Raw genomic sequence first — 57,671 nt, forward strand, 5'->3', positions numbered from 1 at the left:
TTATAGATGATTTTTATTCTTTTTGGAGAAATTTAGAGAGATACACAGTTATTCAAAATAATAAGCTAAAGGATGGAATATCAGCAGTAGGTTTTGTAGATGCTAATAAAAATTTTAATGATTTAGTACTTAGATTTTACAGAAGACTTCAAAAAAATCTTTTAGGAAATATGCCAAGTGTTTTAAGACAAGTTTCAGCAGGTGGAAATGCTAGTATTATGGTAAGTGATTTAATTTGGCCAAATTCTAGAGAGTATTCAATATTAGAGCATATTCCTTTTATAGATGCTATTTCTTTAGAAGCTCCATTTATAACTTATCCTGCAAAAAATACAAGAGATGGGATTTTCTTAGAGGTTAAAGAAAATCCTTTAAATAATGCAAGTATTAATAGTGAAGAATGGTTTTGTTATCCTGCTAAAGTTGGGGAACTTCTAGCTTATGTATATTTTCATAGAGACTTTATGTCACATGGAATAAGTTTATGTAATTTATTTGAATTAGCAAAAGTTGAAGAATGCAGAGGGGTAAAGCCAGAGCTTATATATATTTTTGGTGCTAAAGATGAAGAAGAGGAGGTAAAAACCTGTTTTTATGATGATGAAAAAAACAATATAATGTTAGGATATGCAAATTATAGTGAAGAAATAGATTATTTTGGATACATGAAAAAAATGATATTAACTCTTCACAATATTGTTATGATAAAAAGAGGATATATGCCAATACATGGTGCTATGGTAAATGTAGTTCTTAAAAATGGAAAAGAGGCTAATATAGTAATAATGGGAGATAGTGGAGCTGGAAAGTCTGAAAGTTTAGAGGCTTTTAGGAATTTAAGTGAAGAGTATATAAGTGATATGACTATAATCTTTGATGATATGGGAGTGTTTAAAAAGGAAGAAGATAAAATTAAAGGATATGGAACTGAAATTGGAGCCTTTGTTAGGTTAGATGATTTAGATCAAGGCTATGCCTTTAAAGAAATTGACAGAAGTATATTTATGAATCCAGATAAAATAAATGCAAGACTTCTTATTCCAGTTTGTAAATATGATGATATTATAAAAGGTTATAAAGTAGATATTTTTCTTTATGCTAATAATTATGCTAAAACAAGTGAAAAAGAAAATTCTATTGAGTATTTTAAAAGTGCAGAGGAGGCTAAGGAAGTTTTTAAAGCAGGATGTAGAATGGCTAAAGGAACAACCACAGAAAATGGATTGGTTAAATCTTATTTTGCTAATCCTTTTGGGCCTACACAAAAGCAGAAAGAGATGGATTTAATAATAGATGAATATTTTGATTATATGTTTAAGAGTAAGGTTAAAGTAGGACAAATAAAGACTTGTCTAGCACTTAAAGGCTATGAAAAAGAAGGGCCAAAAAAGGCAGCTTTAGAACTTTTTAATATAATTGAAAGTATATAGATGTTTTAATATATCCTTTTATAAAACTTACAAACATTTAAGAAAATAATTTCTTTAAGAGGTTTGTAAGTTTTATTTCTATTTAAGATAATCTTTACTCTCTTATACGGTTTAAATAAGCATAGAAGGTTAAACAGTAAAGTCCAGATAAACCTACTAAAAGATAGATTACTCTGCTCCAAATAGAAGCTATGCCGAAAATTGAGTCTACTAAATTAAAATTCATAAGACCTATTAATCCCCAATTTAGAGCACCTATTATTACTAAAGTAAGGGCTATTATGTTTAAGGTTTTCAAATTTAACACCTCCTTTTTTAGAGATGTTAATATTATTAGTAGATTTTTTAATTTTATTCATATTTAAAAGAGGGCAAAAAAAGAAATAGCTTAAGCTATTTCTTCTCCTAAAGAGTTATATTCCTATCTATTGGTTGAGATAGAGATATAAAGGTATCAGTTCCACTTATTCCTTCAATGTGATTGATTTTGTTCATTAAAATATCTTGAAGGTCTGCTATACTTTTACAGATAACCTTAGCAAAAATAGCATATCCTCCAGTTATTAAATGAATTTCAACTACTTCTTTAATTTTTGATAGCTCGTCAAAAACATGAGTGTATGATGTTGTTGAGTTAACATGAATACCAACAAAACATGTAACGTCATAACCTAATTTAGGTAAATTTAAAAGTATTCTAGTACCTTTTATAATTCCTAAGTCTTCCATCTTTTTCATTCTGACATGGATTGTCCCACCAGAAACATGGCATATTCTTGCTATCTCTAAATAAGGAGTTCTGCAATCTTTAATTAGGATATCTAAAATTTGTAGATCTAATTCATCTAAATGGGTTGATGTGTTCATTAAAGACATAGTATCACCTCTTTAAAATTTGAATAATTTGAATAAATTGATAATTATATTCTATCAAAGTTTTTACAAAAATACCACCTATACTTTGGAAAATAACAAATATATTTTTGTTAATTTAACACATTAATAAAAATGATATTACAAATGTAAAGTTTTTGAAAACAATTGTAAAGAGTAAAAACTTGAAAATGTTTTTCTTTTAGACTAATATATTATATAAGGAGTATTATGCAAGGAGGCAAAATTATGGGTATATTTGTATTAGTTATACAGGTTGTACTTTTAGGAGTATTGATTTTTGGTGGATACACAGTTTTAGGTAGATATGTATTTAACAAAGTCAGAGTAAATAAGTGGATAATTTTAGCGGCAGCAATAATAATTTTTGTTATACCTATGTTTATACCTATGAATCAATGGATTGTTTTAATAATCTCAAGTATAGCAGCTGTACTATTCTTATGGTTCTTAGATATTGTTAAAAACGGATATCCAAGAATTAAAAAAGAGAAAAAGATTGTTATTAAGCCAAAGGCAAAACCAAATAGAGTTAAACATAATAAAGATTCAAAAAAGTAAACTCCATTTAAAATGGAGTTTTTTTATTTGTATTTTATAAAGATTGGAGAGCTTAAAGCTTCTTTGCCATTATTTAGATAAATTTTAGTAATAAACCAAGTTTCACAATTATTGGATTGCTTTTCGAAAAAATATTTAACATTATATAAATTTATATTATTAATTTCTTTTACTACCTTTCCTAAATTGCTTAAAATTTGAATTTTTGAAATTTTATTTTTGGGGTCATTAGCTTGTATATAAAATTTAATTTTTTCCCTAGAACTTAGGTATACTGTATCTCCCATAAAGAATGAGTTTACTAAAAATATAAGTTTTAAGGTCCTAGATTCTGTGGAAAAAATGTGTCTTTTTTTTAAAGATTCTAAAAATGAGTTCTTATTTAGCTTATTTGCAATAACACAAGTTAGATTTTCACTATCCCCTTGATTTAGCTTATGATTATTTTGAGAGTTTAAAGGAGAGAGTTTAAAACCTTTATCTAAAAGTGAAAAAAATTCTTTTTCATAATTTTTATAATTTTCTAAAGGGTTCCCACTATAAACTTCTATAGAAGATAAAAGTTTATCAAAAAGAGGATTAAATTTAATATTTTTTTCTAAAGTTTTTTTAGGATGGTTTATGGAAAAAATAGCTGTATGGTCATTAATTAGCCAAAGAAGAAAAAAATTAATATCAGAAATAATTCCAGTAAAAAATCTATTAGGACAAATTATGTTTAAGTGTCCTAAAGTTGTTGATTTTGCTTCAAAGCCAGGAAGTGCTAGAAAATTTGAATGTTTTTTGTTATATCTATTTATACATTTATTTAAATACTCCCATCTTGAAATTTCTTTATTTTTATCTATCATTAATTTATTTAAATATTTATTATGGTCTGTTATTATTAAAAAATCAAGTCCGTTACATCTTGCCTTTTCTAAAACTTCATAGGGACTTCCTTCTCCGTTAGATAAGGAGGTATGGCTATGAGGTATTCCATAAAAGAATTTTAAATTATCATAAAAAAGAAAGTTTTTATCCATAAGACCTCTTTATAAAGATTAATATATTATATAATATTTATAATGTATTAATTAAATGTATTCTTTATAAATTTAAAATAGTAAATTATAAAAGAATACATTTAATTAAGTTACATATAAATATAGCTTCTAAAAAGCATAAGTAGACACAATCTACTTTCATATGATAAAATTACAAGAATGACTAAGAGGTGATTAGATGTTAATTGAAGTTAAAGGAAATAAGCCTAAAATTGGAGAAGGAACTTTTATTGCAGAAAGTAGTGATATTATTGGAAATGTTACTATAGGAAAAGATTGTAGTATTTGGTTTGGGGCTGTTTTAAGAGCAGAAGAGAGTTTGATAAAAATAGGAAATGAAACTAATGTGCAAGATAATGCAGTTTTGCATATTGATAAAGGATATAATGTTTGTATTGGTGATGGGGTAACCATAGGTCATGGTGCTATAATACATGGCTGTAATATAGAAGATGAATGTTTAATAGGCATGGGGGCAATAATATTAAATGGAGCTAAAATAGGCAAAAATACTATGGTTGCTGCTGGAACTTTAATAAGTCAAAACAAGGAAATTCCAGAGGGAGTTTTAGTTATGGGAGTTCCAGGTAGAGTTGTTAGAGAACTTACTGAGGAAGAAATAGAAAAAATAAAAAAATCAAGAAAAGAATATGTAAGGATGAAAAATCTTTATATTAAATAAAGGAGGAACTTATGGCTATAAACATAGGTCAATTTAATAAAATGAAAGTAGTTAGAGAAGCGGATTTTGGATACTACTTAGATAGAGGAACTAAAAATACTTCAGATGATATATTAATTCCAAATGGAAATTTAGATGGAAAAGAAATAAAGGTTGGAGATGAAGTAGAGGCATTTATATATAGAGATTCTAGAGATAGACTTATAGCAACATTAAAAAAGCCTTTAGCAGTTGTTGGTGATGTTGCTTTATTAGAAGTTAAGTCTGTTACTAAAATTGGAGCCTTTGTAGATTTTGGATTAGAAAGAGATATATTTGTTCCTTTAAAGGAGCAAAAGTATAAAATGGAGGAAGGTAAAAAATATTTAGTTTATATTTATGTTGATAAGACAGGAAGATTAGCAGCAACAACAGAGGTGGATAAATATTTAGAGGAACTAGAAGAACCTAAACTTGGATCAGAAGTTTTTGGTGTTGTTTATGGATATCAAACAAATGGTTCTTTAAGAGTTGCAATAGATTGTAAATATAGAGCTGTAGTTCTTAAAAATGAATATTTTACAAATATCAAACCAGGAGATAGTTTAAAGGGTAAAATAATAAAGATTTATGAAGATGGAATAGTTGGATTATCTTTAAGAAATCATAAACTTAAAGAAAGAAACGAACTTGGAGATACTATATTAAACTATCTAAAGGAAAATGGAGGAGTTATGAGATTAAATGATAAAAGTACTCCTGATGAAATAAGAAATACTTTTAAAACATCTAAAAATTATTTCAAAATGGCCTTAGGTGGTTTAATGAAAAAAGGTTTAATAGAACAGGATGAATTTGGAACTAGATTAAAATAATTTTAAAAGCTTAGAGTTTAAACTCTAAGCTTTTTATTTGCATAAAAAATCATCTTTAGGGAATTTTATCTTATAGGTGGTGAATTTTATGAAAAGGTCAAGAAATATAGCAATTATATCTTTTTTAAGCTTAATGTTTTTTATAAATCTTGGAGGAAAAACTGTTTTAGCTAAGGAGAATTTAAGTTATATGGAATTTTTATATGAGGAGAATTTAATTTTTATAAAAAATAATGAAGAATCTATTCTTATAAGTGAAGGAGAAAAGGAAGAAGAATTTTTAAAAGGAATAAATAAACTTAAGGTAGAAAATATAGATTTATTTCTTTTAAAAAATATAAATAATAATACAAATAAATTTTTAGGTAAAGTTTTAGATAATTTAAAAGTAAAAAAGATAGTTCTCCCTTCTTTAGAAGGAATTGATAAAAGTTTAATTTCTACTTTAAAAGAAAAAAATATAGATATACTAAAAGGCGAAGAGGGAATTAATTATAATAGAGGAAAGCTTAAATTATGGGCTAAAAGTTTAAATAAGAAAGAAATTATGCTTTTTTTTACCTTAGATAATATAAAGGTAGCTGTTTTATCAAACAATTCAATTAAGGAATTTCTTAATTTAAGCAAAATTGAAGATTTAAGAATGGATATTTTAAATATAAATTCTATAAATAAAGATAATAAGTATTTAAATTCTTTGATTTATAGATTAAGACCTATAGTTATAGTTGGAGATTTAGAAAGTCAATTAGTAAATAAAAAGATTTCTTTCTATGATTTAAAGAAAAACAAGGTTAAAATAAAAAGAATTTTAGGCAAGAGTAAAGAATTTCAAATATATTTAAGTAATTAATAAAAATAAGGAGTTTTTAAAACTCCTTATTTTTATCAATTAAATAGCTCTTTTTAATTTCTTTTTAAATTTATCCTTTGCTATTAATCCTATAAAAATTAAAGAGGCTATAGTTGTAATTGTTAGAACCTGTAGCCTAAAGTCTATAAGAGAAAGCTTTAAGGATAATGGACTTAAAATAGTATAGGTTAAAACTCCTATTAAAATATATATTAAGAAATCTCCTAAGGACATACCTAAATTTATATGTTTATAAATTTCATAAAGATTTAAACAAAGAGATAATGAGGAAATTATAAGCATAGTAATTGCATAACCATAAATATTTATAGAAGGAATTGAAGTTAAAAAGAATAATAGTGTAACTTCTAAAATTTCTGTTATTATGGTGTTTCTTAAAATTATATTTTGTCTTCCTAAACCATTTAAAATTCCATACATTGTATTAGAAGTAAAAACAATAGGCATTATTAAAGAAGTTATCCTTATATAATTTCCTAAATCATCTCTTCCAAAAAAGAACTTTCCTAAAGAATCTGGAACTGAAAGACCAATTATTGTTGTGCATACACCTATTAAAAAGGCTATTTTAATAACATCTCTAATTCTTTTAGCTGCTGATATATAATTTCCACGACTTAAAGTTTGAGATAAATCTGGAATTAGTAATGTATTTATTGAAGAAACTATTATTATAGGAAAAGTTACTATAGACATTGCCATAGCTGAATACTTTCCTATAAGAGAAAGTGCTTGAGAATAGGTAAATCCTGCAACTATAAGCCTTTTTGGGACTAAGAGAGTTGAGATTACACTAAAAATGCTCATTAAAAATCCATTTAAGCATAAAGGAACAGAAGTTACTAAAACATCAAATAATAATTGAGGTAAGCTTTCACTTTTTCCTTTTATTCTAGGAATTTTATTTATTGAATATTTAAAATATCCAAATAAAAGTATTAAGCTTTGTAACTCTCCAAGGCAAAGGGCTAAATAAGCTAAGGTAACTAAGGACTCTAGGGTTTCAGCTTTAAATATAAATATTAATATGGCTAAAACAAAGATTCTAAGAGATTTTTCTAAAATATCTATAAAAGAAGGAACAGTTATTTTTGATGTTCCATAGAAAAATCCTTTTAAAATATTTGAAAGAGCAATAAAAATCATTGCAGGACAAGTTACCATTATAGCTTTTATAATTCTAGGGTCCTTAGCCCAAAAATGTCCTATTAAAGGAGATAAGAAAAATACAAAAATTCCTATAATAAGGCACCAAACAAAATTAAATAAAGCTACAACTTTCATTGTGCGTATTATGTTTTTATAGTCATCCTTAGCAGAGTAAACTGCTGTTATTTTTGATATAGAGGCTATTATACCAGCTGTCATAATTGATATAAATAAATTATATATAGGCATTATAATTCCATAAAGCCCCATACCCTCAGGACCTAATACTTTTGATAAATACATAGAGAATATAAAACCTAATAATCCAGTAGTTAAGTTTGAAGCTGTTAACATAAAGGAATTTTTATAAAAATCATTTTTACTCAATGAATCACCACCATATTAAAAGTTCAATAATAATGAATATTCACAACTTATGTTAAATATTCATTATATAGAAGGTTGTTATAAATTAACCTAGATTTTAAAAAGCTTTAGGTTAAAAGGAGGAGAGATGAAGGGGTTATTAAAGGGTGGAATTTTTGTTTTAATGAGTATAATTTTAAGTACAATAGTATGCTTTTTTTATGAAAAAGATGAAAAGTATTTATTAGATGAGGGTTTTAGTGAGGAATTAATAGTAAAGGGGTTAAAGGAGGCTAGAGGATTTTGTAGTAATGGGGAAGATATTTTTATAGCAGCACAAAATAAAATTTTAAAGTTAGATAAAAACAATAAGCTTTCTTTAGAACATGAGGAAGAAAGTGATATATATGATATAGAATATAAGGATAAAAGTTTATATTATACAATACAGGAAAAACTAGTTTCTTATGATATAGAAAATTCTAAAAGAAAGGTTTTGCTTAATGAAATTGAAAATGAAGGATTAAATAAAGAAGACAGTAGAATACTTATAAAAGATAATAAAATATATTTAAGCATAGGTACAAAGACTAATTCGGGAATTGTTGATAAAGCAGGAGAAAAGGAAGATGTACCTCCTGTAGATATAATACTAAGTGGAAGGAATTATGATGAAAATAAAAAAGGTGCTTTTGTACCTTATAATACTAAAACTAAAAAAGGAGAAGAGATAAAAGGAAAACTTTTAGGGAATGGAGCTTTAATTGAATATTCTATAGAAAGTGAAAAAGCTACGCTTTATTCTTATGGTATTAGAAATATTAAAGGAATTGACTTTAATAGTTTAGGAGAGATTTTTGCTATAGTTGGAGGAATTGAGGAAGAAGGATATAGGCCATTAAGTGGTGATTCAGATTATATTTATAAAATGCAAGGAGAAGGTACTTGGTATGGATGGCCTGAATATAGTGGAGGAGATGCTTTAAATTCTCAAAGGTTTATAAAGGAGGGAAAACCTATAATAAACTTTATAACGGAAGAACATAAAAGTTATGTGATGCCAAAGCCTATATATATTAGTAATAAGGTTAAGGAGATTAATTCCTTAGTTATAGATAAAGAGGGGTTTTTTTCAAAAAGTAAAGATGCTATTTTATTTTTTAATGAAGATAAAAAAAATATATATATAATTCTTAGAAGTGGAGAAGTTAAAGAGTTTATATCCTTAAATAAAGATATAAAAATAAAGGATATGAAAATAATAAATAAAAAGCTTTATATCTTAGATGGAGAAAAAGGAAGAATTTTTAATTTAGAATTAGATAGTAACAAAGATAAGATTAAAATTTATAACTATTATGTAATTATATTTATAAATCTTTTATTTATTTTAATTTTATTTTCAAAATTAATAAAGGATAAAAATAAAGCTAAAAAATAAATTTAAGAGTAATTTTTTCTAATAACAATAGAAAGAATTACTCTTTATATGTATAATAGAAGATAATATGGAATAAAATGGGAGTGAGTTTTATGATAAGAGAAGTTAATCTTGATATGAGAAACATAAGTTTTAAAGGTAATACTTTAGATGTGGGTATAGATAACTATGGAATTATTTATAATATTTTAAAACAAACAGAGGATGAAATAAGTGTTGATTATTATATTGAAAATTTAGAAGAGGAATATAGAAATCAGTATGATAATGGGATATTGTTTTTTTCTTTAAGTAAATTAAGTAAAAATGAAGCTGAGGAAGTTTTAAAGAAAATATGGACAAGTGTTAGGTTTGGAGGAAAACTATATATTTGGGATAGAGAAAAACAAAAAAAAGAGACAGTTAAAGATAAAGTTAAAGTTTTAATGGCAGGAAATAAGGAGAAGGAATTTGAATTTATTGATAATAGCATTTCAAAAGAATTTACAATAGACACTTCTAAAAAAGTACTTGAAAAATATTTCGAAATAGAGGAAACTAAAGTTTGTGATAAAATAATATTTATCAAAGGAATAAAGAGAGGAAGTATAAATTATGAAAATACTGCTAACAGCGATAAACTCAAAATACATTCACAGCAATCTAGCGGTGAGATATCTAAAGGCCTTTACAAAGGATTTAGATTTCCAAGGTGAAATAAAAGAGTTTTCAATAAATGATAGAATTGAAAATATTTTAGAAGGTATAATTGAGGAGAAACCAGATATAGTGGCTTTCTCCTGCTACATATGGAACATGGAGTTTGTAAACAGATTATCTGAACTTATAAAACTTGTAAACCCTAATATAGAAATACTTTACGGGGGACCTGAGGTTTCCTATGAAGGAAAAGAGTTTTTAGAAAGTCATGAGGGAGAGTATGTAATAGTAGGTGAAGGAGAAAAAACTTTTAGAGAGTTTGTTCTTTACAAGCTTGGTCATGGAAAAATAGAGGATATAAAGGGATTAAATTATAAAATAGATGGAAAAGTTTTTGAAAATCCTAAAAGACCAGAAATGGATATGAATGAGTTAGTTTTCCCATATACTTATGAGGAAGATATAAATAATAAAATTGTTTATTATGAAGCTTCAAGAGGATGTCCTTTTAAATGTAAGTATTGTCTTTCGTCTGTAATGCATGGTGTTAGATTTTTAGATATTGAAAGAGTAAAAAAAGAATTGAAATATTTTATGGAGAGAGGACTAAAATTAGTTAAGTTTGTAGATAGAACATTTAACTGTAATAGAGAGTACACAGCAGAACTTCTTAGGTATTTAAGTGAGCAAGATACTAATACAAGATTTCACTTTGAAATTGCAGCAGACCTTTTAACAAAAGAGCAAATAGAGATTTTAAATAATGCTCCAAAAGGAAGATTTCAATTAGAAGTTGGTGTTCAAACAACTAACAATGAGGTTTTACATAATATAAATAGATATATTACATATGAAAATATAAAAGATAAGGTGTTAAAAGTTGCAGCAGGAAAAAATGTAATGCAACATTTAGATTTAATTGCAGGACTACCAGGAGAAGATTTAGAATCCTTTAAAAAATCTTTTAATGATGTTCATGCTATAAGACCAGATGAAATTCAATTAGGATTTTTAAAATTATTAAAAGGTTCTTCAATGAGAGAAGAAGCTAAAAAGTGGGGAATAGTTTATTCTCCTTATGCGCCTTATGAAATAATAAGAAGTAAGGATATAAGTTATGAAGAACTTTTATTATTAAAAAAGGTAGAAGCTGTAGTTGATAAATACTATAATTCTTGTAAATTTAATAATGTGATTAAATTTTTCCTAGACATATATGAAAAGCCCTTTGATTTTTATTATGACTTAGCAATGTTTTTTGAAGAAAAGGGAAATTTTAAGAGAAGTATAGGAAATGTTGAATATTATAAGATATTATTAGATTTTTATCTTGAAAAGATAGGAGGAGAGGATGAAGGTCTTTTTAAAGAAGTTTTAAAATTTGATTATTTATGCTTTAATAAAAAGAGATGGCTTCCAGAATTTTTAGTAAGAACCATAACAAAAGAAGAAGAACAAAACATAAAAGACAGTTTTAATAGACAAATGCCTTATAAAAAGTCTCACATAGAAAAATTTGAGGTAGATATAATTAATTATATTAAAAATGGGAAGATTAATTTTGAAGAAAAATATCTTATATTTGATGAGATGAATTTTGATTATAATTCTTATACAGAATTGTAAATGAAATAAATGGAAAATTAAAAATTTGTTAGTATATTAGTCGTATTAATATACAATATGCAAATATATTAATGCGACTTTTTCTAAATGTTAATAATTTTAATCTTTTATTTAAATAAAGGCAATGCAGATTTTTGCAAAAAAACTTCTGAAATTGTATACATTAGCAAAATTATGTTGAATTAAGTTGATTTTCATGTATAATTAGTAATAAGGGTTAATTAATACTATATAAAGTATTAATATATATTTTATAAAAAATTCCTTATATAAAGGTGGTGAAACTTTGGCAATAGAAGCAATAAAAGAAATTAAAAAAGTTGAATTGCAAGCTGATGAAATGATTAAAAACGCTCATGAGCAAAGCAAAAAAATAATTTCTGATGCAACAGTAGAAGCAGATGAAAAATATAATTCAATAATAGAAGATGCTAAAAATGTTGCAAGAGGAATTATTAGCAATGCAGAGGAAGCTGGACGAAAAGAGGCAAGTGTCATACTTTCAGAAGGCGAAAGACAATGTGCTGAGGTATCAAGTCTTAAAGGTGCTAAGATTGATTCTGCAGTAAATTTAGTTATTGAGAGGATTGTGAAAACTAATGGCAATAGTTAAGATGAATAAATTCACCTTACTTGCCTTTGAATCTGAGAAAGAAAAACTTCTTAAAAAAATTCAAAGTTCTTCAGAAGTTGAGTTTATAAATCTACAAGATGAAGAAAAGCTTGAAGGTAATGAAGTTTTTGAATCTCTTAAGAAAGATGACTTAGATGATGAAACAATTTCTGTAGAAGATAATGTTTCAAAGACAAGATCAGCTTTAGACTTCTTAAGCCCATTTGTTAGTGACGTTGGAGGACTTAAAGCTTTAAGAGCTGGTAAAGAAAGCTTAACTTTGGATGAGCTAGAAGTAAAGGTTGAAAATAGCAACTGGGAAGTCGTTTATTCAGAGGTTAAGAAGATGGAGAGAGAGCTTGCTACTCTAGAGAATGAGAAGACAAAGTTTTTAGGTGAAATAGAAATCTTAGAGCCATGGCAAAGTTTCGATGCTCCACTAGGTGAATTAAATAATTTTGAAAAAGTAGTTGCGTTCTTAGGTGTTCTTTCAAGACAAAATCTTGAGAAGATGAAGAACGAAATTGAAAGCGAATTCAAGGAAAGTTATTTAGAAGTTATTTCTAATACTGACCAAGATTCTTATGTCTTTGTAGTTGCTATGAAAGACAAAGCTGAAGAAATGGACGAAGTATTAAAAAACTTTGGTTTTTCAGCATTTCAAAGTAAATATAAAGAGAAGGCTTCTGTTCTTGTAGAAGAATTTAAACTTAAAATAAAAGAAATAGAAGCTAAAAAGGCAGAGGTAAGAGAAAGTCTTTCAAATTACAGAGAAGAAAAGAGAACTTTAGAATTAGCCTATGAATACTTTAGCAACATACTTCTTAGAAAAGAAGCAAGTGAAAACTTCTTAAAAACAGATAGAGTTGTTGTAATTCAAGGATGGATTCCTAAGGAAGATGATGCTTCTTTAGAAGGAATTATAAAATCCTCTGTAGGAGATATGTACTATCTTGAATTTGAAGAAGTTAAAGAGGATGAAGTTGATGAAGTTCCTGTTAAATTACATAATAAAGGACCAGCAGCAGCTTTTGATTCAATAACAGAGATGTACAGTTTACCAAGGTATGACGAAATAGACCCAACACCACTTTTAACACCTTTCTACTTAGTATTCTTTGGAATGATGGTTGCAGACCTAGGATACGGAATAGTATTATTTATTGGATCACTATTAGCTATGAAGTTATTTAACTTAGATGAAACTCAAGAAAAGTTTGTTAAGTTCTTCATGTATTTAAGTATAGCTACAGCAATTGCAGGATTAATATTTGGTACTGCATTTGGATTTGAATTACCATTTGGACTTATAAATCCAAGTAAAGATACGAATCTATTGCTTATTCTATCAGTTGGCTTTGGTGTAATTCAAATATTCTTTGGATTATTCATTAAAGGTTACATGTTAATTAGAAATAAACAATACTTATATGCTTTATTTGATGTAGGTTCATGGATTATGCTTTTAGTAGGTCTTCCAATGATATTCTTTGGTGGAACTATAAGCTTAGTTGGTAAAATATTAGCTATAGTAGGTTCTCTATTAATAGTATTTACTCAAGGTAGAGATGAAAAAACTAAGGGTGCTAAATTAGGTCAAGGTTTATATGCTTTATATGGTATAACAGGATATGTAGGAGACTTAGTATCATATACAAGACTTATGGCTTTAGGTATTGCAGGTGGATCAATTGCAGCTGCACTTAACTTAATAATTGGTATGTTCCCAGGAATAGCAATTATAATTGTAGGGCCATTATTCTTTATAGCAGCTCATACATTTAACATGCTTTTATCATTACTTGGAGCATATGTTCATACAGCAAGATTACAATATGTTGAGTACTTCTCAAAATTCTATGAAGGTGGCGGAAGAGCATTCACACCATTTAAAACAATAAATAAATTTATAACAATTAAAAAAATTAAATAATTATAGTTAAAATTAAATTAAAATAACATTATATTTTCAGGAGGAATTAAATTATGGAAAACTGGATTTCATATTTTATGGCAAATTACGGAGGATTAATATTTGGAGCTTTAGGTATTGCTTTAGCTGTAGGTATGTCAGGTATAGGATCAGCTAAAGGTGTTGGTATAGTTGGGGAAGCAGCAGCTGGATTAGTTACTGAAGAACCAGAAAAGTTTGGTAAAGCGTTAGTTCTTGAATTATTACCAGGTACACAAGGTCTTTATGGTTTCGTTATAGGTTTCTTAGTATTTAACCAAATTAGTAATGGTGAAGCTTCATTAGCTAAAGGATTATACTTATTATTTGCATGTTTACCAATAGCTATAACAGGTTTATGGTCAGGTATATCTCAAGGTAAAGCAGCTGCTGCTGGTATCCAAATCTTAGCTAAGAGACCAGAACATAATACAAAAGGTATTATATTCGCAGCAATGGTTGAAACATATGCATTATTAGGATTCGTTATATCATTCTTATTAGTAAATGGTGCAAGCGTAATACAATAATAGTAAGCAAAGATTGGAGAAGTGAAGGGAATGTCAAATTTAAATAATTTAACTTCCAAGATTCTAAATGATGCTGAAGAAAAGAAAAATTATATATTAGCTGAAGCTGAAGCAAAAAAAGATAAAATAATATCTAAAAAAACTAATAGAGCAGAGGCAGATAAAGAAGAAATAATAACTAAGGCTAATATAGAAGCAGAAGTTAAAAAAGCAAGAATAATTTCAAATGCTAAATTATCAGTAAGAAATGATATGTTAAGAGCTAAACAAGCTGTTATATCAGAAGTATTTGAGGAAGCTATAAAAAAATTACAAAAGCTTTCTAAGGGAGATTATAAGTACTATGTTATATCAACTTTAGATTCTTTAAATCTAGAAGGAACAGAAGTAATTATAATCAACGAAAAAGATAAAGATATATTTAGCGATGAGTTCTTGGAAGCATTAAATAAAGAACTTGAATCAAAAGGAAAAAAAGGAAGTATTACATTAAATATGGAAGGCAAATTTAATGGTGGCTTCATATTAGATAGAAATGGAATACAAATAAATAATACCTTTGAAGCTTTAATTAACTCTTTAAGAGGAGAGTTAGAGTTTGATGTAAATAAAGTATTATTTGATTAAGGAGGATATAGAATGGATTCAATGCAATTTTTGCAATTAATTCCTAGAATCAGAGTATACGAAAAGAAACTCCTTGATAAAGCTCAAATAGAAAGAATGATAGATGCAAACACTTCAGAAAGTGCATTAAAAGTTCTGCAAGAAACAGAGTATGCAGCATTTATGAATGATGTAAGAAGACCAGATGATTATGAAATTCTTTTATCAAATGAGCTAGTTAGATTATATAAAACTATGTATGAAGCTAGTCCTCTAAAAGAAATCATAGATGTTATGGCTTTAAAATATGACTATCATAACATTAAGGTATTAGTTAAGGGGAAAATCTTAGATAAAGATTTTTCCCAAATGTTAATACCAGTTGGTATGATTGGAGTAACTGATTTAAAAACTGCAATAAATGGAGATGATTTTGGTAGACTTCCTAAAAAGATGGAAGAGTGCTTAAGAAAAATATTTGAAAAGTTTGAAGATAATAAAGATCCTCAATATATAGATTTAATTGCAGATCAATATTTATATGCTCATATTCATGAAATTGCAAATAAAAAGAATATAAAAGATAAGGCTTTAGATAGATATCTTACTAATCTTATAGATTTAAATAATGTAAAGACATTATTAAGAGCTAAAAAGCAAGATAAAAATGTTAACTTCTTTTTAGATGCTATAGTGCCAGGTGGTAGTATAGATACAAGTAAGTTTAGAAGTTTATACTTAGATACTATTGAAAATATTCCTAACAACTTAAGTAGTAAAGAATATTCACAAGTACTAAGAGAAGGTATAGCTAGTTACATAGAAACTTCATCTGTTAGTGAATTTGAAAAGCTTATTGATAATCACATAATGGGAATAATGAAGGAAGCTAAAATAGTAACTAAAGGTTTAGAGCCAGTTTTAACATATATGTATGTTAAAGAAAATGAAATAAAGCAAATAAGAACTATCATGGTTGGTAAATTAAACAATATTACTAAGGAAGTAATAAGAGAAAGGCTGCGTGATGGATATGTATAAGAAAATAGGAGTTGTAGGTGATAAGGACTCAGTTTTAGCATTTAAAGCTTTAGGAATAGATGTTTTTCCTGTAGTTGAAGATGAAGAAGCTAGAAAAACCGTTGATAAGCTTGCAATGACAGGTTATGCAGTAATCTTTGTTACAGAGCACGTAGCTAAGAATATAGAAGAAACTATCGAGAGATATACAAGACAAGTACTTCCTGCTGTAATATTAATTCCAAGCAATCAAGGAACTCTAAATATAGGAAAACAAAGAATATCAGATAACGTTGAAAAAGCAGTTGGCGTTAACATTTTATAGAAAGTAGGTAGATAACTTGAAAACGGGGAAAATTATCAAAGTTTCAGGTCCTTTAGTAGTTGCTGAAGGTATGGATGAAGCTAATGTATATGACGTTGTAAAAGTTGGAGAAAAAGGTCTTATCGGAGAAATCATTGAAATGAGAGGAGATAAGGCTTCAATCCAGGTATATGAAGAAACATCAGGTATTGGACCTGGGGACCCAGTTATAACTACTGGTGAACCACTTTCAGTAGAATTAGGACCAGGACTTATAGAGTCAATGTTCGATGGAATACAAAGACCTCTAGACGCTTTCATGAAAGCAGCTAACTCTGCTTTCTTAAGTAAAGGGGTAGAAGTTAAATCTTTAAATAGAGAAAAGAGATGGCCTTTTGTACCAACTGCTAAAGTTGGAGATAAGGTTTCAGCAGGAGATGTAATAGGAACAGTTCAAGAAACTCCTGTTGTTCTTCACAGAATAATGGTTCCTTATGGAGTTGAAGGAAAAATAAAAGAAATAAAAGCTGGAGATTTTAATGTTGAAGAAGTTGTTGCTGTAGTAGAAACTGAAAAAGGCGATAAAAACTTAACATTAATGCAAAAATGGCCTGTAAGAAAAGGTAGACCATATGCAAGAAAATTAAATCCAGTAGAGCCTATGACTACAGGACAAAGAGTTATAGATACTTTCTTCCCAGTAGCTAAGGGTGGTGCAGCAGCAGTTCCAGGACCTTTCGGAGCTGGTAAAACAGTAGTTCAACACCAAATAGCTAAGTGGGGAGATACTGAAATAGTTGTTTATGTTGGATGTGGAGAGCGTGGTAACGAGATGACAGACGTTCTTAACGAATTCCCAGAACTTAAAGACCCAAAAACTGGTGAGAGCTTAATGAAGAGAACAGTTCTTATAGCTAACACATCTAACATGCCCGTTGCAGCTAGAGAAGCTTCAATATATACAGGTATAACAATTGCAGAGTACTTTAGAGATATGGGATACTCAGTATCAATAATGGCTGACTCAACATCACGTTGGGCTGAGGCTTTAAGAGAAATGTCAGGAAGACTTGAAGAGATGCCAGGGGATGAAGGTTACCCAGCTTACTTAGGTTCAAGACTTGCTGATTATTATGAAAGAGCTGGTAAAGTTGTAGCTTTAGGTAAAGATGGAAGAGAAGGAGCAGTTACAGCTATAGGTGCCGTATCACCTCCAGGAGGAGATATATCAGAGCCAGTTACTCAATCAACTTTAAGAATAGTTAAAGTTTTCTGGGGACTAGATGCTCAATTAGCTTATAAGAGACACTTCCCATCAATTAACTGGTTAACATCATATTCATTATACCTAGAAAAAATGGGTGAATGGATGGATGAACATGTAGAAAAAGACTGGTCAGATTTAAGAACAGAAGCTATGGCACTTCTTCAAGAAGAAGCAAACTTAGAAGAAATAGTAAGACTTGTTGGTATGGATGCACTTTCAGAAGGGGATAGATTAAAACTTGAGGTTGCAAAATCTATAAGAGAAGACTATCTACAACAAAACGCATTCCATGAAATTGATACTTATACTTCATTAAATAAACAATATAAAATGTTAAACTTAATTTTAAGTTTTAGACATGAAGCAGAAAAAGCTTTAAAAGCTGGTGTTTATTTAGATAAAATATTAAAACTTCCTGTAAGAGATAAAATAGCAAGAAGTAAATATATAGCAGAAGAAGACATAAGTAAGATGGATGATATCTTAGTTGAATTAAAGTCAGAAATGAACAAGTTAATCAGCGAAGGAGGTGTTCTAAATGCTTAAAGAGTACAGAACAGTTACAGAAGTTGTAGGACCCTTAATGGCTGTTGAAGGCGTAGAAGGTGTTAAATATGATGAGCTAGTTGAAATAGAGATGCAAACTGGCGAATTAAGAAGAGGTAAAGTTCTTGAGGTTAACGGAGATAAAGCTATGGTTCAGCTTTTCGAAGGATCAGCAGGAATAAACCTTAAAAATACAAAGGTAAGATTCTTAGGAAGACCACTTGAAATTGGTGTTTCAGAAGATATGTTAGGAAGAGTCTTTGATGGTATGGGAAGACCAAAGGATAATGGTCCAAATATAATACCAGAGAAGAGGTTAGATATAAATGGAGAAGCTATAAACCCAGTTGCTAGAAACTATCCATCAGAATTTATTCAAACTGGTATTTCTGCAATAGATGGACTTAATACTCTAGTTAGAGGACAAAAACTTCCTGTTTTCTCAGGTTCAGGTCTTCCACACAAAGAGTTAGCTGCTCAAATTGCAAGACAAGCAAAAGTTTTAAACTCAGATTCTAAGTTCGCAGTTGTATTTGCTGCTATAGGTATCACTTTCGAAGAAGCAGAATTCTTCGTTGATGAGTTTACAAAAACTGGTGCTATAGATAGATCGGTTCTATTTATGAACTTAGCATCAGACCCAGCTATCGAGAGAATAGCTACTCCAAGAATGGCATTAACTACTGCTGAATATTTAGCATATGAAAAAGGAATGCATGTTCTTGTTATAATGACAGATATAACAAACTACTGTGAAGCTTTAAGAGAAGTTTCTGCAGCTAGAAAAGAAGTTCCAGGAAGAAGAGGATATCCAGGATACTTATATACTGACCTTTCAACATTATACGAAAGAGCAGGAAGATTAGTTGGAAAAGAAGGTTCAATAACTCAGATTCCAATATTAACAATGCCTGAAGATGATAAAACTCACCCAATTCCAGACTTAACTGGATATATAACAGAGGGACAGATAATATTATCAAGAGAGCTTTATAAAAAAGGAATAATGCCTCCAATAGATGTTTTACCATCATTATCAAGACTTAAAGATAAGGGGATTGGTAAAGGAAAAACTAGAGAAGACCATGCTGATACAATGAACCAATTATTCTCAGCATATGCTCAAGGTAAGCAAGCTAAAGAACTTGCTGCTATCTTAGGAGAATCAGCATTATCAGATGTAGATAAAGCATACGCTAAATTTGCTGAAGCTTTTGAAGATGAGTATGTTTCACAAGGCTTTACAACTAACAGAACAATAGAGGAAACTCTAAATCTTGGATGGAAATTACTTAAGATCTTACCTAGAACAGAGCTTAAGAGAATTAGAGATGAATATCTTGAAAAGTATATGCCTGTTGGAGAGGATGAGTAAGAATGGCACAAAGATTAAATGTCAATCCTACTAGAATGGAACTCTCAAAGCTAAAGAAAAGATTAGCAACAGCAACAAGAGGACATAAATTATTAAAAGATAAGCAAGATGAGTTAATGAGACAATTCATAAATCTTATCAAATATAATAATCAATTAAGAGATGAAGTTGAAAAGGAACTAGGAAGTTCCTTAAAAGACTTCGTTATGGCTAGAGCTGTTATGAGTTCAGAGTTCCTAGAGGAAGCTATAGCATACCCTAAAGAAGAAATTGAGGTTGAAGTGGGAAATAAAAACATAATGAGTGTAAATGTGCCTATAATGAACTTCAAAAGAAAATTAGAAGGTGATGAAGGTAGTATTTATCCTTATGGCTTTATGAATACTTCAGCTGAACTTGATGATGCAATTTCTAAATTATATGGTATATTACCAAAATTATTAGAACTTGCTGAAGTTGAAAAATCTGGTCAGCTTATGGCAGACGAGATAGAAAAGACAAGAAGAAGAGTTAATGCTCTTGAATATATGACAATTCCTCAATTAAAAGAGACTATAAGATACATCAGAATGAAACTTGATGAAAATGAAAGAAGTGCTCTTACAAGACTTATGAAAGTTAAGTCAATGATAGAACAAAGAGGATAAATTTATATAATTTAACAAAAAAGGCAATCTTGTGTTAATAAAAATTCAAGATTTGCCTTTTTTCTTTACTATTTTAGAAATAAAATGTATAATTTTATTAAGCAAAATAGATATTTTAATATAATAAAAATTTTAATGAATAGATAAAGTGTAAAATATCTAAAAATATGGTATAATAAGTAAATATTATACTGAAATATTAGGGGGGCTTACAATGAACGATGTTATGAATTTAACAACTTTAGAACAAATTAAAGCATATTCAGATCCTTATAGATTAAAGATAATTACTTATCTTAGAAATAATCAAGAGTCTGCTACGGTAAAGGAAATTGCTGATTTTTTTGGGGAAGTACCAGCAAAAGTTCATTACCATATTAAAAAATTGGAAAAAGCAGGTATTTTAGAACTTGTTAAGACTAAAGAAATAAAGGGAATTATAGCAAAGTACTATTACTTAACTGCTGAAACCTTCAATATAGAAGGAAACAATATAAAAAAAGAAGCTAAGAAAGTTTATAAATCTCAAATACTAAATATTTTAAGTGAGTATTATGATAATTCAAAGGAACAGACAATGAAGAGAATTTCAGAGAAAGTAGATAGTGGAAATGCAGAGGATTCTATTGGCTTTAATTATAAAAATATTTACTTAAATGAAGAAGAATTTAAAGAAGTAAATAGACAAATTAGAGAATTAGTAAAAAAATATGAAAGAAAAGCTGAAGGAAAAATTCCTTGTCATGTCTTTTCAGTTTGTTTAAAACATGAGGCAGAATAGTATTAATTTAATTAAGTTGTGTTATAATAGAACTAAGAGAAATTTAATTAAAATGTAATTAATATTATCTGTTAATCTACTAGAATAATATATGTTAAAATGTTTTAAACAGAGGGAGAAAAAATGATTAAGTATTTAATTGTAATGCTTATTCCTTTTGTGATAGTATATTTATTAATGCCAAAATTTATTAAATTTGCTAATGAAAAGGGCTTTGTGGATAAGCCTACGAAAAGAAAGAAACATGATAAATCAACTCCTTTAATAGGAGGAGTTGTTATGTATATAGGTTTTTTTGCAACATATCTTTTTGGAATAGATTCAAAAAGACAATTAACACAGACCTTTACTATATTTATAGCAGCTACTTTGGTAATAATAATAGGTGTAATTGATGACTATTACAAAGGGAAAGGTAAGGAGTTTCCAATTTATCCAAGAGTTATAATTCAAATTTTAGCAGCTACTATGGTTTTTAAGGCTGGAATTGTTTTTAAGGGTATAAATAATCCTTTTACTGGAGATTTTATTCAGTTTTCAGGATGGTTTCAGTACATACTTACCATAACATGGATTTTTGGAGTTACTACTGTAATAAACTGGTCTGATGGAATGGATGGATTAGCAGGAAGTATTTCCATAATATCTGCTATGACTATGTTTGTTGTTGCTCTTGCAAAGGGGCAATTTAATTCTGCATATATGTCAATAACTCTAGTAGGATCAATATTAGCATTTTTAAGGTATAATAGGCATCCTGCACGGGTGTTTATGGGAGACTCGGGGGCTAACTTCCTAGGCTTTATCTTAGCTATTATAGCTTTAGAAGGAGCTTTTAAACAAGCAACAGCACTATCAATATTAGTGCCTGTATTAGCTTTAGGTGTTCCTATTTTTGATAATATATTTGTAATATTAAGAAGATTTCATTCAGGAAAACCTGTATATGAAGCAGATAGAAGTCAAATTCATTATAGATTACAAGAAAGAGGAATGACTGTAAAGCAAATAGTTTCGTATATATGTATATTAAGTGGATGTTTAAGCTTAGTATCATTACTTATAATTATGATAATATTATAAATTTTGACTGTCTTTTTAAAATATTTTAAGTTTACTTAAAGTTTTTAAAAGGCAGTCAATAATTTTTATAGGAATATTAACTATAATTTCTTAGTGAAAAAATAATTGTTTTATGATTTAATATAGTTATAAGAATTTTGAAAGGAGAAATTAAATGGCTGTAAAGAAAATAGTTCAAATAGGACATGAAGCTTTAAAAAAAGTTTCAGAGCCTGTTAAGGATGTAAATGAAGTTAAAGATTTAATAAAAGATTTAAAGGATACATTATCAACTGTAGAAGGAATAGGTTTAGCTGCTCCTCAAATAGCAGTTAACAAGAGAGTTGTTTATATAGATTTTGGAGATGGGGAAAATGAATATGTACTTATAAATCCAGAGATAATAGGAATTTCAAAGGAAACTTATGAAGATTATGAAGGATGTTTAAGTTATGTTATGCATGAAGGTTTAGTAGAAAGACCAAGAGCAGTTAGAATACAAGCTTTAAATGAAAAGGGAGAATTAAAGGTTTATGAAGCTCAAGACCTTTTAGCTAGATGTTTTCTACATGAAATTGACCATTTAGAAGGTATTATGTATGTAGATAGAGCTAAAGAAATGTATGAATTAGTAGAAGAATAAATTTAATTTTAAAAGATAGCATTTTTAATGCTATCTTTTTTTTATTAAAAGACTTGATTATCGTTTACAAAAGTATTATTATATAGTTAAACGGTTCAGTTAAACGGTTAACTATGGAGGGATGTTAAATGAATAAAGTTTGTGTTCTTGGAAGTATGAATATGGATTTAGTTTTGAAGATTAAAGATATGCCAAAGGTTGGAGAAACTATACTTTCAAAATCAATTCAAAAGATAGCAGGAGGTAAGGGGGCTAATCAAGCAGTAGCTGCAAAAAGATGTGGTTCTGAAGTTTTTATGATTTCTAAAATAGGAAAAGATGAAAATGGAAAAGAACTTAAAGATAAATTAATAGAAGATAATATAGATGTAACTTATGTTTTTGAAGATGAAAAACATCCTACAGGAATGGCTTTAATAATGGTAAATGAGGAAGGTAATAATTCAATAATTGTTAATGCAGGTTCAAATATGACATTAACAAAGGATGAAATACAGAGTGCTAAGGATTTAATAAAAAAATCAGATATTATAATTTCACAGTTTGAAACACCAGAAGAAATAACTTTAGAAGCTTTTAAAATAGCTAAAAGTAATAATAAGATTACTATTTTAAATCCAGCACCAGCTAAAAAAATAAATGAAGAATTATTAAATTATACAGATATAATAGTTCCAAATGAAACAGAAGCAGAGCTTTTAACAGGAATTGAAGTAAAAAATATTAATGATGCAAAAATAGCTGGAAAGGTATTTTTAGATAAGGGAGTTAAATTTGTTATTATTACTCTTGGAGAAAAGGGAGCTTCTCTTATAGGAAAAGATTTTTGTGAAATAGTTAAGGCCTATAAAGTAGAGGCAGTAGATACTACAGCAGCTGGAGATAGCTTTATTGGAGGATTAAGTTCAAAGCTAGATGTAAAAAATTTAAATAAAGAAAATTTAATTAAAGCTATAAATTTTGGAAATAAGGTTTCTTCAATAGCTGTTCAAAGAAAAGGAGCTCAACCCTCAATACCTTATTTAGAAGAAATTTTAGAAATTTATAAGGAGGATTAATTTATGAGAAAAACATCTTTATTAAATAGTGATATAAATTTAGTAATATCAAAAATGGGACATACTGATATGTTAGCTATAGGAGATTGTGGCTTACCAATTCCAAAGGAAACTGAAAGAATAGATTTAGCTCTAGTAAAAGGAATTCCAAGTTTTATGGAAACTTTAAAAGCTGTTTTAGAGGAACTTCAAATTGAGGAAGTTTTAATTGCAAAAGAAACAGAAGAGATAAGTCCTAAATTATTTCATGAAATAAAAAGTGTTATAAAAGATACAAAAATAACTTTTATATCTCATGAAGAGTTAAAAAAGGATTTAAAAGAGTGCAAGGCTGTAATTAGAACAGGAGAGCAAACTCCTTATGCAAATATAATTTTAAAATCTGGGGTTGTGTTTTAAATTTTAAAATTGAATATTCTACTTAACTAATTAGGTGGAATATTCATTTTGAAGTAGCTAAGTATTTTAGGAGGTGTATTAAATGGGTGAGAGAACACCAATGTTAAAGATGGTAGATGTATCTAAATCTTTTCCTGGCGTTAAGGCTTTAGACAAGGTAAGTTTAAGTGCTTATGGTGGAGAAGTTACTGCTTTAATGGGTGAAAATGGAGCTGGAAAATCAACTTTAATGAAAATATTAAGTGGAGTTTATAAAAAGGATGAAGGTAAAATTTTCATAGAAGGAAGAGAAGTTGAGGTTAAGGGAATTAAATCAGCAGAAGAAGCTGGAATAACAATAATTCACCAAGAACTTAGTGTTTTAAATAACTTAACAGTTTCAGAAAATATATTTTTAGGAAATGAAAAGTATAGTAAATATACAAGAAAAATAAATAAAAAACTATTAGATGAAAGAAGTAAAATGTTTTTAGAACAGATAGGATGTAATATAGACCCAGATAGATTAGTTAGCACATTAAATGTTGGAGAAAAGCAAATGATAGAAATTGCAAAGGCTCTTACAAAAAATGCTAGAATAATTATTATGGATGAGCCTACTACTGCATTAACTGATGTTGAAACTGAAAACCTTTTTAAAGTTATAGAAAACTTAAGAAAAAAAGGTATAGCAATAATATATATATCTCATAGAATGGAAGAAATATTTAAAATATGTCATAGAGTAGAAGTTTTAAGAGATGGTAAATATGCAGGAAGTGCACAAATAAAGGATATAGATAATGATAAACTTATAGCTATGATGGTAGGAAGAACTATTGAAGACCAATTTCCATATAGAGAAATTAAAAAAGGAGATTTAGCTCTAGAGGTTAAAAATCTTAGCTGTAAAGAAGGGGTAAGTGGAGCTTCCTTTACTCTTAGACAAGGAGAAATTCTAGGAGTTGCAGGACTTATGGGTTCTGGAAGAACAGAACTTGCTAAAACTATATTTGGTGAATATAAAAAAACAAGTGGAGAAATTTCTTTAAATGGAAGTCCTATAAAAATAAATTCCATAAATGATGCTATAAAATATGGAATATGCTATCTTTCTGAAGATAGAAAAAAAGAAGGATGTATTTTAGGGATGTCTGTTGGAGAAAACATGACACTTTGTAATTTGAAAAAGTATGAAAATAAATTTAAGGCTCTTAACAAAAAAGAAGAGGCAAAGGATATAGATTATTATATAAAGAAGATAAAAATAAAAACACCAAACAAAGAACAACTTATAAAAAATTTAAGTGGAGGTAATCAACAAAAGGTTATACTAGCTAAATGGCTTATGCTTTCTCCAGAGGTGTTAATAATTGATGAGCCAACTAGAGGAATAGATGTAGGAGCTAAGAAGGAAATTTATGAGCTTTTAAATGAACTTAAGGCTAGTGGAAAAGCTATAATAATGATTTCCTCAGATTTACCAGAGGTTTTAGGTATTAGCGATAGAATTATGGTTATGAGTGAGGGTAAAATTTCAGGAGAGCTAAATAGAAATGATGCAAATCAAGAAAGCATAATGAAATTAGCTGTTGGAATAAATAATTAAGGAGGATTACATAATGAAAGCAAATGTTAAGGCAAATATATCTAAATACAAATCTCTTATAGGTTTAGTACTTTTATGTATAGTTATAACTATAGTTACTCCAAACTTTTTAACTGTAGCAAATATAACTAATGTATTTACACAGGTTTCTGTTAATGCAATTATAGCAATAGGAATGACTTTTGTAATATTAACTGGTGGAATAGATTTATCAGTTGGATCAACTTTAGCTATTAGTGGAGCTATAGGTGCATCTATTGTTAAGTCTACTGGAAACGTATTCTTAGCTATTATAGTAGCTGCATGTATAGGTATAGGAGTTGGATTAATAAACGGATTATTAGTGTCAAAGGGAAAATTACAAGCTTTTATAGTTACTTTAGCTACAATGACAATTTTTAGAGGGGCTACTTTAGTATTTACAGATGGTACTCCAATATCAAAATTACCTGAAGCCTTTGTAAAAATAGGGAATGGAAAAATTGGATTTATACCAATACCAGTTATAATAACAATAATCATAGCAATCATAGCAATTTATGCATTATCAAAAACAAGATTTGGAAGATATTTATATGCCTTAGGAGGAAATGAAGATGCTTCAAGATTATCAGGAATAAATACAGATAAAATAAAAACTTTAGTATATGTAGTATCAGGTTTTGCTTCAGCTATAGCAGGGGTAATAATAACAAGTAGAATAGGTTCAGCTTCACCAAATGCAGGTACTGGTTTTGAATTAGATGCAATCGCAGCGGTAGTAATTGGAGGAACTTCTTTAGCAGGTGGAGAAGGAACAATAGCAGGTACTTTAATTGGTGCTCTTATAATAGGTGTTCTTAATAATGGATTAAACCTTATGAATGTATCACCTTTTTATCAATCAATAGTAAAAGGTTTAGTAATATTAATAGCAGTACTTTTAGATAAAAAGAGCAGAAAAAATTAAGAAGCTTAAGAGGTGAGTTTTATGCATATAAATAAAAAGATATTTTCAGTTGGATTAATACTCATGGTGCTTATGACTTCATTTATGGGCTGTGTAAGAAATAATAAGCCTAAAATAGGAATGGTATTATCAACTCTTAACAATCCATTCTTTGTAAATATGAAAGATGGAGCTGAGAAGGAAGCTGAAAAGCTAGGCTATGATTTAGTAGTATTAGATTCTCAAAATGATCCTGCAAAGGAAAGAGCAAATGTAGAGGATTTAATACAATTAGGAGTTGTAGCCTTACTTATAAATCCAACAGATAGTGATGCAGTTGTTAAAACTGTTGAAGTTGCTAATAAAAGTAATATTCCAGTTATAACATTAGATAGACAAGCTAATGGAGGAGAAATAACAAGTCATATAGCTTCAGATAACGTAAAAGGTGGAGAAATGGCTGCACAATATGTGTTAGATAAGTTTAAAGATGAGAAGGGTCCAATTAATATAGTAGAAATACAAGGTATTCCAGGAGCTTCTGCAACTAGAGATAGAGGAGAAGGATTCCACAATATAATGGATAAAGATGATAAATTTAATTTTGTTTCAATACAAGCTGCTGACTTTGATAGACAAAAAGGACTTCAAGTTATGGAAAATATAATTCAAGCTAATCCAAATATTCAAGTTGTATTTGCTCATAATGATGAAATGGCTTTAGGAGCAGTTAAAGCAATTAAAGCTAGTGGGATAGATGCAATAGTTGTAGGCTTTGACGGAAATGAAGATGCTAAAGATTCTATAGATGCTAACGAAATGACAGCAACAATAGCACAACAACCAGACTTAATTGGTGCTTTAGGTGTAGAATTAGCAAATAAAATTTACAAAGGTGAAAAAGTTGATGATAAAATAGCAGCAGACTTAAAGGTGTATAGTAAATAATAGTATAGATACAAAGATATATTATGGTATAATTACTGTTGTTATAAAAGTAAGTGGACAAGAGGTGTTGCGTTAAATGGGAAAAACTACATTACTAGATATAGCTAAAGCAGTAAATGTATCAAAAACAACTGTATCTATGGTGTTAAATAAAAAGGAAATAAATGTTTCAAAGGAAACTAGAGAAAGAATTTTAAAAACTGCAAAGGAATTAAATTATATACCAAATACTCTAGCTAGAAGTTTAAGTACTAAAAAGAGCTATACCTTAGGAATGATAATACCAGATATTCAAAACCCTTTTTTTTCAGAAATGGCAAAGGCAATAGAAATTGAAAGTGAAAAGCATGGTTATAGTATTATTCTATGTAACACTCTCAATGAAAAAAAGAAAGAGGAAGAATATTTAAAATTATTAATTAGTAAGTTAGTAGATGGTGTTATAATAGCAGCCTGTGGAGAAGGCAAGGAATGGATTAAAATTTTAAGAAACAATAAAATTCCCTTTGTTATGATAGATAGAATAGTTTCAGAGGAAAAAAATACTAATGGTGTATTTTGTGATAACAAAAAAGGTATTGAATTAGGTGTAAACTATTTAGTTAATAAGGGAAAAGAAAACATTGCCTTTGTTACAGGTAAATCAAATTTAGAAATAGCAAACTTAAGACTTGAAGCTTTTAAAAATATTACAAATAAATTAGGAATATTTAATAAAAGCATAATAGAAGAGGCAGACTTTTCTATGGAAGGTGGAATAAGAGCTACAGAGAGTATAGTTAAGAATAATAAAAAGGTAGATGCAATATTTTATAGTAGTGATGTTATGGCAATTGGAGGTATGAAATATTTAATAAGAAATGGATATGAAATACCTAAGGATATAAGCATATTAGGATATGATAATATAAATATTTGTTCTTATATGGAGCCAGAGCTTACAACAATAGCACAGCCTATATATAAAATTGGAGAATCTTCTTGTAAATTACTTATAGAATTAATAAATAATAATTCTATAAAAAATAAAATAATAAATTTAGAACCTTCCTTAGTTGAGAGAGGAACAGTAAAATAATAATTGGGGTTTTATCAAAAATTAATTGTTTTTGATAAAACCTTTTTTTATTTTTAGAGCTATTAAATAAAGTTAAGCTAGTTTTTAAGAGGAAATAAATTTATGTTATAATTATAGGATATGAAGCACTTAAATAGAGGAGTAAATATGTTAGTTGAAGATTTATTGTTACAAAGATTTAAAGAAGAAACTACAGGAAGAAATTACGTAAAGGGTGAAAGAATAATAAATAATGACCTTGTTAAGTCCGTAGACATAGAAGATGAAGAGGATTTAGTATCTGTTAAGGGAAGAGTAATTTCAGAAGGGTTATTTAATGAGTATATTACAAAATTAGAAATAGATATTAGGACTAAGGATGTTTTATCTACATACTGTACTTGTGAAGATTATGAAAAGCATGAATTTAGTAAAGAAAATTATTGTTGTAAACATTTAGTAGCAACTTTTTATAAAGCTTTAGGAGAATTAGCTAAAAAAAAGGAATTTGAAGAAGATAAAAAATTATTTTCTAAGAAAAAGGAAAGTAAAATTTTAGATTTGATTCTTAAAGAAGAAGATAAAAAAGAAGAATTAAAAATAGAAGTTTATATAAATAAAAATGAATGGAGTAATAGCATAATTGCAGAGTTTAAAATAGGAACTAAATCCATGAGTTCTAATAAGCTTTATATATTAAAAGATATTGAGCAATTTTTAGTAGCTTACTATAATAAAATACCTATAAAGTATAGTAAAGCCTTTACCTTTGATATAAGAGAACAAAGGTTAAGTACTAAAGATAAAGAACTTATAGAATTTATAGAGGCTTTAAAGGAAATAGAAAAGCCAATAAAAAGTTTTTTAAGAAATAGAGATGCTTTTATAGAGGGAAAAAGTATAAAGATACCAAATTATTTAGTAAGGGAATTTTTCCGTGTTATAAAAAATCATAGGATTTACCTAAATGAAGGATTTTTTTATAGAGCTGTAGAGGGAGAGGTTCTTTTTGAGGATGTGCCAATAGACTTTTCTTTAAGAGATTTAAAAAATAGTTTTGAACTTACCTCTTTAAATGGAATGCCAAAGATTTTAGGAGATAGATTTGATGTATTTTTGTATGGAACTAGCATATATATACCTAAAAAAGATTTTTGTTATAAAATAAAAGATTATTTAGATATATTCTTAGAAGGAAAGGTTATAAAATTTGATAAAGAGGAGGAAGATAGAGTTCTTAGAAAGTTAATTCCCTCCTTAAGAGAGTTAACAGAAAATGTAACTTTATCTAAAAATATAATTGATAAAATAGTTTTAGATAAGGTGAATTTTAAGTTTTATTTTGATAAGGAAGGAAAAGAAGTAAGTTTAACTTTAAAGGTGAAGTATGGTAAATATGAATTTAACATATTTGATGACTGTACAGAAAAAATAATATATAGAGATGTTAAAAAGGAAAAAGAGGTTATTTCTTTAGTTGAAAGGTTTAATCTTAAGGAAATAAATAAAAAGTTTTATTTTTATTTAGGAGATGAATATATATTTAGTTTTTTCAAATATGATTTATATAAATTACAAGAATATGGAGAGGTTTATTATTCAGAAAATTTTAAAGGAATAAAAACTTTAGGAAGTAAGGGAATAAAAGGAGATATTAAACCAGGAAGGTATAATTATTTTGAGTTTGATTTTAAAATTGGAGATATACCTATGGAAGAAACAAAAGAAATACTTAAAGCCTTTAGGGAAAATTTAAAATTTTTTAAATTGAAAAGTGGAGAGTTTCTTGATTTAGAAGAATTAGAATTAAGGAAATTTTTAAATTTATTAGATTCATTAGAAAATGAAAATTTAGAGAATAATATTTTAGAAATAAATAATAGCAGAGCCTTATATATAGCTAATTATATAGAAAGTCAAGGTATTAGATATATTAAAGGAAAAAAGAAGTTAAATGAATTAAAAAATAAATTTAAGAATATAAAAAAATTATCCTTTGATGTTCCAAAGGAACTTAAAGCAAATCTTAGAGAGTATCAAAAGATTGGTTATAATTGGCTAAAAACCTTAGAGCACTTAGGACTTGGAGGAATTCTTGGGGATGAAATGGGTCTTGGAAAAACTCTTCAAGCAATTACTTTTATTCTTTCTAACAAGGGGAAAAAGACTTTAATAGTTGCCCCAACTTCTTTAATATATAATTGGAAAGAGGAATTTACTAAGTTTGCTCCTACTTTATCTGTAGAGGTTTTAAATGAAGGTAAAGAAAAAAGAGAAGAGGCTTTAAAAAATATAGAAAATAAGGATGTAATTATAACTACTTATAATTTATTAAAAAGAGATTTAGAAGAATATAAAAAAATAAACTTTGAATACTGTTTTATTGATGAAGCACAGGCAATTAAAAATCCAGACTCTCAAAATTCTGAGGCTGTTAAGGAGATAAATTCAACTTATAAATTTGCTTTAACAGGTACCCCTATGGAAAATTCACTTATGGAACTTTGGTCAATTTTTGATTTTGTAATGCCAGGATATCTTTATGATAGACAGAGGTTTACTCTTAGATATTATAAAAGGTTAAATGAGAGTAAAGAGGTTTTAGAAGAAATACACTCTCTTATAAAACCTTTTATATTAAGAAGAAAGAAAAAGGATGTTATAAAGGAATTGCCTGATAAAATTGAAAAGCTTTATTTAGTTGATTTAGAAGAAAAGCAAAAAAAAGCTTACTCAGTATATGCTAATAATGCTTTATCAATTATTGAGAAAAAAAAGGAGTTAGATGATTTTAATAGAAGGAAAATTGAGATATTATCTTATATAACAAAGCTTAGACAGTTAGCATTAGACCCTAAAATAGCTTTAAAAGATTATGAAGGAGAAAGTGCAAAAATAGAAGCATTAATTGAAATTTTAAATAATAGCATAGAAGGCGGACATAAAATTCTTGTTTTTTCTCAGTTTACTTCAGTATTAAAGAATATAAGTGATAGGCTTGAAAATGAGGGGATTTCCTTTAGTTATTTAGATGGAGGTATATCATCTAAAAAAAGAATTAACATGGTTAATGAATTTAATGAAGGAGAAAATTCAGTATTTTTAATAAGCTTAAAAGCTGGAGGTACAGGACTTAATTTAACTTCAGCAGATATTGTAATTCACTTTGACCCTTGGTGGAATCCAGCTGTTGAAGACCAAGCAACAGATAGAGCACATAGAATGGGGCAAAAAAAGGCAGTAGAAGTTATAAAGTTAATAGCAAAAGGGACTATTGAGGAAAAGGTTATAGCCCTTCAAGAAGAAAAAAAGGATTTAATATATAAGATAATTGAGGAAGAAGAATTAGGTTTAGGAAACACTTTTAATAATTTAAGTGAAGAGGAATTAATGGATTTATTTAAAGTTGATTATTTAGTTTAATTTATAAATAAAAATACAAGAGGATTAATATTTACCTCTTGTATTTTTTTATATTATTTATAGTATAGATAACCATTAAAATAGGAGTTTAAGGGAGGGTTACTAAGGTATTCACAATTAATAATATAGTCAACTGTATCCTTTAATAAGCTTATTATATCTTTTAAGGAGGATTTTTCTTTAATTAAAAGATTAAGAGCGTTTTCAAACTTTATTAATGTATTTTTATTTATGCTACAAATTAAACCTAAATCTTTTTTTAATAAGATATAATAACTTAAAGAAGCAAGAAGATTTTCAACTAGGTCTATAAACTTTATTATATTTTCATCTTTCCTTTCAATATTTCTAATTTTAAGTTTATTACACATTAACTTTATATGAATTATTAAATTTATAATTTCATCTTGATTTTTTAAAGGGGATTTCGTTAAAATTGAAACTAATATGCTTAAATATCTTATTATTTTAAAGCTTAATTCCTCTAAACCCTTATTTAAATTATAGGGAAATAAAAACTTGTTAGTTAAAAAAGTAATTATTATACCTAAAAGTAAATAAAATATTCTAAAGCTAGATAGAGTATTAATATTATAGTTTAAGGAAGCTAAAGTAATAGAAGAAAGTGCCGTAAAAAATGAAAGACTATAGTAATCTTTAAAGGCATAAGTTAAATATAAAGTTAGAATTAAAATTAAAATCTTAATAAATCTATAAGGAAATATGTTTAAAAATATAATTAAGACAATAATTGAAAGTATATTTCCTTTTATTCTATCTTTTCCTTTTTTTAAAGTATCTTCATAATAAGGTTGCATTATAGACATTACAGTTATTGAAACCCAACTTATCTTTGGAAGATTAAAAAATGAGCTTATAAAAAAAATAAGGCTTAAGGTTAAAGAGATTCTTAAAGCAAAATTAAATTTTATAGTTCCAAACTTAAGAGAATATTTAAATTTAAATTGTTTTTTATCCTTGTTTTTCCAAGGGTTATAGGCTTTGTAAAATTCACTTTCTTCTAAGGTTGATATATTAGAAAAATTTATATAAAGACTTTTTAACGATACACATAAATCATGAATTAAGGGAATTTGATAAGGTATATTTTTATTATACTTATTTAATATAGAAAGATATTTTTCTATATTATAAAAGCTATCTTCTTTATTTAAGAATATTTTTAAGTTTTTTAAGGTTTTTTTTAAATCCTTTAAAAATAAGTTTATTAAGGGGCTTTTATAATTTAAGTTTTGGTATAAATTATTTAAATTATAAAGTTGAACATTTAAGTTTTCTAATAAAAGATATATTTTAAATTGAATACTTCCTAAATTATTAGTTAAGGACTTTCTTTTTCTAGTTGTATAAAGGTTATAGCAAAGTATTGAAAGTTCTTTATTAATATCTTCTTTAATACTAGAATTATATTCTTTCTTTAAAATATTTGAAACTTGCATTTCTAAAAGTGAAAGAATTTTATTTATCTTTTCTCTAATAAGAGAGTTATAGGTTAAATTATTAAAGAAAAGATGAAAAATTAGTATTAAAGAAAAACCTAGAAATACTGTAAGTATTCTTCCTTTAAGCTCTAAAAAGTTTACTTTATAAAAGTAAGTAAATACATATAGCATTAAAAGAGGTTTGTATAATAAAGGAGTATAATGCATAGAAAAATTGTAGGCTATAAAAAATAAACTTAGAAAGTTTATAAAAATTCCGAAGAATATATTTCTAGAAGCTAAAAAGGATAGAAATATTATAAGAATATAAAGACTTATTGTTTTTATAAATTTTTCTAAAGGATTGATTTTAAAATTTTCTTTTAATAAAATTGAAGAACTTAGAGCTATAGGATAAGCTAAGAGGGCATTATTTATGCCTAAAAGTGAAAAAGATAGTAAAAATATTAAAGTAGCAATTGTACCTTCTCTTTTCATAGAATCTAAGTCTAGATTTAAGTTTTTAAAAGCATTATAAAACATAAAATCACCTTAATAGATATAATACTTTTATTATTCCATTTGAATTTTAAAATTATGCCATAGAAATTTTTTGATTTCTATGGCATAATTTTTTATTCTATATTAGGGAAAAGAGCACTAAGTAAAGGAATAGTACCACTAAATACTATATTTAAGTTATCACCCTCTACCTTTATAGAACTTATCTCAAGATATTTTATAATATCTTTAAAAGAAAGTATAATATCTCCCTTTTCTTTGTCAAAAGATAATATAGAGTTGTTTTCTAAGTTTTTAAATATGGTATCTTTTGAAATATCTAAAAATCCAAGTTTTCCTTCTTCAAAGTGAAAAATTCCTTTTCCATTTTCACTATAAGCTGTAAAGGTAAGTTTTCCTTGAAAAGGAACGCCCTTAAAATCTACATCAGCATAAACATTTATAGCCCCATTTTCTATATCAACTTGTAGTCCTGTAAGGTCTTTTATAGCATTTGGACTTTCTCTAAGAGCTAATATAAAAAGGTCTGTTAGTTCTTCATCTGAAAATTCTGTTGAAGAGCTAACCTTTATTTCTTTTAAAGAAAGATTAATATTATTTGGTAAAAACTTTTTAAGTAAAGTTAAGTCATTAAGTTCTATATTAGAATTAATAGGTGTTACTTGAACTTTAGGTGCAAAATAAGATTTATATAAAGCTTTTATACCAAAAAAACCACCTAATAATAAAATGATTATTATTAAAATAATCAATAAAAATTTATTTTTTCTTTTGGTCATATGTCTATCTCCATTCCATGAAATTTTCATAAGTAAATTATAAACTAAATAAATTTAAAATTCACTTCTTTTTAAATATAAGTAACAGATGAAAAAAATAGAATATAAAATAATATTATAATCTAAATTTATAGAGGGTTAAATATGAGTGAAAATTATGATGAAAAAGTAATAGATTATAAGGTTGGAGATGTAACAGGAAATGGTTTTAAAGATGAGGTTTATATAATATCATCTTATGATAAGGGATTAAAGAAACATTTTTTAATACTTAAGGAGGGAAAAAGTGAAAAACTTTTAAAATATGCTTTAGAGGATAATAATTATAATTTTCAAGTTAATTTAGAATATTTTAAGGATAATAAAAAGTTAGATGTTTTAGTTAGGTCTATAGGTGATTGTTTTGGTGGTTGTGTAAGTGGAAAAATTTTTACTTATAAAGAGTGGGAATTAGTTGAAGTTTTTAATACAGAGAGTTTTTATGAAAGAAATAAAATGGAAGCTTTTTATAGAGAAAATTATGAGGTTGAGATTTTAAATAAGGAAAGAAATAAAAAATATGTTGTAGATATAAAGGATAATTTTAAATATTATTTAGATTTTGTTTATACAGAGGAAGGTAAGCTTAAGAAAGGAAAAGAAGAAGCAAATATAAGTGGTGTATGGGGATGTAATTCTTATTATCCTATGGGAAGTAAAATTGCTAACTTAAGCATAATACAACAGATTTTAGGACAAGCAACTACTGATAAAATATGTATAATTGAAAGCATAGTAACTTTAACTGATAAGGGATTTATTATAAGTGATCAAATGATTAATTTAAAAGGAAATTTTATAAATGAAAATAATAGAAATAAAATTTTAAAATATAAATTAAAGGAAAATAAAAATATAAATATTTATAATAAAAGCTTAGAAGATTTAAAAGAAACTTCAGTTTGTTTTTATCTTTTAGCCTATGAAAATTTTTTAAAGGGAGATTTTACTGAAGCTTTAAAAAATATAAATATGAATTTGATTTTTAATAATCCTTATCCTTCTAAGGAAAAAGCTTTAATTTTTAGAGAATGTATAAAGGAGCATATAAAAATAAAGAGACTTTAAGTACTATTCTTAATTAAATTAGCTACTAAAGGGCTTTTTTAAAAATTTTAAAAGTTAAAAGAAAGCATGATTATAACTAAAGAAGGGGATATTAGTCAATGAATTATATCTATAAAAGTCATAAAATATTAATATATGACTTATTTAGAGGTGTAATTTATGGAGACGGAAAGTAATTTGCTTAAAGTATCAATTTTAATGACGGCAGTTTTTGCTATTTTAGGTATAGTATTTGGGTTTATTTTAAACTCAGAAATTATAATATTTGATGGTATTTATTCACTAGGAGGAATATTTTTATCCTTAGTATCTTTAGTTGGAAGTATTTATATAAATAAAGATAAAGAAAATAAATTTTTAGATAAAAAACTTTTAAAAGAATTAATTGTAATTTTTAAATCCTTAGTAATTTTTGTAATGTGCATTTATTCTATATTAAGTGCAGTTATAGAAATATTTAATGGAGGAAAAATAGTTTCTTATGATTATATATTAATTTATATAATTTTATCTATTATAGGTTCTTTAATGACTTATATATTTTTAAATATTAAGGGTAAAAAAATAAATTCTTCTTTTGTAAATATAGAAAGTAGTCAATGGTTAATGGATTCTTTTTTAAGCTTAGGAATATTAATAGGTTTTTTAATAGGAGGATTACTTAAAAACACAGAGTTTTTTTGGATAAATAAATATTTAGATCAATTAATGGTTATTATATGTTCTATAGCCTTTTTAAAAATGCCCTTAAAATTTTTAAAAGATTCTATAAAAAATATAATAAGCTATAAAAAAGAAAAGTTTTTAAAGAAGAATATAGTTTTAAAAAAACATGCTTTATTATAAGATAAAAATATAATTAAAAAAGGCTATAAATTTATAGCCTTTTTATTTTTTAAAAGAAATCAGCTTGATGAGGACTTGAGTAAGTATTTAATTTTTTATTTAATTCTTCATTTTCTTTTATTATATCCTTAACTAAGTTTATAGATTCCTTATCTAGCTCATGTCCTTTTTCATCAATAAATTTTTGAAACATTATTATACCTGTTTTAAAGGCTTTAATGCTTTCTTCTAAAATTTCACTATCAGTATCTGCTGTAATTGTTTTTATGTTATAAATTATTTCAGAAGCTTTTCCTAAAATTCCAACATCCTTAGCTGGTGAATGTCCAAGGGAAGATATTTTATTAGAAACTGTAGTAGCTTCTTTAGTATATAAAGTTATAACTTCCTTTAATAATTTTTTTAGTTCAGGAGATTTACATTTATTTTCGTATTTTTTAAAGATATCTATTCCCATATAAATTCCCTTTAGATTATCATTTAAAGCTTCATAAGGAGTTCTATCTGTTATTTTTTTCATATAAATATCACCTCAAAGATATTTTATCCATTTCATTAAAAAATATTTTTATAAACTTTTATAAAGTCCTTAGAGTAAAATATATTTGAACTTAATAAAAAAATCTACTATAATATAACAATATAATGTAGTCAAGTTATCTTTAGTAACTTTAGGGGTAATTACAAATTGTATAATAGAATTAATTTATAAAATTTATTATATTTCATTAAAAGGAGGTGTAAAAGAACTTGCATTTAATAAATAAAAGGTCTTTTGCACCTTTAATTCTTTAGATTAATAAGATAATGTCTACATAGTAAGGGAGGGATTTTTTTATGGATTACAATTCTACTTTAGCTTATGAAAAAGAAGTTCTTCTAGAGACTAGAAAATGGATTGAAAAAGAAGAAAAAAGATTAGAAGAGGAAAAAATAAAAGCTAGTACAAAGTTAGAAGCATTAAATAAAAAATCTAAGGGTTCTTATAATCAAGAGGCTGAAATAGTTAAAAAATCCTTAAACTTTTTATCAAAGGAAAAAGAGAAATTTAATGAATCTTATAATAAACCTTATTTTGCAAGAATAGATTTCAGGGAATATAGAAAAGATTTTGAAAGTTTTTATATAGGAAAATGTGGCCTTGGAGATATCTTAGAAGGAGAGGAAAAGGTAATAGATTGGAGAGCACCAATTTCAGATTTATACTATAGTGGAACTCAGGGAGAAGCTTATTATAAAGCACCAATTGGAATTATTGAAGGGGAGCTTAGTTTAAAGAGAAAGTTTCTTTTTGATGAAGATTATAATTTAAAAGAATACTTTGATGAAGGATTAAATGAAATTATTTTAAAATCTGGTATTAATGAAGAAGGGGAAGGATTAATAGATGAATTCCTTAGAATAAATTTAGAAAATAGTACAGGAACTAAACTAAAAGATGTAGTTTCTACAATACAAAAAGAACAAAATGAAATAATAAGAGCACCAAAAAATTCTCCGATAATAATACAAGGGTCAGCAGGTTCGGGAAAAACAACTGTAGCACTTCATAGATTAGCTTATTTATTATATAGATATAAAGAAACCTTAAAGGGAGAAGATATTTTAATTATAGCACCAAATAAAATATTTTTAGATTATATCTCTGAAGTATTGCCTAATTTAGGGGTTGATTCTATTAATCAAAAAACTTTTGAAGAGGTAGCTTTAAAAAAGTTAGGTATAAAGGGAAAATTAATAAGTAAGGATAAAAAGTTAGTAGAGATTTTAGAAAATAATGAAGAAGAAACTGAATATATGAAAAAAAGCAGTCATATAAGAGGCTCTATATTATTTAAGGAAATATTAGATAAATATATAAAAATTCTTGAAGAAGAGGATAGTAATATAGATAATATAAGAATTTGTGGATATTCAGTTTTTGACTCAAAGGAAATAAAAAGATTATTTTTAGAGGATTTAAAAAAGTATCCTGTAAATAAAAGAAAAGATGAAATAAAAAATTACTTTTCTAAAAAATTAGGAGAAAAGGTTTCAAAGGTATTAGATAAAGTTGATTTTCAATTTGAATATAAAATAGCTAGACTAAAAAAAAGCATGGAAGATTGTAAAGAAAGAAGAGAGAAGCTAATAGAACTTTATGATGAGAGAGATAATCATAAAAAAGAAATAAAGAAATCTGCTAGAAAAGAGTTTAATGAATATTTTAGCAAATGGAAGGGAATAGATACGACTAATCTTTATAAAAATCTTTTCCAAGATGAAAATCTTCTTAAGAAAATAAGCCATGGGAAAATACAAGAAGATTTAATTGAATATATGAGAGAAAACTTGTCAAATAATATAGATAATAAAATAATAGATTCAGATGATTTAGCTGCTATGCTTTATTTAAAATTCAAAATAGAAGGCTTAGAAGAAAGCACTTTATTAAAACATATAGTTGTTGATGAGGCACAGGATTATTCAATTTTACAATTATGTGTAATATCTATGATGGTTTTAGGAAATTCTTTAACAATAGTTGGAGATATAGGACAAGGAATATATTCTTTTAAAGGAATTAAAGAGTGGAAAGAACTTATTAAATCAATATATAATGATAAAGCACAGTATAAACATTTAAGTCAAAGTTATAGAAGTACAGTAGAAATAATAAATTATGCAAATAAGGTTTTACTTAAGCAGGAATCTTATGAAAAACCAGCTAAGCCAGTTTTAAGGCATGGTATGATGCCAGAGGAGATTAACTTTAAAAATTCAAAGGATTTCTGTGAAAAGTTAGATGAAATAGTTAATAAGGTAAGAGAACGAGGAAAAACATCAATAGCAATAGTTTGTAAAACTCTTGAAGAATGTAAAAAAGTAAAAACTTTTATTAAAAAATACTCAAAGTTTGATTTTGACTTGATTAAAGAAGAAAATAAAGAATTTGAATTAAATTTAGTAATAATACCATCTTACCTTACAAAAGGATTAGAATTTGATTGTACTATAGTTTATAATTTAGATGAAAAAAATTATAATGAAAATGAAATAGATAAAAAACTTCTTTATGTAGTTTTAACTAGAGCATTACATTATGAATATATATTTTATAAGGGTGAGAAATCATCTTTAATAGATTAATTTTAGGAGGATACAAAAATGGAAGAAAAGCAAATAATGGCCTTTAGAGATGAAGAAGGAAATAAGGTAGAATTTGAAGTTGTAGCTAAAATATATTTAGGAGAGAAAAATAAAAAAGAATACATAGTTTTATCACCTTTAGAAGGAGAGGGAGATGAAGCTGAGGATTTTGTTTTTAGAGTAGACAAAGTAGGAGAATCTGTAGAATACAACTTAGTTGAAGATGATGAAGAGTTTAGATTAGTAAAGAAAGAATATAAAAAATTATTATACTAATTTGAGGTAAATAGCATGGAAAAGTATAGAATAATAAATTTTTTATCAAATAATGGCTTAACAGAAATAGAAGAAGTGTTTTCAGAAGATAATAAACTTGCACTTAAGTTTTATTATGATTTTGAAGATGTTGAAATACAAGGTGCTAAAGCTTGTGCAAAGGATGAAACTGATTATGAAGAGGATAGTCATCCATGGATTTTAGAGGGAGTTATTCCTTATTTAGATGATATTGCTGTAGATAATGTAGAAGAAATATTAGAGGAAGTTATGGAGGACTTTGAAATAATAGCAAAGGCTTATGGATACGAAATAGAGCCTAGCAATTATTCAGGAAAACAATTCTTAGCAGTATTTTTACCAGAGGATTGCGAATTAGAAGTAGATGATATATTAGATGAATTAAAATAAAATGTATTTTATTTTAAATATATATAAATAAATAGTAAAAATATTCTAAAAATTTAAGGTTGCTTTTTTTATTTCTTATGTTATAATAAAAGCATAATTAATCCTGAGATGTACGCGAAGCTTATTAATTTTAACCTACATTTGAAATACGGGATTTACAAAACAATTAAGGAAATCGGGCTTCAAGTTTTACTTCACATTTGTGACAGAAGAAGATCGAATTAATTTGAGTAGAACCCACCTGCGAGAGGCAGGTATAAAATTGTAAGTGTGACGGCATATTTGGGAATATAAATTGGTTTATTTAAAGGTTCAACTTAGTTTGAACCTTTTTTTCATTTAAAGAATATAAGTATTCTTTAGTTTAGATTTTAAAGAGAATAATTCATATTCTAAGGAATCTATCTTTTTAGAAAATATCTCTCTTTCTTTTTTATTAATACTCTTATTTAACATATCGTTATAATAGTCTATATCTCCCATTAAAGATATAATTTCTAAGGTGTATTCCCAAGCATTTTTCTTCATATAAGAACCTCCAAAATATTTATACAATAACATTATAGAAATTTTATAAGTTTTGGTGAGTTATTTATTATAAAATCTATGTAAAATTTATAAATAAAATTTAAAAGAAGATTATTAAAGCTAAAATATAAAATATAAATTTATAAAAATTAATAAAAAATAAATTAAAAGTTAAAAGAGTTTTCTGTATATACAATATATATTAACAAATTTATTTTTATAGTGTATAATGATTTGATGTATGGTATTTTAGTAAAATTATTTATCTTAAAGAAGAAATAGGTGAAATATTATGAATAAGAAAAAGATAGCTTCTATTATCCTTAGTATGACTATGGTATTAGCTTTTTCTATAAATAGCAGTAATAGTAGTGTTTATGCTAAAAGCAAAGAGGAAGCACAGCAAGAAATTAATAGTAATAAGGGAAAAATAGATGATTTAAAAGATAAAAAAAATAGTATAAATGAAGAGAAAAGTAAATCTCAAAGTAAATTAGAGGAGATACAGAAAGAAATTGCAGAAAAAAATCAAAAGTTACTTTCTTCTCAAAAAAAAGTTGATGAATATAAAAGTGATATAAATTCCTTAGAGGAAAGTATAGATAATCTTCAAGTAAAAATAAAAGAGGTTGAAAAAGACATAGATAAAAAGAAAAAAGAAGAACAAGAGAAAGAGAGTATACTTTCAGGAAGAATAAGATGTGCTTACAAATCTAATCTAAGCAATCAGTTTTTATATATAATGATTGAATCAAAAAATGTTGGAGATTTTATAAGTAATATATCTAGCATAAAATATATAGTAGATACAGATAATAAATTAATAGAAGAGATTAAATCTGTTCAAGAAGATTTAAATAATGAAGAGAATAATTTAAAAAAGCAACAAGAGGAATTATCAAATAAAAAAAGTAAATTAGAAAAGGAGAAAAAAGAATTTGATTCTTTAGTAAGCCAGTATGAAGGGCAAATAAAAGAGTTAAATTCTTTAGAGGAAGAGAAGGAAAAAGAGATAAATAGCTTAAGTGATAAAGAAAAAGCTATATTAAATGAGATTAATGGCTATGAGGAAGATAATTCAAATCTTACTGGATACATAAATAATTTAATCAATGAAAATAAAAAGGTACAAGAGAAGAAAAATAATTCTTCAAAAGAGGTAAAAAGTACTAATAAAGATAATTTAGAAAAGAAGGAAACTGTAGAGAATGTTTCTAAAAGTTCTAAGGGCTTTATAAGACCTGCACCAGGTGGAGTTACAGACCCTTTTGGTCCTAGAACTCATCCAGTTACAGGAAAGAAAAGTGTTCATCAAGGAGCAGATTTAGGAGCAGCTTATGGAACACCTATTTTAGCAGCTAAAGCTGGAACTGTTGTAGAGGCAGGATGGAATACTGCTTATGGAAATATGGTTATAATAGACCATGGAGATGGTACAAGCACCTTATATGGTCATTCATCTAGATTAGCTACTCAAGTTGGACAGCATGTAAATCAAGGACAAGTAATTGCATATGTAGGTTCAACAGGTTATAGTACAGGACCACATCTGCATTTTGGTATAATGATAAATGGACAATGGGTAAATCCTATGAATTATATAAGTTAATTTATATTTTATTTGGGTATATTAAAATTATCTCATAAAGAAAATCTATGGTAAAATTTCTTTGAGGTTAAATTTTGATATACTCTTTTTTAATTAAAATATTTTAAAAAAATATATTTAAGGGGTGATTAAATGAAAATTTTAATTTTAATAGGAATAGTATTACTTGGGGTTGGTTTATTATTTGAATCAATGTATAAAATAAAACTAGCTTTTAAAAGCTTCACTAAGGAAGGTGGAAAGGCAGGGAAAGATTTTAACTTTGATTTTAAAAATAAATTCAATAGCATGGATAAGGAGAAACAAGATAATTTTTTAAATTTATTAGATTATAATAAAAGAGTATTATTTAAAAAGTATTTAGCTTGTGAAAAGGAAGAAGAGGATTCTATTAGGAAAAAATTAGATGATATGCATGTTTTTAATCTTTTTAATAGATGGGCAAGAGAGAATAATATAGAACCTATAAATATAAGTACTTATAAAAATATATAAATTTAAAATAAAAAGTAGCCTAAGATTTTTCTTAGACTACTTTTTTAGTTCTTTTTTCTAAAGTTTTATTTATATAAATCTTTTTTAAAAAGAAAGAAAATAATATAAACAATATTAATAAGCTTACAGATAAATATATATTTGTTTTATTAAAATTAATCCATTGAGATCCTAAATTTACAAAAACTAAAATACCAGGAATAGTTCCAATTAAAGTTCCTAAAGCAAAATCTTTATAGGAAATTTTAGTAAGTCCTGCACCATAACTTATAAGGTCAAAGGGAAATAGAGGTATTAGTCTTAAAAGTAAAATCATTAAAAAGCCATTATCTTTTAGTATTTTTTGTATATTTTTTAGCTTTTTATTTTCTAATTTCTCTACAAAATATTTGCCAAGGAATCTAGAGATAAAAAAGGAGATACTTCCTCCTATTAAAGCACCTATACTTGTATATAGAAAGCCAAAAAAAAGATTAAATAAACTTCCACCTAAGATTGCTAAAAGAGAATCTGGGAAAAAAGTTAAAGGAACTAGGGAGAAGGCTATTATATAAATTAAGGGAGCGAAATATCCAGAATTTATAATTACCTCTCTTAAAGAGTCAAGACTTAAGAGATTAAACTTATAGAGAAAAAATAAAGCTATAGATATAATTAATATAACTATAGTTGTTAATATTTTATTAAACTTATTCATTATTAATCCATCCTTTATATTTATTTAGCAAGTTTTATTGTAAAATAAAATTATATAAATGTAAATTAATATAGTTTAATAGGGAGGAAATTTAATGATAGATAAGGATTTTATCATAAGCTTTATAGTAGTATTTTGTATTATTTACCTTATTTACATATGTTATAGAAGTTATTTAATAAAAAAAGAGGCCTATTTTAAAACCCTAACTATATTTTTAATTGTAGAGTTATTTAGAAGAATATTTATATATGGAGAAGTTAATGAATATTTAATAGACTATATATCCTTTTTACAAATAATACTTTTATTAATATCAATAAGTATTTATGGAATGCTTTATTTTAAAAATAATTTAAGTTAAAAATAAGTCCTAAAAGTTTATTTTAGGATTTATTTTTTAGGAAAAATTTTTAAATTTGATATATAATAAGATTTAGGCTAATTCTCTATTTAAATAAATTTAAGTTGAAAGTTAAGTCTTAACGAAGGATAAAATCATATGTATAGGAGGAAATGATGAGTAAGGATATTTTTTCTAAAAAGAGAAATTCTAAAAGAAATAGAATTTTAAAAATAATTTTAGGGGTAGTTGTTATAATACTTTTACTTTTCCTAGGTATAAAAATAGTAACAGCTATAGGAAGCAATTTAGCTAATAAAACTTCAAAGGCTAGTGAAGAGGTAGAGCCTGTAAAGAAACCAAATTTAGATGATATAGTTCCAGGAATGAATGTTATATATGGGGCTTTAGACTATTCTGTTGATGCTAAAGATGTAGAAAGCATGGCAAATGATACATATAAAGGAGAAGGGAAAGAGGTTTTCTTAACCTTTGATGATGGTCCTTCTAATTCCACAGAAAAAATATTAAATATATTAGAAGAAAAAGGTGTACATGCTACCTTCTTTGTTTTAGGAAGTAGCATAGAGAAAGATTCAAAAAGACAAGATTATTTAAAAAAGGAATTAAAAAGTGGAAATGCAATTGCAAATCACAGTTATAGCCATGATTTTAAGAAGTTATATCCAGGAAACCAATTAAACATTGATTATTTTATGGAGGAGTTTAATAAAACTAACTCTATAATGAAAGGAATTTTAGGAGAAGAATTTGATTGTAGAGTTTTAAGAATGCCAGGAGGATATGGAAGTAGAAAATATTACAAAGACCCATCTCTTAAGGAATTTGATGAAGTTTTAGCTAAAAACGGAATAGTAAACGTAGATTGGAATGCTCTAGATGGAGATGCAGAAGGAAAGCCTTATACAAAGGAAGAAATGTTAAACTATGTTAAAAAGACATCAAAGGGAAAAAATCATGTAGTAATTCTTATGCATGATGCTGCAGGAAAAGAGAAAACTGTTGAGATTTTACCAGATATAATAGATTATTATAAAAATGAAGGGTACAATTTTAAGGTTATAAAAAATACTGAAAAAAGTAAAGAAGAAATTAAATAGAAATAAAAAGATATGCTAAATAGCATATCTTTTTATTTTATAAAATATTTTTTTAGTAAAATTTATTATATAAGGTTTTAATTTGTATCTTTATTTCTTGAAAAAAATTAACATATAATTATATAATATAATTTAAAAAGAAGGTGAATATTATATGAAAGTTTTTAATATAGAAAAAAAGTCTATGTGGAATTGTATTACTAAAAATAAATTAACTTGTAATGATAGTTCTGTTTTAGTAGTAATTTTACCTGGACTTGGATATACTTTACATAAGGCGTTTTTAGACTACTCTAAGCAATTAGCTTTAGACTTTAATTTTGATTGTTTAGAAATAGAGTATGGTTTTCAAGTTAGTAGAGAACCCTTTAATAAAGAGAATATAGAGGATTTAAGAGAAGTTTTTCTTGAGTCTTTAGATATTTTGTTTAGTGTTTTAGAGCTTAAAGGAGAAAAATATAAAAAGGTTATTTTAATAGGCAAAAGTTTAGGAACAGTTTTACAAAATAAGTTATATAATTATCTTAAAAAAAGCTATGATGTAAAAAATATATACTTAACTCCTATAGATGAAACCTTTAAAGAGGAAGTTTATCAAGAAGGATTAGCTATAACTGGTAGGAAGGATAAATTTTTATCTTCAGAGAATTTAGAAAAAATAAAATCTTTAGGGATAAAGGTCATTGAAATAGAAGGTGCTGGTCATTCTTTATGTATAAAGGGAGATGTACTTAAGAGTATTGAAGTTTTAGAGGAAGTAATAAAAAGTATGAAAAATTATTTTGAAAAAATTTAAGATGAGGAGTGATAATTTTGATATATAAAAAGAAAGATAAAGAGGAGCTTAAGAAGATTTTAACTAAGGAAGAATACTATGTTACTCAAGAAAATGGAACTGAAAGACCCTTTTTAAATGAGTATTGGAATTTCGATAAAGAAGGAATATATGTAGATATTACAACAGGAGAACCTTTATTTACTTCAAAGGATAAGTTTACTTCAGCCTGTGGATGGCCAGCTTTTTCAAAACCTATAGATAGAAGTGTGATAAAAGAAAAGGTTGATAAAAGTCATGGAATGATTAGAACAGAAGTTAGAAGTAAATTAGGGGATTCTCATTTAGGTCATGTATTTTGTGATGGACCAGAGGATTTAGGAGGCTTAAGATACTGTATAAATTCTGCTTCTTTAAAGTTTATTCCAAAGGAAGAATTAGAAGAAAAGGGATATGGAGAGTATTTAAAGATTTTTAAATAAACAAATGAAATATAAAAGTAGGTGTTTTAATGGGATTTTTATTAAATGATGATGGAGAAAATGATTTTTCTTTATCTTATACTTATTCAAAGGATGATATATTTTGGATAACTTTAAGAGGATTAATATCTAAGGGGGAAATTGAAGAAGCTGAAGATATGCTATTTAAAGAAGCAGAGAAAAATCCATCTATAGAGATATATGAAATTGGTGAAAAAATGTATAACTTATTAAAGAGCAAAAGTGATGAAGAACTTAAAAGATATAATTTTTCTAGGGAAGAAATTGATTTAGGTTTAGAGGATTTAAAAAAATTAATAGGTAAAAAGAAATAATAATTTTATTCTATAAGAATTTTTAATAAGTTAAGACAGGGAGAGATAATTATGAGAAGCTTAGATAAGGAGTTTTTTCTTGAAAAATATCCTCATTCAAAAGTTGATATAGAAAAAAATAAAATTAAATTTGAAACCTTACAAAACATATATAATGATTTTGTAAATTATGAAGATTCCTATTATAATCAAGCAGAATTTATAGCAAATATACTTCGTTCTAATGAAAATGTTCATTCTGTTAAATCAAGGATAAAAAATCCTGAAAGATTGATAGAAAAAATAATTAGAAAAACAAAAAATAGAAAAGAAAAGTATGGTGAAGATTTTGATTTTAATGAAGAGAACTATAAAAATGAAATAACAGATTTAATAGGTATAAGGGTTTTACATATATTTAAAGACCAATGGAAGGATATACATGACTTTATAATAAAAACTTGGGATGTTATTGAAATAACAGCTAATATAAGAGATGGAGATGATAGGAGTATCTTTGATGATTTAGGAATTGAGGTTATATCAAGACAATCTGGGTATAGGTCAGTTCATTATCTTGTAGAATGTTATCCTACTAATCAAAAAGTTATTGCAGAAATTCAAGTTAGAACTATTTTTGAGGAAGGATATGGAGAAATTGACCATAGATTAAGATATTCTCATAATGAAATACCAGAGATTTTAAAATCTAATCTTTTACTTTTTAATAGAATTGTAGGAAGTGCAGATGAAATGGCCTCTTTAATAAATATGTTAAATAATAATTTAGATAATAAAGATAAATATTATGAAGATAAGTTAAGAGAAAAAGAGGAAGAAATTAAAAAATTAAAAGAAGAAATTAAAAATATAAAAAGATAGAAAATGAAACCTATAAATATTAGAAGTAATATTTATAGGTTTCATAATTTTATAAATAAAAAGAAAAGAAATTTATAAAATTATAATATTAATAAAACATTAACTAAATATGAATAAAAATGAAATAAGCAGGTAGTTTTAATATATTTTGAAACAATTTAAGAAAATTCTAACTTTGATTTTATTAAATTATGGTAGTAAACTGAACCTAGTTCATTGTGAAGTTTATTAATAATATTTAAGAGAATAATATTAATAAAAATCACACTAGAATTTAAGAAAGCTTATGAAAGGATGATAAAAAATGAAGAAGAAATCAGTTGGAATTACCATGGCGGTCTTCTTATTAGGGATTTTTATGGGAGCTATTGATTCTGGAATAGTTTCTCCTGCAAGAGATATTATAGCTGATGGATTAAAGGTTTCACAAAATGCTAGTGTGTGGGTTGTAACAATATATACTTTAGCCTATGCAGTATCTATGCCACTTATGGGGAAATTATCTGATAGGTATGGAAGAAAAAAAGTTTATATGGTTTCAATATCACTTTTTTGTCTAGGTTCTTTACTTTGTGGTATATCAGATTATGTAAATAGCTATACTTTTTTACTTGTTTCAAGAGTTATAGAAGCTATAGGTGGTGGTGGTATAATGCCAATCGCTACAGCATACATAGGAACATCATTTCCAGTTGAAAAAAGAGGCTCAGCCTTAGGAATGATAGGTGGAGTTTATGGAATAGCTACAGTTGTAGGACCAACCTTAGGTTCTGGAATACTTTCTATTTTCGGTGATAAAAACTGGGGGTTTTTATTTTTAGTAAATGTTCCAATTAGTATAATTATACTTTTTATGGCAAGAAAATTAGAAGAAAATACTTCTTCTAAGGGAGTTAAAAAATTAGATGTTTTAGGTTCTTTAGTACTAACAGTATTAATACTATCCTTAATGTATGGAGCTACTAATTTAAAATTTTATGATTTTATTAATTCAATAAAATCCTTAGAGGTTTGGCCATATCTTTTAATATTTATAATATCAATTCCAATATTAGTTTTTGTAGAAAGAAAAGCAGAGGACCCTGTAATAAACTTATCTTATTTTACAAATAAAGAAATAGCCATAACTTTAATTTTAAGTTTTGTTGTAGGTTGTGGATTAATGGCTACAGTATTTATTCCTCAATTTAGTGAAAATATACTAAAAACTCCAATGGGAAGTGGAGGATATATAGTTACTATTTTTGCAATATTTGTTGGAATAGCAGCTCCTTTAGGAGGAAAATTTATTGATAAAATAGGTGTTAAAAAAGTGCTTTTAATAGGGATGGCCTTAGTTATTATAGGAAACCTCTATCAAGGATATATAACAACTAAACATCCAGGAATTTTTAATTTAATTGTAGGTTTAGGTATTATGGGCTTTGGTTTAGGATTTTCTATGGGAACTCCAATAAATTACTTAATGCTTAGCTTAGTTCCAGATAATGAAGCTACAGTTGGACAATCAGCAGTATCTTTAGTTAAATCTATAGGAATTGCAGTATCTCCAAATATTCTTATTAATTTTATCTCTGATGCAGGAAGAAAGGTTCCAGAAGCATTACAAAAGGTTATGCCACCTTTAGAGGATGGAATGTCTAATGTTATGAACTCTTTAGGAGGAGGTTCAAATTTTTCAAACTCCATAGGAAATGCTAGTGTAACTAATATTTTTAGCATTATAAAAGAAATGGTAAATGGACAATTTATAGTGTTAAGAGATAAATTTTTAAATAATCCTAATGTTAATATAGAGGCTATAGAAAAATCCTATATGAAAAGTTTAGAGGGAGCTAAAAATGCTATAGAAACTGCCTTTCAAAGTACAATGAATACAGGTTATACTAAGTTGTTTTTAACTTGTTCTATTATAGCTTTAATAGGATTTATATTAACATTATTATTAAATAATGATTTAATAACTATGAAAAACAGAAAAATGGAAAAAAAGGAAAAAATTAATTGATAAAATTTAATTTTTAAGGTATGATAAATAAAAACAAATAATTTTAAGATATTGCTAGGGGTGCCTTTAAGGCTGAGAGGAATTTAAATTCTAACTCTAAGAACCTGATTTGGTTAGTACCAACGTAGGGAAGTATATTTTAATCTTATATTTTTCATACTAAAAATATTTTATGATTAATTAGAAAATATATTTTAAAAGGTTTAGCAATAAAAGCTAAACCTTTTTTGTTGGTGTAAATAATCTTAAAAATAAGAAAAGAGGTGAGAATATGATTGTTAATGGTAAGTATTTAGAAAAGAATAATATAAATACAGTACTTGATTTATTGAACTTACTAGAAATAAGTAGTAAAAGAGTTGTTGTTGAAATTAATAAAGATATAGTTCCTTCAAATAAGTACAATGAATTTATACTTAATGAGGAAGATAAAATTGAGATTATTGCCTTTGTTGGTGGAGGATAGTATTAAGAGAGGAATATATGAATATAAAGGTTAATGAAAAATGGAGAGTATTAGAGGAAAAAATAACAGTGTATTCTTTAAAAGAAAAAGAGTTTTCAGATTCTAATATTATTATATTAAATGGCTTTCCTGTTGAAGAGGACAAGTTTCTTGAAGAAGGAGATAGAATTGTTTTTATTAAAAAGGGAGCAATGCCTAAAAGAGAAGAGTTAGAGGAGCTTATGATATGTAGACATACTCCAGGAGTTTATGAAAAACTTAAAAATCTTAAGGTATTAATAGCAGGTTGTGGAGGACTAGGTTCCAATATTGCAATTTCTTTAAGTAGAATAGGCGTTGGAAAAATAATTTTAATAGATTTTGACTTAGTGGAACCTTCTAATTTAAATAGACAACAATATTATATAGAGGATATTGGAGAATATAAGGTAAAGGCTTTAAAGAAAAATTTAAAGAGAATAAATCCTTTTATAGAGGTTTGTGATTTAAATTTAAAGCTAGAAAAGAATAATATGAAATTATTAAATAAGGGGGACATCATATTAGAGGCTTTTGATAGAGCAGAGAGTAAAGCTTTATTGGCTAATTATTTCTTAGATAATATAACTGATAAGTTTTTGATTTCTTCTTCTGGTATGGCTGGTTTTTTTGATTCTAACTTAATAAAAACAAAAAAGATAACAGAAAGATTTTATATTTGTGGTGATTTTATAAATGAGGCTAAGGAAGGGTGTGGATTAATGGCACCTAGAGTAGCTATATGTGCAAATCATATGGCAAATCTAGTTATAGATATAGCTTTTAATAAAATTTAAAAATATACTTAATCAATAAATTATATAATATTTAATTTAGTATAAAAGGAGTAGAGTATTTTGGATAAATTAATAATTGGTGGAGTAGAGATAAAAAATAGGCTTTTTGTTGGAAGTGGTAAGTATCCTTCAAATAAGATGATAAAGGATATTTTAAAGGGAAGTGGTGCTAATGTTATAACTTTAGCTTTAAGAAGAATAGATTTAGATAATAAGGAGGAAGATATTCTTCAAAATATACCTAAGGATATAATTTTGCTTCCTAATACATCAGGTGCTAAAAATGCTGAAGAAGCAATTAGAATAGCTAAAATAGCTAGAGCTATGGGCTGTGGAAATTGGATAAAAATAGAGATTATATCAGATTCTAAGTATTTACTTCCTGACAATGAAGAAACAATAAAGGCTACAAAGATATTATCAGAGGAGGGGTTTATAGTTCTTCCTTATATGTGCCCAGATCTTTATGTAGGAAGAAAATTAATAGAAGCTGGAGCAAAAGCTATAATGCCACTTGGAGCACCTATAGGAAGTAATAGAGGCTTGAAAACAAAGGAACTAATTCAAATAATGATAGATGAATTAGATATTCCAATTATAGTTGATGCAGGTATAGGAAAACCATCACAGGCTATGGAAGCTATGGAGATGGGAGCTGCAGCTTGTTTAGTTAATACAGCTATAGCATCTTCTTGCAATCCTGTAAGCATGGCTAAGGCTTTTTCTATGGCAGTAAAGGGAGGAAGATTAGCTTATGAGGCTAAATTGGGGAATGAATCAAAATTTGGAAATGCCTCTTCTCCTCTTACTGGTTTTTTAGGATAGGAGATGGTTTTCTTTGAGTTTTTATGAAGTAATAAAAAAATATAGAAATTTTGATTTTTACAAATATTTTTCCTTAGTAAAAAAAGAAGATATTTTAAAAAGTATTTATAAAAGAAATAAGGATTATTATGATTTATTAAATTTACTTTCTCCTTTAGCTGAAAGTCTTTTAGAGGAAATGGCTAAAGAGGGAAGAAATCTTTCTTTAAAATATTTTGGGAAAACAGTATTAATATATACACCTATGTATATTTCTAATTATTGTATAAATAAATGCTCATACTGTGGCTATAATATAGAAAACAAAATATTTAGAAAAAGGCTAAGTAAAGAAGAAATAAAAATAGAAGGAGAATTAATTTCTAAAGAAGGTTTTAAGCATATTTTAATACTTACAGGCGAAAGTAAATATCATACTCCAGTAGAATATATAGAAGAGGCTATTAAGATTTTAAGTAGTAAATTTCCATCTATTACAATAGAGGTATATGCAATGACAGAAAAAGAGTATGAGAGAATTGTTAAAGTAGGAGCAGAGGGGCTTACTATTTATCAAGAAACTTATGATGAAAGTGTATATGAAAAGGTACACTTAAAAGGTCCTAAAAAAAATTATAAGTTTAGATTAGATGCACCAGAGAGAGGGATAAAAGCTGGAATTAGAACTTTAGGAATTGGTGCTTTATTAGGATTAAGTGATTTTAGAATAGATGCATTTTTTACAGCAATGCATGGCAAGTATTTAAGAGATAAATATCCTCATATTGATATAAGTTATTCACTTCCTAGAATTAGACCTTGTTATGGAGGAAAAGAAAATTTAAAGGAAGTTTTAGATAAAAATTTAGTTCAAGCCCTTTTAGCTTACAGACTTTTTGATCCACAAGGAACTATAAATATATCTACTAGAGAAGATAGAGAGTTTAGAAAAAATTTGATTCCTTTAGGTGTTAATAAATTAAGTGCTGGAGTTTCTACAGAGGTTGGAGGACATTCTTTAAAAGAAAAAGGAACAGGACAATTTTATATAAGTGATGAAAGTTCTGTTGTAGAAGTTAAGGACTTAATAAAAAAACAAGGTTATCAACCTATATTTAAAGATTGGCATAGATTTTAGGAGTTAGGTATGTTTTTAATAACAAATAGAAATTTAGTATGCAAGGAAAAATACTTTAAAGTAATAAAAGAAAGTGCTAAAAAAGGAATTAAAAATATAATATTAAGGGAGAAGGATTTAAATTTAGAAGATTTAATAGAAATTTATAGGGAAATAAAAACCGTAGTGAGTTCTGATACAAATATAATTATAAATTCTAATTTAGAAGCAGTTAAAATTTTAGGAGAAAAGCATATTCATTTAAGTTTTAAGGATTTTATAGAAAATATAGATAGGCTTAAAGAACTTCAGGTTGGAGTTTCTGTTCATTCTCTTAAGGAAGCTATTTATGTAGATAATTTAGGAGTTTCTTACATCTTAATATCTCCTATTTTTAAAACTAAATGTAAAGAAAAGGTGGAGCCTAAAGGTGTTAATTTTATAACTGAAGTTAAAGAAAGAGTAAAATGTAAGGTTGTTGCCTTGGGAGGAATAAACGAATTAAATTTTAGAGAGGTTTTAAAAAGTGGTGCTGATGATTTTGCCTGTATGTCTTCAGTATTTATGAGTAATAATATAAAGGAGTACTTAAATTCTTTAAATATAGGTGTTGATTAAATAAAAGAGGTAGCTTATATAATTATCTATTTACTTATGGTATAATTTATATTAATTAATAATTACAATTTGTTATTGAAGGAGAAGTTTATTATGTCATTTGAAAGAATAGATATATCAGATAGAAGTGAACAAGAAGGAAGAAATTGCGTTATATTATATAACTTTGGAAATAAAGAGTTAAAAAAAATACAAAACTTTGCTAGAATAATGGGAATAAAAGACCAAATAGTTTTAAGCTCTAAAAATGGAGAAGAAGTAATAAAAGATATATTAGATAATGAAATGAAAGCTGTTCAAGGAGAAGGGGTTAAAGAGAGGGCTATAATTTTTAATGCAATAGCACCAGGTAAGGTTCATATCTTTTTAGAGAATTTAAAAAAGGTAGGAATACAAAGACCTTTAGTTGCAATGGTTACGGAAACTTCTATTAATTGGACTATAGATGTTTTAGTTAAAAATCTAATACTTGAAAGAAAAGCCTTAAAGTCTGGTGATATGACAACTCATGAGGTTAAATAAATATTAATTAAGGGGATGAATTTTAAAATTCATCCCCTTAAATATATAAAAAAAGGAAGGAATAATATGAAAATTTTAAAAAGTGAGAAAGAATTTGAAGATTTTGTATTAGAAAAAGGAATAAGAATTGTATATTTAAGTACAACGACTTGTACTGCATGTACTGCATTAAAACCTAAAATAGAAAGTCTTGTGAAAAATTATGAAAATGTGAAAATAGTAGAACTTAAAGCAGAGGAAAATATAAAGATAGTTTCTCAACTAGGTATATTTATGTTTCCTGCAATTATACTATATATAGATGGAAAAGAAGTTTTAAGAGAATCTAAGTATATAAGTGTTTTAGAGTTTAAAAAATCCATAGAAAGATATGTTAATTTATATAATTAAAAAAATTAATTTAGATATTTTTATTTTACTTTGAGAATTCACATTAAATTTGCCTTGAATAATAAAATTATATATACTATATACAATTAAACATGAATAAATTGTTAAATGATTTTTTCTTTGTTTAAAAATGAAAGGAGATAACATGTGGGATTCAATTAAAAAAAGTTATAGGCACTTAAAAAATATTATTAACTTTATATTAGATAAGAAGAACTATGAAAATGTAAAAAGGCTTTTAAAAAACTATAAGATATTAGGAGATTTATCAATAATAGTAGTTTCAGTATTAGTTTTTATAAGTGGAGTTGTTCTAATAATATCAGGAATTTATCCTAGTATATTTTATAAAATAAAGTTTTTAGATAATATTTATAGTTTATCTTTTTTAAGATTTTCTCATAGAGCCTCTGTTTTAATAGGACTTATGTTACTTATGACATCTAAGGAGGTCTTTTTTAAGGTTAAAAGGGCTTATTATGTAACCTTAGTTTTACTTGTAGTAGGAGGAGCCTTTGCCTTTATAAAAGATTTAGATTATAAAGAGGGAATTTTTATTTTAATAGTAACAATATTTTTATTACTATCAAAAAGAAGTTTTTATAGAAAAAGTATTCCTATTAAGTTTACAAAGTTAAGTGCAATATTAGCAATTGTTTGTGTTTCTATAGTAGTTTTTGCAAATTTTATACATAAGTTTAATATACATTTTACTAAGGATTATAAGTATTATGTAGATTTTATTCAAAGTACAAAGGGAGACTTAAAGATAGCTCTATTTACTTACATAACATTTTTTATATTTTTAATAATTTGGTATATAACTATGCCTAAAATAGAAAAAGATAAGTTATATAAAGATGCAAATCTAGAGGAAATTTCTAAGTTTTTAAGTAGTATAGATTATGGTAATATTTTTTCTCACTTGCTTTATTTAAAGGATAAAAAAGTATTTTTTGCAAATGAGGGAAAATCTTTAATAATGTATAGTAAGTATAAGGATAAAATAATAGTCTTAGGAGACCCTATTGCTAAGGAAAAGAATTTATATAGTGCTATAGAAGAATTTCAAGATTTTACTGATTTATATGGATATGATTTAGTCTTTTATGAAATTGAGGAGAAAAATTTTTCTGTTTACCATGATGCAGGTTATTATTTTTTTAAGTTAGGAGAGGAAGCTAAAATAGATTTAGAAAAATTTAATTTAAATGGTTCTAAGAAAAGCTCCTTTAGAAATACTTTAAGAAGAGTTGAAAGAGAAGGATATTCTTTTTCTATAATAAATCCACCTTTTAATTGTGAAACTATAAAAGAACTTAAGGAAATTTCTGATAAATGGTTAGGTGATAGAAAGGAAAAAGGCTTTTCTTTAGGGTGGTTTAGTGAAGATTATATACAAAGATCTCCAGTAGCTATATTAAAGAAAAATGATGAAAATAAGATTGTAGGTTTTGTAAGTATAATGGATGCCTTTGATGGAGGAAAAACTGTAGCTATTGATTTAATGAGAATTAATAAGAATGCACCAAATGCATCTATGGATTATTTAATGTTAAATTTATTTATATTCTTTAAAGAAAAGGGGTATAAGTATTTTAGTTTAGGAGAAGCACCCTTATCTAATGTAGGATTTAATAATCATTCTCATCTGCAAGAAAAATTAGCTAGGTTAGTTTATAATAGTGGAAATATATTTTATAGTTTTGATGGTTTAAGAAGATATAAATCAAAATTTTCTCCTACATGGAGTCCTAGATATTTAGCTTATCCTAAATTTATGTCTTTACCAGAAATATTTATTGATTTATGCTTTTTGATTGCAAATTCAAAGGATAATCTTGAGAAAAAATAAAAAATATTTATATTTAAAAGAGAGTCTTTTTAAAAAAGGCTCTTTTGTTTTTAAAAATTTTACTTTTTATATAAAAAAGGTAATTTTTATAGTGTTTTTTAAAAAAAGCTATAAATTATTTTTTATTTACTAAGAATACTATAATAGTTTTTAAATAGAAATAAAAAAACTATTATTTATTCTAAAATTTATCAAAATAGAATATTTTTAATGTATTTTTAAGAGGGGTATAATAGAATAAATATTTAATAAGGCATAAGGAAATTAAGTTTTATTAAGGAGGTATAAATTTATGGGAAACTTTTTTTTAGAAAGTGATTTTAAGGCTTTTGATATAGAAAAATCTAAAGATAAGGATAATATTACCTTAGAAAAAAGAAGACTTGTTGCAGAAAAATTAAGAGAGCTTAATAATTTAGGGCTTTTTGAGTTTATGGATTCTAGAGGACTAAGTTCACATTGGGAAAAGCAATACATAACTAGTATAACTTGGCCTTTAAAAAGAGTTAATAATGAATGTGTAGATAGAGTTTATTTATCTTATGGAAAGAATAGAGCAGATGTTAGAAAGCTTATTAAACTTTTAAATTTATTTAATAACATAGAAGGAAATAGAATAGAAGAGGATATGGTATTTAATTATATTCCTCGTATAGAACTTGGATTAGATGCTAATTCATGGAATACAGCTCTTTATTTAGATAAGTATGGAAATATAGAGCAAAGAAATCTTGTAAATAAAATAAGAACAGATTATAGATTAAAGGAAAAGTTTAAAAATATTCTTATGGCTTTAGAAAGTAAAGGGTATAAGTTATATTTAATAAAGGATGATAATTTTAAAAATTATGATGATGAATCAGATTATGTAGAGGATATAATAAAATATACAGATAGTGGAGAAAAATATACTCTAACTATAAGAAAAGATTATGAAAAAAATCATGCAAGTAATTCAAGAAATGAAATATTAGATTTTGTAAAAAATGAGTTTGACAACTTAATGGATG

Annotated in this window: 59 protein-coding genes, 1 other RNA gene and 1 riboswitch (2 of these 61 cut by a window edge); of the genes, 51 read left to right on the plus strand and 9 right to left on the minus strand. The window is 26.5% G+C overall.

The genetic code is table 11. The features are described from left to right. On the plus strand, positions 1-1,430 hold the 3' portion of the coding sequence (locus AC4FQV_RS02760) for a phosphoenolpyruvate carboxykinase (protein WP_491164276.1). It extends 316 nt beyond the left edge of the window; the window shows 1,430 of its 1,746 coding nt (coding positions 317-1,746); the start codon falls outside the window, past its left edge; its stop codon occupies positions 1,428-1,430. Positions 1,431-1,524: 94 nt separating this feature from the next. On the opposite strand, the gene AC4FQV_RS02765 is transcribed toward AC4FQV_RS02760, so the two are convergent. After that, complete coding sequence (locus tag AC4FQV_RS02765; protein ID WP_491138998.1) at positions 1,525-1,728, minus strand: DUF378 domain-containing protein; 204 nt, start codon at positions 1,726-1,728, stop codon at positions 1,525-1,527. Positions 1,729-1,835: 107 nt separating this feature from the next. Continuing rightward, a complete protein-coding gene (locus tag AC4FQV_RS02770) occupies positions 1,836-2,306 on the minus strand; it encodes an Lrp/AsnC ligand binding domain-containing protein (protein WP_491138997.1) in 471 nt (156 codons plus the stop codon). A 246-nt stretch (positions 2,307-2,552) separates the two neighbouring features. On the opposite strand from AC4FQV_RS02770, the gene AC4FQV_RS02775 reads away from it, so the two are divergent. Continuing rightward, entirely contained in the window at positions 2,553-2,885 is a 333-nt protein-coding gene (locus tag AC4FQV_RS02775; RefSeq protein WP_491138996.1) for a hypothetical protein, read from the plus strand. 23 nt (positions 2,886-2,908) lie between these two features. Here the strand turns inward: AC4FQV_RS02775 and AC4FQV_RS02780 are convergent, their stop codons facing one another. Next, complete coding sequence (locus AC4FQV_RS02780; protein WP_491164279.1) at positions 2,909-3,910, minus strand: CehA/McbA family metallohydrolase; 1,002 nt, start codon at positions 3,908-3,910, stop codon at positions 2,909-2,911. 199 nt (positions 3,911-4,109) lie between these two features. Between AC4FQV_RS02780 and AC4FQV_RS02785 the strand changes: the two genes are divergently transcribed. The 3 genes from AC4FQV_RS02785 to AC4FQV_RS02795 all read left to right on the plus strand — a co-directional run bounded on the left by AC4FQV_RS02785 (position 4,110) and on the right by AC4FQV_RS02795 (position 6,320). After that, positions 4,110-4,613 (plus strand): gamma carbonic anhydrase family protein, encoded by a 504-nt coding sequence (locus AC4FQV_RS02785; RefSeq protein ID WP_491138994.1) that lies wholly within the window; start codon positions 4,110-4,112, stop codon positions 4,611-4,613. Positions 4,614-4,624: 11 nt separating this feature from the next. After that, complete coding sequence (locus AC4FQV_RS02790) at positions 4,625-5,467, plus strand: CvfB family protein (protein WP_491138993.1); 843 nt, start codon at positions 4,625-4,627, stop codon at positions 5,465-5,467. Positions 5,468-5,555: 88 nt separating this feature from the next. Then, entirely contained in the window at positions 5,556-6,320 is a 765-nt protein-coding gene (locus AC4FQV_RS02795; protein WP_491164281.1) for a hypothetical protein, read from the plus strand. A 39-nt stretch (positions 6,321-6,359) separates the two neighbouring features. Here the strand turns inward: AC4FQV_RS02795 and spoVB are convergent, their stop codons facing one another. Then, complete coding sequence (spoVB, locus tag AC4FQV_RS02800) at positions 6,360-7,877, minus strand: stage V sporulation protein B (RefSeq protein ID WP_491138991.1); 1,518 nt, start codon at positions 7,875-7,877, stop codon at positions 6,360-6,362. Between the two features lie 127 nt (positions 7,878-8,004). On the opposite strand from spoVB, the gene AC4FQV_RS02805 reads away from it, so the two are divergent. The 22 genes from AC4FQV_RS02805 to AC4FQV_RS02910 all read left to right on the plus strand — a co-directional run bounded on the left by AC4FQV_RS02805 (position 8,005) and on the right by AC4FQV_RS02910 (position 32,308). Then, positions 8,005-9,297 (plus strand): PQQ-dependent sugar dehydrogenase family protein, encoded by a 1,293-nt coding sequence (locus AC4FQV_RS02805; protein ID WP_491164283.1) that lies wholly within the window; start codon positions 8,005-8,007, stop codon positions 9,295-9,297. A gap of 92 nt (positions 9,298-9,389) precedes the next feature. Beyond that, positions 9,390-9,992: a hypothetical protein gene (locus AC4FQV_RS02810; RefSeq protein WP_491164285.1), complete on the plus strand. Its 603-nt coding sequence runs from the start codon at positions 9,390-9,392 to the stop codon at positions 9,990-9,992. Beyond that, positions 9,892-11,562: a B12-binding domain-containing radical SAM protein gene (locus tag AC4FQV_RS02815; protein WP_491138988.1), complete on the plus strand. Its 1,671-nt coding sequence runs from the start codon at positions 9,892-9,894 to the stop codon at positions 11,560-11,562. The genes AC4FQV_RS02810 and AC4FQV_RS02815 overlap by 101 nt, the downstream gene beginning before the upstream one ends. 286 nt (positions 11,563-11,848) lie before the next feature. Further along, positions 11,849-12,175, plus strand: a complete 327-nt coding sequence (ahaH, locus tag AC4FQV_RS02820; protein ID WP_491138987.1) for an ATP synthase archaeal subunit H — start codon at positions 11,849-11,851, stop codon at positions 12,173-12,175. After that, positions 12,162-14,108 carry a V-type ATP synthase subunit I gene (locus AC4FQV_RS02825; RefSeq protein WP_491138986.1) on the plus strand — a complete coding sequence of 649 codons (1,947 nt, stop codon included), beginning with the start codon at positions 12,162-12,164 and terminating at the stop codon, positions 14,106-14,108. The genes ahaH and AC4FQV_RS02825 overlap by 14 nt, the downstream gene beginning before the upstream one ends. Positions 14,109-14,161: 53 nt before the next feature. Continuing rightward, positions 14,162-14,656, plus strand: a complete 495-nt coding sequence (locus tag AC4FQV_RS02830) for a V-type ATP synthase subunit K (RefSeq protein ID WP_491138985.1) — start codon at positions 14,162-14,164, stop codon at positions 14,654-14,656. Between the two features lie 30 nt (positions 14,657-14,686). Then, a complete protein-coding gene (locus tag AC4FQV_RS02835; protein ID WP_491138984.1) occupies positions 14,687-15,283 on the plus strand; it encodes a V-type ATP synthase subunit E in 597 nt (198 codons plus the stop codon). 12 nt (positions 15,284-15,295) lie between these two features. Next, positions 15,296-16,303 carry a V-type ATP synthase subunit C gene (locus AC4FQV_RS02840; protein ID WP_491138983.1) on the plus strand — a complete coding sequence of 336 codons (1,008 nt, stop codon included), beginning with the start codon at positions 15,296-15,298 and terminating at the stop codon, positions 16,301-16,303. Further along, positions 16,290-16,607, plus strand: coding sequence for a V-type ATP synthase subunit F (locus AC4FQV_RS02845; protein WP_491139521.1), 318 nt, complete (start codon positions 16,290-16,292; stop codon positions 16,605-16,607). Before AC4FQV_RS02840 ends, AC4FQV_RS02845 begins: the two co-directional genes overlap by 14 nt. Positions 16,608-16,623: 16 nt before the next feature. Next, positions 16,624-18,399, plus strand: coding sequence for a V-type ATP synthase subunit A (locus AC4FQV_RS02850; protein ID WP_491138982.1), 1,776 nt, complete (start codon positions 16,624-16,626; stop codon positions 18,397-18,399). Then, positions 18,392-19,774, plus strand: a complete 1,383-nt coding sequence (locus tag AC4FQV_RS02855; RefSeq protein WP_491138981.1) for a V-type ATP synthase subunit B — start codon at positions 18,392-18,394, stop codon at positions 19,772-19,774. Before AC4FQV_RS02850 ends, AC4FQV_RS02855 begins: the two co-directional genes overlap by 8 nt. Positions 19,775-19,776: 2 nt before the next feature. Further along, positions 19,777-20,421, plus strand: coding sequence for a V-type ATP synthase subunit D (locus AC4FQV_RS02860; RefSeq protein ID WP_003449608.1), 645 nt, complete (start codon positions 19,777-19,779; stop codon positions 20,419-20,421). A gap of 214 nt (positions 20,422-20,635) precedes the next feature. Continuing rightward, positions 20,636-21,202, plus strand: a complete 567-nt coding sequence (locus AC4FQV_RS02865) for a helix-turn-helix domain-containing protein (protein ID WP_491138980.1) — start codon at positions 20,636-20,638, stop codon at positions 21,200-21,202. Positions 21,203-21,325: 123 nt separating this feature from the next. Further along, on the plus strand, positions 21,326-22,285 hold the full coding sequence (locus AC4FQV_RS02870) for an MraY family glycosyltransferase (RefSeq protein ID WP_491138979.1): 960 nt from the start codon (positions 21,326-21,328) through the stop codon (positions 22,283-22,285). Positions 22,286-22,439: 154 nt separating this feature from the next. Further along, positions 22,440-22,907, plus strand: coding sequence for a peptide deformylase (def, locus tag AC4FQV_RS02875; RefSeq protein ID WP_491138978.1), 468 nt, complete (start codon positions 22,440-22,442; stop codon positions 22,905-22,907). A 128-nt stretch (positions 22,908-23,035) separates the two neighbouring features. Continuing rightward, positions 23,036-23,965, plus strand: coding sequence for a ribokinase (gene rbsK / locus AC4FQV_RS02880; RefSeq protein ID WP_491164287.1), 930 nt, complete (start codon positions 23,036-23,038; stop codon positions 23,963-23,965). Positions 23,966-23,968: 3 nt separating this feature from the next. After that, complete coding sequence (rbsD, locus tag AC4FQV_RS02885; RefSeq protein ID WP_491164290.1) at positions 23,969-24,364, plus strand: D-ribose pyranase; 396 nt, start codon at positions 23,969-23,971, stop codon at positions 24,362-24,364. A gap of 82 nt (positions 24,365-24,446) precedes the next feature. After that, entirely contained in the window at positions 24,447-25,952 is a 1,506-nt protein-coding gene (locus tag AC4FQV_RS02890) for a sugar ABC transporter ATP-binding protein (RefSeq protein ID WP_491164292.1), read from the plus strand. 13 nt (positions 25,953-25,965) lie between these two features. Next, positions 25,966-26,901, plus strand: a complete 936-nt coding sequence (locus AC4FQV_RS02895) for an ABC transporter permease (RefSeq protein ID WP_491138974.1) — start codon at positions 25,966-25,968, stop codon at positions 26,899-26,901. 21 nt (positions 26,902-26,922) lie between these two features. Beyond that, positions 26,923-27,828 carry a ribose ABC transporter substrate-binding protein RbsB gene (gene rbsB, locus AC4FQV_RS02900; protein WP_491164294.1) on the plus strand — a complete coding sequence of 302 codons (906 nt, stop codon included), beginning with the start codon at positions 26,923-26,925 and terminating at the stop codon, positions 27,826-27,828. A 76-nt stretch (positions 27,829-27,904) separates the two neighbouring features. Continuing rightward, entirely contained in the window at positions 27,905-28,906 is a 1,002-nt protein-coding gene (locus AC4FQV_RS02905) for a LacI family DNA-binding transcriptional regulator (RefSeq protein ID WP_491138972.1), read from the plus strand. 147 nt (positions 28,907-29,053) lie between these two features. Beyond that, entirely contained in the window at positions 29,054-32,308 is a 3,255-nt protein-coding gene (locus AC4FQV_RS02910) for a DEAD/DEAH box helicase (RefSeq protein WP_491164296.1), read from the plus strand. Positions 32,309-32,361: 53 nt separating this feature from the next. On the opposite strand, the gene AC4FQV_RS02915 is transcribed toward AC4FQV_RS02910, so the two are convergent. Further along, entirely contained in the window at positions 32,362-34,293 is a 1,932-nt protein-coding gene (locus tag AC4FQV_RS02915; protein WP_491164298.1) for an FUSC family protein, read from the minus strand. Between the two features lie 92 nt (positions 34,294-34,385). Then, positions 34,386-35,051: a hypothetical protein gene (locus AC4FQV_RS02920; protein ID WP_491164300.1), complete on the minus strand. Its 666-nt coding sequence runs from the start codon at positions 35,049-35,051 to the stop codon at positions 34,386-34,388. A gap of 144 nt (positions 35,052-35,195) precedes the next feature. Here AC4FQV_RS02920 and AC4FQV_RS02925 point away from each other — a divergent pair, with 144 nt between their 5' ends. After that, on the plus strand, positions 35,196-36,158 hold the full coding sequence (locus AC4FQV_RS02925; protein ID WP_491164303.1) for a YybI family spore inner coat protein: 963 nt from the start codon (positions 35,196-35,198) through the stop codon (positions 36,156-36,158). A gap of 159 nt (positions 36,159-36,317) precedes the next feature. Next, positions 36,318-37,004, plus strand: a complete 687-nt coding sequence (locus tag AC4FQV_RS02930; RefSeq protein ID WP_491164305.1) for a cation efflux transmembrane domain-containing protein — start codon at positions 36,318-36,320, stop codon at positions 37,002-37,004. A 49-nt stretch (positions 37,005-37,053) separates the two neighbouring features. Here AC4FQV_RS02930 and AC4FQV_RS02935 read toward each other — a convergent pair whose 3' ends face one another. Beyond that, complete coding sequence (locus tag AC4FQV_RS02935) at positions 37,054-37,524, minus strand: DUF2383 domain-containing protein (RefSeq protein WP_491164307.1); 471 nt, start codon at positions 37,522-37,524, stop codon at positions 37,054-37,056. A 317-nt stretch (positions 37,525-37,841) separates the two neighbouring features. On the opposite strand from AC4FQV_RS02935, the gene helD reads away from it, so the two are divergent. The 4 genes from helD to ssrS all read left to right on the plus strand — a co-directional run bounded on the left by helD (position 37,842) and on the right by ssrS (position 41,113). Further along, positions 37,842-40,133, plus strand: coding sequence for an RNA polymerase recycling motor HelD (helD, locus tag AC4FQV_RS02940; protein ID WP_491164311.1), 2,292 nt, complete (start codon positions 37,842-37,844; stop codon positions 40,131-40,133). An 18-nt stretch (positions 40,134-40,151) separates the two neighbouring features. Beyond that, positions 40,152-40,409 (plus strand): DUF1292 domain-containing protein, encoded by a 258-nt coding sequence (locus tag AC4FQV_RS02945; RefSeq protein ID WP_491138964.1) that lies wholly within the window; start codon positions 40,152-40,154, stop codon positions 40,407-40,409. A 15-nt stretch (positions 40,410-40,424) separates the two neighbouring features. Further along, positions 40,425-40,820: a hypothetical protein gene (locus AC4FQV_RS02950; RefSeq protein WP_491138963.1), complete on the plus strand. Its 396-nt coding sequence runs from the start codon at positions 40,425-40,427 to the stop codon at positions 40,818-40,820. Positions 40,821-40,917: 97 nt separating this feature from the next. Then, positions 40,918-41,113: non-coding RNA, 6S RNA (gene ssrS, locus AC4FQV_RS02955), on the plus strand. Between the two features lie 46 nt (positions 41,114-41,159). On the opposite strand, the gene AC4FQV_RS02960 is transcribed toward ssrS, so the two are convergent. Further along, positions 41,160-41,348 carry a hypothetical protein gene (locus AC4FQV_RS02960; protein WP_491138962.1) on the minus strand — a complete coding sequence of 63 codons (189 nt, stop codon included), beginning with the start codon at positions 41,346-41,348 and terminating at the stop codon, positions 41,160-41,162. A 292-nt stretch (positions 41,349-41,640) separates the two neighbouring features. Here AC4FQV_RS02960 and AC4FQV_RS02965 point away from each other — a divergent pair, with 292 nt between their 5' ends. Both AC4FQV_RS02965 and AC4FQV_RS02970 read left to right on the plus strand, forming a co-directional pair. Further along, on the plus strand, positions 41,641-42,957 hold the full coding sequence (locus AC4FQV_RS02965; RefSeq protein ID WP_491164314.1) for a murein hydrolase activator EnvC family protein: 1,317 nt from the start codon (positions 41,641-41,643) through the stop codon (positions 42,955-42,957). Positions 42,958-43,089: 132 nt separating this feature from the next. Further along, positions 43,090-43,452 (plus strand): hypothetical protein, encoded by a 363-nt coding sequence (locus AC4FQV_RS02970; RefSeq protein ID WP_491164316.1) that lies wholly within the window; start codon positions 43,090-43,092, stop codon positions 43,450-43,452. Positions 43,453-43,483: 31 nt separating this feature from the next. Here AC4FQV_RS02970 and AC4FQV_RS02975 read toward each other — a convergent pair whose 3' ends face one another. Further along, positions 43,484-44,149 (minus strand): TVP38/TMEM64 family protein, encoded by a 666-nt coding sequence (locus AC4FQV_RS02975; protein ID WP_491164318.1) that lies wholly within the window; start codon positions 44,147-44,149, stop codon positions 43,484-43,486. 94 nt (positions 44,150-44,243) lie between these two features. On the opposite strand from AC4FQV_RS02975, the gene AC4FQV_RS02980 reads away from it, so the two are divergent. The 16 genes from AC4FQV_RS02980 to AC4FQV_RS03055 all read left to right on the plus strand — a co-directional run. Further along, positions 44,244-44,513 (plus strand): hypothetical protein, encoded by a 270-nt coding sequence (locus tag AC4FQV_RS02980; RefSeq protein ID WP_491138958.1) that lies wholly within the window; start codon positions 44,244-44,246, stop codon positions 44,511-44,513. A gap of 155 nt (positions 44,514-44,668) precedes the next feature. Then, the gene (locus tag AC4FQV_RS02985; RefSeq protein WP_491138957.1) at positions 44,669-45,613 is read left to right on the plus strand and encodes a polysaccharide deacetylase family protein; all 945 of its coding nucleotides are present in this window, start codon (positions 44,669-44,671) and stop codon (positions 45,611-45,613) included. A gap of 154 nt (positions 45,614-45,767) precedes the next feature. After that, complete coding sequence (locus AC4FQV_RS02990; RefSeq protein ID WP_491164320.1) at positions 45,768-46,409, plus strand: alpha/beta hydrolase; 642 nt, start codon at positions 45,768-45,770, stop codon at positions 46,407-46,409. Between the two features lie 17 nt (positions 46,410-46,426). Continuing rightward, a complete protein-coding gene (msrB, locus tag AC4FQV_RS02995; RefSeq protein WP_491164323.1) occupies positions 46,427-46,870 on the plus strand; it encodes a peptide-methionine (R)-S-oxide reductase MsrB in 444 nt (147 codons plus the stop codon). Between the two features lie 29 nt (positions 46,871-46,899). Continuing rightward, complete coding sequence (locus AC4FQV_RS03000) at positions 46,900-47,205, plus strand: DUF6483 family protein (protein WP_491164325.1); 306 nt, start codon at positions 46,900-46,902, stop codon at positions 47,203-47,205. Between the two features lie 51 nt (positions 47,206-47,256). Continuing rightward, entirely contained in the window at positions 47,257-48,066 is an 810-nt protein-coding gene (locus AC4FQV_RS03005; RefSeq protein WP_491138953.1) for a RelA/SpoT domain-containing protein, read from the plus strand. A 304-nt stretch (positions 48,067-48,370) separates the two neighbouring features. Next, positions 48,371-50,074 carry an MFS transporter gene (locus AC4FQV_RS03010; protein WP_491164328.1) on the plus strand — a complete coding sequence of 568 codons (1,704 nt, stop codon included), beginning with the start codon at positions 48,371-48,373 and terminating at the stop codon, positions 50,072-50,074. A 46-nt stretch (positions 50,075-50,120) separates the two neighbouring features. Then, positions 50,121-50,222, plus strand: a riboswitch (TPP riboswitch). A 123-nt stretch (positions 50,223-50,345) separates the two neighbouring features. Beyond that, positions 50,346-50,540, plus strand: a complete 195-nt coding sequence (gene thiS / locus AC4FQV_RS03015) for a sulfur carrier protein ThiS (protein ID WP_491138951.1) — start codon at positions 50,346-50,348, stop codon at positions 50,538-50,540. 17 nt (positions 50,541-50,557) lie between these two features. After that, the gene (thiF, locus tag AC4FQV_RS03020; protein ID WP_491164331.1) at positions 50,558-51,355 is read left to right on the plus strand and encodes a sulfur carrier protein ThiS adenylyltransferase ThiF; all 798 of its coding nucleotides are present in this window, start codon (positions 50,558-50,560) and stop codon (positions 51,353-51,355) included. Between the two features lie 60 nt (positions 51,356-51,415). Continuing rightward, entirely contained in the window at positions 51,416-52,180 is a 765-nt protein-coding gene (locus AC4FQV_RS03025; RefSeq protein ID WP_491138949.1) for a thiazole synthase, read from the plus strand. A gap of 13 nt (positions 52,181-52,193) precedes the next feature. After that, positions 52,194-53,297, plus strand: a complete 1,104-nt coding sequence (thiH, locus tag AC4FQV_RS03030) for a 2-iminoacetate synthase ThiH (RefSeq protein ID WP_491138948.1) — start codon at positions 52,194-52,196, stop codon at positions 53,295-53,297. A gap of 9 nt (positions 53,298-53,306) precedes the next feature. After that, on the plus strand, positions 53,307-53,894 hold the full coding sequence (locus AC4FQV_RS03035; protein ID WP_491164335.1) for a thiamine phosphate synthase: 588 nt from the start codon (positions 53,307-53,309) through the stop codon (positions 53,892-53,894). A 93-nt stretch (positions 53,895-53,987) separates the two neighbouring features. Beyond that, the gene (locus tag AC4FQV_RS03040) at positions 53,988-54,416 is read left to right on the plus strand and encodes a DUF3783 domain-containing protein (RefSeq protein WP_491138946.1); all 429 of its coding nucleotides are present in this window, start codon (positions 53,988-53,990) and stop codon (positions 54,414-54,416) included. A gap of 66 nt (positions 54,417-54,482) precedes the next feature. After that, positions 54,483-54,806, plus strand: coding sequence for a thioredoxin family protein (locus tag AC4FQV_RS03045; RefSeq protein WP_491164337.1), 324 nt, complete (start codon positions 54,483-54,485; stop codon positions 54,804-54,806). A gap of 145 nt (positions 54,807-54,951) precedes the next feature. Next, positions 54,952-56,661 (plus strand): phosphatidylglycerol lysyltransferase domain-containing protein, encoded by a 1,710-nt coding sequence (locus AC4FQV_RS03050; protein WP_491164341.1) that lies wholly within the window; start codon positions 54,952-54,954, stop codon positions 56,659-56,661. A 292-nt stretch (positions 56,662-56,953) separates the two neighbouring features. Beyond that, on the plus strand, positions 56,954-57,671 hold the 5' portion of the coding sequence (locus tag AC4FQV_RS03055; protein WP_491164343.1) for a hypothetical protein. The gene runs 50 nt beyond the window's last position; the window shows 718 of its 768 coding nt (coding positions 1-718); its start codon is at positions 56,954-56,956; its stop codon lies beyond the right edge, outside the window.

The organism is Clostridium sp. TJA038 (assembly GCF_058310255.1).

Excerpts from the sequence above, each read along its gene's own strand:
- AC4FQV_RS02770 (WP_491138997.1), bottom strand. The coding sequence starts at position 2,306 with ATGTCTTTAATGAACACATCAACCCATTTAGATGAATTAGATCTACAA.
- AC4FQV_RS02775 (WP_491138996.1), top strand. The coding sequence starts at position 2,553 with ATGGGTATATTTGTATTAGTTATACAGGTTGTACTTTTAGGAGTATTG.
- AC4FQV_RS02780 (WP_491164279.1), bottom strand. The coding sequence starts at position 3,910 with ATGGATAAAAACTTTCTTTTTTATGATAATTTAAAATTCTTTTATGGA.
- AC4FQV_RS02785 (WP_491138994.1), top strand. The coding sequence starts at position 4,110 with ATGTTAATTGAAGTTAAAGGAAATAAGCCTAAAATTGGAGAAGGAACT.
- AC4FQV_RS02790 (WP_491138993.1), top strand. The coding sequence starts at position 4,625 with ATGGCTATAAACATAGGTCAATTTAATAAAATGAAAGTAGTTAGAGAA.
- AC4FQV_RS02795 (WP_491164281.1), top strand. The coding sequence starts at position 5,556 with ATGAAAAGGTCAAGAAATATAGCAATTATATCTTTTTTAAGCTTAATG.
- AC4FQV_RS02805 (WP_491164283.1), top strand. The coding sequence starts at position 8,005 with ATGAAGGGGTTATTAAAGGGTGGAATTTTTGTTTTAATGAGTATAATT.
- AC4FQV_RS02810 (WP_491164285.1), top strand. The coding sequence starts at position 9,390 with ATGATAAGAGAAGTTAATCTTGATATGAGAAACATAAGTTTTAAAGGT.
- AC4FQV_RS02815 (WP_491138988.1), top strand. The coding sequence starts at position 9,892 with ATGAAAATACTGCTAACAGCGATAAACTCAAAATACATTCACAGCAAT.
- AC4FQV_RS02825 (WP_491138986.1), top strand. The coding sequence starts at position 12,162 with ATGGCAATAGTTAAGATGAATAAATTCACCTTACTTGCCTTTGAATCT.
- AC4FQV_RS02830 (WP_491138985.1), top strand. The coding sequence starts at position 14,162 with ATGGAAAACTGGATTTCATATTTTATGGCAAATTACGGAGGATTAATA.
- AC4FQV_RS02835 (WP_491138984.1), top strand. The coding sequence starts at position 14,687 with ATGTCAAATTTAAATAATTTAACTTCCAAGATTCTAAATGATGCTGAA.
- AC4FQV_RS02840 (WP_491138983.1), top strand. The coding sequence starts at position 15,296 with ATGGATTCAATGCAATTTTTGCAATTAATTCCTAGAATCAGAGTATAC.
- AC4FQV_RS02845 (WP_491139521.1), top strand. The coding sequence starts at position 16,290 with ATGGATATGTATAAGAAAATAGGAGTTGTAGGTGATAAGGACTCAGTT.
- AC4FQV_RS02855 (WP_491138981.1), top strand. The coding sequence starts at position 18,392 with ATGCTTAAAGAGTACAGAACAGTTACAGAAGTTGTAGGACCCTTAATG.
- AC4FQV_RS02860 (WP_003449608.1), top strand. The coding sequence starts at position 19,777 with ATGGCACAAAGATTAAATGTCAATCCTACTAGAATGGAACTCTCAAAG.
- AC4FQV_RS02865 (WP_491138980.1), top strand. The coding sequence starts at position 20,636 with ATGAACGATGTTATGAATTTAACAACTTTAGAACAAATTAAAGCATAT.
- AC4FQV_RS02870 (WP_491138979.1), top strand. The coding sequence starts at position 21,326 with ATGATTAAGTATTTAATTGTAATGCTTATTCCTTTTGTGATAGTATAT.
- def (WP_491138978.1), top strand. The coding sequence starts at position 22,440 with ATGGCTGTAAAGAAAATAGTTCAAATAGGACATGAAGCTTTAAAAAAA.
- rbsK (WP_491164287.1), top strand. The coding sequence starts at position 23,036 with ATGAATAAAGTTTGTGTTCTTGGAAGTATGAATATGGATTTAGTTTTG.
- rbsD (WP_491164290.1), top strand. The coding sequence starts at position 23,969 with ATGAGAAAAACATCTTTATTAAATAGTGATATAAATTTAGTAATATCA.
- AC4FQV_RS02890 (WP_491164292.1), top strand. The coding sequence starts at position 24,447 with ATGGGTGAGAGAACACCAATGTTAAAGATGGTAGATGTATCTAAATCT.
- AC4FQV_RS02895 (WP_491138974.1), top strand. The coding sequence starts at position 25,966 with ATGAAAGCAAATGTTAAGGCAAATATATCTAAATACAAATCTCTTATA.
- rbsB (WP_491164294.1), top strand. The coding sequence starts at position 26,923 with ATGCATATAAATAAAAAGATATTTTCAGTTGGATTAATACTCATGGTG.
- AC4FQV_RS02905 (WP_491138972.1), top strand. The coding sequence starts at position 27,905 with ATGGGAAAAACTACATTACTAGATATAGCTAAAGCAGTAAATGTATCA.
- AC4FQV_RS02910 (WP_491164296.1), top strand. The coding sequence starts at position 29,054 with ATGTTAGTTGAAGATTTATTGTTACAAAGATTTAAAGAAGAAACTACA.
- AC4FQV_RS02915 (WP_491164298.1), bottom strand. The coding sequence starts at position 34,293 with ATGTTTTATAATGCTTTTAAAAACTTAAATCTAGACTTAGATTCTATG.
- AC4FQV_RS02920 (WP_491164300.1), bottom strand. The coding sequence starts at position 35,051 with ATGACCAAAAGAAAAAATAAATTTTTATTGATTATTTTAATAATAATC.
- AC4FQV_RS02925 (WP_491164303.1), top strand. The coding sequence starts at position 35,196 with ATGAGTGAAAATTATGATGAAAAAGTAATAGATTATAAGGTTGGAGAT.
- AC4FQV_RS02930 (WP_491164305.1), top strand. The coding sequence starts at position 36,318 with ATGGAGACGGAAAGTAATTTGCTTAAAGTATCAATTTTAATGACGGCA.
- AC4FQV_RS02935 (WP_491164307.1), bottom strand. The coding sequence starts at position 37,524 with ATGAAAAAAATAACAGATAGAACTCCTTATGAAGCTTTAAATGATAAT.
- helD (WP_491164311.1), top strand. The coding sequence starts at position 37,842 with ATGGATTACAATTCTACTTTAGCTTATGAAAAAGAAGTTCTTCTAGAG.
- AC4FQV_RS02945 (WP_491138964.1), top strand. The coding sequence starts at position 40,152 with ATGGAAGAAAAGCAAATAATGGCCTTTAGAGATGAAGAAGGAAATAAG.
- AC4FQV_RS02950 (WP_491138963.1), top strand. The coding sequence starts at position 40,425 with ATGGAAAAGTATAGAATAATAAATTTTTTATCAAATAATGGCTTAACA.
- AC4FQV_RS02960 (WP_491138962.1), bottom strand. The coding sequence starts at position 41,348 with ATGAAGAAAAATGCTTGGGAATACACCTTAGAAATTATATCTTTAATG.
- AC4FQV_RS02965 (WP_491164314.1), top strand. The coding sequence starts at position 41,641 with ATGAATAAGAAAAAGATAGCTTCTATTATCCTTAGTATGACTATGGTA.
- AC4FQV_RS02970 (WP_491164316.1), top strand. The coding sequence starts at position 43,090 with ATGAAAATTTTAATTTTAATAGGAATAGTATTACTTGGGGTTGGTTTA.
- AC4FQV_RS02975 (WP_491164318.1), bottom strand. The coding sequence starts at position 44,149 with ATGAATAAGTTTAATAAAATATTAACAACTATAGTTATATTAATTATA.
- AC4FQV_RS02980 (WP_491138958.1), top strand. The coding sequence starts at position 44,244 with ATGATAGATAAGGATTTTATCATAAGCTTTATAGTAGTATTTTGTATT.
- AC4FQV_RS02985 (WP_491138957.1), top strand. The coding sequence starts at position 44,669 with ATGAGTAAGGATATTTTTTCTAAAAAGAGAAATTCTAAAAGAAATAGA.
- AC4FQV_RS02990 (WP_491164320.1), top strand. The coding sequence starts at position 45,768 with ATGAAAGTTTTTAATATAGAAAAAAAGTCTATGTGGAATTGTATTACT.
- AC4FQV_RS03000 (WP_491164325.1), top strand. The coding sequence starts at position 46,900 with ATGGGATTTTTATTAAATGATGATGGAGAAAATGATTTTTCTTTATCT.
- AC4FQV_RS03005 (WP_491138953.1), top strand. The coding sequence starts at position 47,257 with ATGAGAAGCTTAGATAAGGAGTTTTTTCTTGAAAAATATCCTCATTCA.
- AC4FQV_RS03010 (WP_491164328.1), top strand. The coding sequence starts at position 48,371 with ATGAAGAAGAAATCAGTTGGAATTACCATGGCGGTCTTCTTATTAGGG.
- thiS (WP_491138951.1), top strand. The coding sequence starts at position 50,346 with ATGATTGTTAATGGTAAGTATTTAGAAAAGAATAATATAAATACAGTA.
- thiF (WP_491164331.1), top strand. The coding sequence starts at position 50,558 with ATGAATATAAAGGTTAATGAAAAATGGAGAGTATTAGAGGAAAAAATA.
- AC4FQV_RS03035 (WP_491164335.1), top strand. The coding sequence starts at position 53,307 with ATGTTTTTAATAACAAATAGAAATTTAGTATGCAAGGAAAAATACTTT.
- AC4FQV_RS03040 (WP_491138946.1), top strand. The coding sequence starts at position 53,988 with ATGTCATTTGAAAGAATAGATATATCAGATAGAAGTGAACAAGAAGGA.
- AC4FQV_RS03045 (WP_491164337.1), top strand. The coding sequence starts at position 54,483 with ATGAAAATTTTAAAAAGTGAGAAAGAATTTGAAGATTTTGTATTAGAA.
- AC4FQV_RS03050 (WP_491164341.1), top strand. The coding sequence starts at position 54,952 with ATGTGGGATTCAATTAAAAAAAGTTATAGGCACTTAAAAAATATTATT.